Below are 40,946 nucleotides of genomic sequence, written 5' to 3'. Positions count from 1 at the left end.
AGCAGACCCAGCACGACGCGATCGCTTGTGGTCCGCCGGTCCGGAAGCTCTTCCGGGACGTCATCGCCGATGGTCTGCCGGACCGAATGCCGCTCCAAGCGGCGATGCTGTTCGACTCGGAGATCGATCCCGCTTGGGACGACCGGACCTTCCTCGCCGAGTTCTACAACGAGATCCTCCACCAGGACACCTGTCAGCCCTACACCGCCGACGGCCTCGTCCTGCTCGCGGCCCTGGCGGTTGACGAGCGCGTTCCCGCTCGACAGCGGTTCGAAGCCGTCGGCCTGCTGTTCCGCGCCGCCACCGTCGCCGAGCGCCACCTCGCCGAGAGCTGGCCAGCCGCCCCGCAACATGCTGATCCCGACAGCGAGGCCCGGGCCTGCAACGCAGTCCTATTGCACACCCCTGATCTGCTGGCTCGCTGGTCAGGCGAGTGCTTCGCAGTTCGGCTGGCTCTCGCTGGCCTCGCCGTCGTCTTCCCGACGGACCGCACCCTGCCCGCCCTGACAGCGCGCCTGCACACCTTCATCAACCAGCACCGCCATGGCACCGACATCGGTGACTACCTGCGATTCGTCATCGTGCTGGCCGCCCAAGACGACAGCCAGACCCTCGCGGTGACCGAGAAACTCACTGACGCCTACTGGACGGGCACAGTGCGCGGAGCGCCGACACGGGCACGAGCTCTCCACCTCCTCGGCCAGATGCTGACCAGGGTCGGAGCCGGACTCACCCGCCCAGCGCCGACCGGGCAGTGACGCCCCGCGGGCGCTGCTAATTCTCGTGAACATTCGCGGGCGTCAAGATCCGCAACTGCTGCCCAAACCGGCGGACAAACGCTGCCCCTAGAAGTGAACAAAGCCAGACCTGGCCTCCTTCGACCCCCGCGAGGCGGCCGTCTCCCGCTCCCGCCGCCTCGGCCTCGCCGCCGCCCAGTCCTACCGCGACCAGTACGGCCACCTCGACGTCCCCGTCGACCACATCGACCCCTCCGGCTACACACTCGGCACCTTCATCACCACCATGCGCGACGCGGTGAAAGCCGGCCGCCTCGAAGCCGACTGGACCGCCGAACTCGACGCGCTCGGCATGATCTGGGACAAGCACGACGCCGCCTGGCGCTCCCGCCTGGCAGCCGCAGCCGACTACCACCGCATGCACGGCCACCTCGCCGCCCCCACCACCCCCGTCGGCGCCTGGCTCGCCGAACAACGCCACCTCGCCACCAGACACGAACCTGACACCGCCCGCGCCGACGCCCTCACCGCGCTGGCCCCCGACTGGCGCCTGCCCCACGGCGCGGACTGGCACCGCAAATACCACCTGCTGCGCGCCCACCTCGCCACCGGCGCCGACCCGGCCACGCTCACATCGGCATCACCTATGGCCACGGCACCCTGCTCCTCATCGAAGACGCCGTTCCCGAAGAGCGAAGGGCCCAACTGCACGATGCCCAGTAGGAAGTCGCGGTCACAGAGCAGAACCACCAGGTCCAACACGCCCGGCTGACGTTCTACCGAGACCTCGTCGAACAGGGGCCGACCGCGCTGCGGAGAAACGCCACAGCAGAGACGCGTGAGCGCCCTCTCGGCGCCCGCAGGGTGGGCCCAACGGACAGCGGCCGGGACCGCGTTGCAGTTGAGCTGACACTGCGGCCGCCCGGCCGGGCGGACCACACCCGCAGCCCGGCCGCGCACCATCACTAGGACGCCGACCGCTCCTGGAGACCACCCCGCGGGTGCGGGGGTGGTCCACCGTACGAGCCGATCTTTCGCCGGTGCCCTGCTATATCCCTGGAATCTGACAAACCGGTCCATCTGTCTGCGGGTGGCCCGCCGCCTCGCAGCTAGCCAGCCGCCCGGTCCCATCCCCACGCACACGACAAAACCACCATCATGCACGTCAACCCCGACGCGACGAGGGCAAAGGGACCAGGGAACTCGCCGACGCCCGTGCCGACCACCTGCGCGAGGTGACCGAGTGGGCGCCCGGGCAGCGTGCCATCTTCACTCCGCAGTCCGACGGGGTGATGCGCGAGTAGAGCCGCTGACTGCTCGTGAGCCATCGCGCACCGCTTACGTACCGCCTGTGACGCAAACTCACTTTCATCACGAACAGGTGAAGTTTCCCCCTTGGGTGCAACCACACAGTGCCTACACAAGTCGCACACATGTAAGTCACACACAATTTGCCTCGGGGACAACATGAGCCAGCAGTACCCGCACCAGCAGCCCAACCCGCAGCAGCCGTACCCGCCGCAGGGCTACCCGCAGCAGCAGTACCCCCAGCCGGGCTACGGAGCCCCGATGCCCCAGCCGCCGAAGAAGCGCAGCGCCGGCAAGATCGTCGGACTCGGATGCCTCGGCGTCATCGGCCTGTTCGTCATCATCGGCATCGCGGCTAGCGCCGGCGGCGGCGACTCCACGGACACCAGCAAGAAGGACAAGGCCGTCGCCGCCACGTCCGCGTCCCCCAAGGCCGAGGCAGACCAGGACACGCCGGCGAAGGAGGAGGCACCGGCGGAGAAGACCCAGGCGGAGGAGTTCCAGGCCTGCGTCGCCAAGACCGGCACCCCCACTGAGAAGGCGGCCATCAAGCACGTCACGAAGGTCACTGGTGCCGACAAGCGCAACGACATCCTCGACGCCCCCGAGGTGTTCACGGACTACAGCGGCGGCCTCATGGGACCGCACCAGGGCGAGGGCAAGCTGATCGCGAGCGCCTTCACCTCGTGCTACGAGTCCGACAACGGCTTGGTGACCGTGTACGACAAGGACGGCGAGATCCTCGCCAACGCCAACTACTGACCGCCACCACGTCTCGTAGCACACTGACCACCAGGCCCCGCCGCGCAATCCCCCGTCGCGGCGGGGCCCTTCACTACGCCCCTGATCTCGGCGGGTGGTGGCGCCGACGGAGGTCATACGCCCGCAAGGCGGCGGCCACCACCATTGCCTCAGATGACGGCAGTCAGAGCCCACCAGGACGAAACCGCGTGGCAGAGCCTGCACGCCCCGCCTGGTGGAGGTGGTGCGGGAGGTGAGGGCCTGGGCCACTCGCGCGGCGGGTTCACCACCAAGCTTCACCTGAGCGCGGACGGCTGCTGCCTTGCCCGCTCTTTGATCGTCACCCCAGGCCAGCGAGGACTGCACCCAGTTCAAGCCTGTTCTGGAGAAGATCCGCGTCCCGAAGTCCGGCCCAGGCAGGCCACGCAAGACGCCGGACAGTGTCGCGGCCGACAAGGCCTAGAGCAACGGCCCCTGCCGCGAGTACCTGCGGCGCCGGGGTATCCGGCACACCATCCCGGAGAAGACCGACAGCCAGACCGCTCGCCTGCGCAAAGGCTCACGCGGCGGACGACCACCCGGGTTCGACGAGGACCGGTACAAGAAGCGCAACACCGTCGAACGGGAAGGAGCCCCGACGGCTTCGGGTCCCAAATCGATTGCCTCGGTACCCGGCACGGTGTGACATGTGGGCATGAGCAGAATGGCGCAGGTCATCGTGTTGGCGCGGTACGAGGACGAGGTGATGGAGCCGCTGACGAGGCCGGACGAGGCCCGCACCTGGCACGGCTGCTTCGTGCACATTCCCTGGTTTGTAGGGGGTTGGCACATCGAGTTCGAGCGGTGGAACCGGCGCCGCGGGGTACTCAAGGACCTGGAATCCCTGCCGTGGAACGAGCCCGCCTGCGTGCAGGTCATGCTCCACGACGAGGACGACGACCTGTTCGGTCTGTGGATGTTCCGCGACGGGGTCCTCGTCGAGGTGGGCATCCCCGGCACCCAGCGGGTGCACATTGCTGCCCCGCCGCGGGAAGCGGACCCCGGCTTCCTGGTCCGGACCGGCCTGGGCAGGGGCGAGGACCGGCACTCACCAGAGCACGTACAAGACCCGCGGTCATGCTGGTGACCCGGTCCCGACCGGGGTCGGGCAGGTGCTGAAGTGCCATTGCTGACCCTGCGCGGGGCCGGACGGGTTTCATCTGGCTCTGAACATGATCGACCGGGCGTGAACGCCTCGGACAGCCGCTCGGCGATCCGTTGCCTGACCGGCAGCGGATCCCACGGCGACAGCGTGGCGGCATGGTCACAGCAGTGCGGTCAGCTCACGCAGGATCAGCGGTGCAGGTGCCGCACCGTCGATGCGGTGGACCTGGCGGCCACCGCACAGCAGCACCAGGGTGGGCAGGAGCCAGACCTGGTAGTGGACCGCCAGTTCCGGTTCCCTGTCGACGTCGATGCACACGATCTGCACCCGGTGCGTCAGCGTCTGCGCGATCTGCCGCAGGACGTCCCGCTGGTGTTGGCTCTGCGGATCCCAGGCCGCCCGGAAGCAGACGAGTACTGGAGTGGTGGCGGTCAGCACCTGCAGGGCGAAATGCGCACCGGTGGTTGAGGTGGTGACACCCATGGCCCTCCTTCGACGAACCACAGTGGCGGCCCTCTGAGCCCTGCGCGGGAGGCCGAGCTGCACGGGCCCGATGGGGCGGGTGAGACAGATACTCAAACCCGTCACAGCCGCCCGCCTTGACCGACCGCGCACTCTCGGCATGCCGCTGAACGCCCAGCCCAGGACGTGGCAGCCGCAGCAGCCGCCGCTATGCGGGCATATCGGTTGCCGTGCGCGCAGACGCATCACGACGGTGCGCGCATCGTCATCCGGGCCGGGGCTGGCTTCCTACGCTGCGAAGGGCCGGATATTTCCTCCCGCCCCGTCAGGGCATCTCGGCGAAGCCAGGAGGGGTGAGAAGGCCCGGTCCGGCCCTCGGCCGGTGTGCCGTCGCCTGGCACCAGACGGCGCAGACCACCAGCCGATTCGCATTCAACCGCAAAGGATGGACATCATGACCAAGCTGATTCTCGAGCCTGCTGCGCAGGAGATCGCCGATGCGACGTCGGTTCCGCCCTTCCTCTACGAGCTGGGCCCGGAGGGAGCCCGCAAGGTCCTCGACGACATCCAGGCCGCCCCCGTCGACCAGCCGGAGGTGACCGAACAGTGGGTGACGGTGCCGGCCGACGTGGGGGAGGTGCGGGTACGCATCGTCAAGCCGGTCGACGCAGGCCGGGGGCTGCCCGTAGTCCTCTACGTCCACGGAGGCGGCTGGATCCTCGGCAACGCCGGCACCCACGACCGCCTGGTGCGTGAGCTCGCGGTCGGCGCCGATGCGGCGGTCGCCTTCGTCGAATACGACCGTTCACCTGAAGCCCGCTACCCCGTCGCCCTGGAACAGGCCTACGCCACTGCCCAGTGGCTCATCCGCAACGCAGACGAGCACGGCCTGGACATCTCCCGCCTGGCCGTGGCCGGCGATTCCGTCGGTGGCAATATGACTGCTGCACTGGCCATCCTCGCCAAGCGGCGCGGCGACGTCACCTTCATCCACCAGTCGCTGTACTACCCGGTCACCGACGCCGCCCAGGACACCGACAGCTACCGCGAGTTCGCCGATGGGCCGTTCCTGACGGCTAAGGCAATGGCCTGGTTCTGGGACGCCTACACCACTGACCCCGGCGAGCGCGCACAGAGCACGGCCTCGCCGCTGCGGGCCGGCCTGGACGAGCTCGCCGGACTTCCGCCGGCCCTCGTCGTCGTAGACGAGAACGACGTGCTGCGGGACGAGGGCGAGGCCTATGCCCGCCGGCTGACCGAGGCAGGGGTGGACACCACGAGCATCCGTTATAACGGTGTCATCCACGACTTCATGATGCTCAACCCTGTTCGTCCCACGAACGCCGCGAACGCCGCGATCGAGCAGGCCATCCGCACCCTGCGGACGGTCTTCGGACACTGACCCGCCTCACGGGGCACCTGGGCCGGCCGCTTCGGACACAGCGCCGGCCCAGGACACCCCTGCTTCCCGCCCCGGCTGCGGTCAGCGCGGGACGGACCCCTTTGCTGCACGGAGGTGCGGACATGGCACGCCTGGTATCGGTCAATGTGGGACTGCCCAAGGAGGTCGCGTGGCGCGGTGCGAGCGTCCACACCGGCGTGTGGAAGGCACCGGTGTCCGGGCCCCGTACGGTGCGCCGTCTCAACGTCGACGGTGACGGCCAGGGCGACCTCGCCGGCCACGGCGGCGAGATGCGGGCAGTCCTGGTCTACCAGCTCGCCTCGTACCGCTACTGGCAGCAGGTCCTGCAGCGCGACGACCTCGCCCCGGGTCACTTCGGGGAGAACTTCACCGTCGAGGGTCTTGCCGACGACGAGGTCTGCATCGGTGACCGCTACCGCATCGGGACGGCCGTCTTCGAGGTGACCCAGCCCCGGGTGACCTGCTACCGCGTCGGGCTGCGGCTGAACGAGCCGCGCATGCCCGCACTGCTGGTGACCCACGGCCGGCCGGGGTTCTACCTGCGCGTGCTCACCGAGGGCGAGGTGGAAGCCGGGCAGGAGATCGTCAAGCTCTTCGACGGGCCGGGCCGGATGACCGTCGCGGAGATCGACGCCCTGCTCTACCGCCCGCCCCACCCCACCGACCGGCTCGAGCAGGCCCTGCGCATCGAGGCCCTCAGCCCGGGCTGGCAGCAGTCCTTCACCGGCCTCCTCAACCAGGCCCGCAGCGGCGCCCCAGCGCAGGCCGGGGCGAACGCGGGCTTGAACTCAGCCGGCGCCACCCGGCCCGCCTGGGAGGGATTTCGCCCCCTTGAAGTGCGCCGCATCGACGAAGAGACCCCCCACCTGCGCTCGCTGTGGCTGGCCGATGCCCACGACCAGCTGCTTCCCGCCGCCGTACCGGGCCAGTACCTCACGCTGCGCCTGCGCCCCACGGGCGAGCCGCCGCTGGTGCGCTCCTACTCCCTGTCGGGTCCACCCGGCACCAACCAGTACCGCATCACCGTCAAACGCGAAGCACAGGGCGCGGCCAGCACCTTCCTGCACACATCCGTCAAGGTCGGCGACACCCTGGACGTGGCGGCGGCCCGCGGCACCTTCATACTGCGCCCCGACAGCGGGCCGCTCGTCCTGGCCTCCGCCGGCGTGGGCGTCACCCCTGTCCTTGCCATGCTTCACGCCCTGGTCCAGACGGCGTCGCCCAGGCCGATCTGGTGGCTGCACGGCGCCCGCAACCGGCGCGAACACGCCTTCGCTGAGGAAACAAGCCGTCTGCTGGCCCGTCTGGAGCACGCCCGCACAGCCATCTTCTACAGTCGTCCCGCACCCGCCGACGCCCTCTTCGGCCCTGCCCCGGGAACCGTCACCGGACGGCTGACGGCCGACGCCCTTGACGCCCTGGACGTGCCGAAAGACGCGGACGTCTACCTGTGCGGGCCCACGGCGTTCCTTGAAGAGATGACTGCCGCGCTGCTCCAGCGCGGCGCCGCTGCGGCGCGCCTTCACACCGAGACCTTCGGCGCAGGGCCGGCCCTGACCCCCGGTCTTGCGCCCGCCGCGCCGCGTACGCCGCACGCCCCGCCCGGCCCCGCGGGTGCGGGCCCCGCCGTGCGGTTCGCGCGCAGTGGCCTGAGCGCCGCCTGGAGCAGTCGCTACGGCAGTCTGCTGGAGTTGGCCGAGGCCTGCGATGTGCCGGTGCGCTGGTCGTGCCGTACCGGGGTGTGCCGCACATGCGAGACAGGGCTGATCGACGGTGGCGTGCGCTACACGCCCGCGCCCGTCGAACAGCCGCCCTCCAGCAGCGCCCTGATCTGCTGCGCCCAGCCGGCCAGCGATCTCACCCTCGACCTGTGAGCCCGCCGCCTGCGCCGCGCGGTTTTAAAAGGCGTGCGGGCCGAAGCGGCCCCAGGCAACCACGGCAGCCAGGACGAGGAGCACGAGGTTCACGCCGATCAGCGGATACTCCTTGCGGCGCGCGTGGACCGCGGCCGCACCCGCCATGGTCACCGCCAGGCCTGCGGCTGCCCACGCCACCAGAACCGGCGCCACGTCCAGGGCCGCAGGCAGTATCAGGCCGAGCGCGCCCAGTACCTCCACGGCGCCGATCGCCTTTACGGCGCCGGGCGCGAGGTCTGCGGCCCAGCCCATGCCGGAGTCGACGAGCTTCTCCCGGGGCTGGCCCAGCTTCATCAGACCTGCCAGCAGGAACAGAACAGCAAGCAGGCCAGCGAGGGACCACAGGGTGGCGTTCATCAGGTACGTCCAACTTTCATGACTTGAATTTTCAAGTCAACTTAGATTCATTTCACTTGAAGCGTCAAGTCAATCGGATGTGAGTGTGGGTTGAAGCGTCAAGTTAGAATGGCGGTATGGCGCACGAACCCCGCTGGCTTGACGCGCAGGAACGGCAGACCTGGCTGTCCCTGGGCGCGATGCTCATCAACCTGCAGAGCGCCCTCGATGCGCAGATGCAGCGCGACCAAGGCATCAGCCACTTCGAGTACCAGGTGCTCGCAGGGCTGTCCGAGGCAGCCGACCACACCCGGCGGATGAGCGAGCTGGCCGGCCTGGCCAACGGCTCCCTCTCCCGCCTGTCCCACGTCGTCAAGCGGCTGGAGCGGCTGGGCTGGGTGCGCCGCCTGCCCGACCCCGACGACGGCCGCTACACACTGGCCGTGCTGACCGAAGAGGGCTTCGCCAAGGTCGCCGAAGCCGCCCCCGCACACGTCGAGGAAGTACGCCGCCTGGTCTTCGACCCCCTCACCCGCGCCCAGCAAACCACCCTGCGCAGCATCACCGAGCGCATCAATCGCGCCGTCGATCCCGACCGCGACGAACCGGACCGACCCCCCCGACCGCCGCAGTGACCCACCACCGTCTACTGGCCGGCGGACAATCGGGGCGGCAGCGCGCTTCCGCGCCGGTGAAGTTTCAGGAGGCCAACTGCTGCCAGTTGCTCGGCGGGACGCCGTAGGCGTTGCGGAACAGGCGGCTGAAGTGGGCGGGGCTGGCAAAGCCCCAGCGCTGGGCGACCGCAGCGACGGAGAACGCGCCCATGCCGCGGCGCAGCTCGCGCCGGCACTCCTCAAGCCGCCTCTGGCGGATGAAGCTGCTGACCGTGCTCTGCCGCAGCTGGAACAGCTTGTGCAGGTAGCGAACCGATATGTGGTGCGCCTGCGCGATCGCCTCCGGAGACAGGGCCGGATCCGACAGATACGCGTTGATGTACGCCTCGACCCTGTCTACCAGCGCCTGCTGGGCGGGGGTGAGAGTGTCAGGCGGGCCGCCGATCCGCTCGTGCAACAGCGTGAACAGCAGGTCCGCCGCATGGCCCGCCAACCGGGCGCCCGCGCTGGGTGAGCAGACGGAGGCTTCCTCGGCGAGCGCAAGCAGAAAGGGGATGAACATCGCCCCCAGCCCGTAGTCCCCGCGGATGACGGTGGCCGTGAAGCGGCGCAGGTCCGTCTCGCTCAGCCCCAACAGGGTCTGGGGGACGTTCAGCACCCGCTGTTCCTGCAACGAGCCGTCCCCCGTCACCGGGGTGGTGCGGAAGGGCCGGGTCGTGTCGTACAACACCAGGTCACCGGGGGACAGGCAGGCCTCGCGGCCGTCCTGCTCCACCGTGCTGCGGCCTGTGACCTGTAGGACAACCAGCACATATGGCTGTTCGTCGCGGTTCATGTGGCGCTTGGTGCGCAGGCAGTTCATGGGCGTGGTGAGCACCGAGCTCACCCGGGCCGGGCCCAGGCCTACAGCTGAGATCCGCCCGTTGAACGGGCGGGTGTCGGCCGGTTCCAGCAGCACCGGCAGGAAGGACGCCATCAGTTCCTCCCGCCAGTAGGCAAATCGGTCCGGCTCCGGAAGGGCATCGGTGGAAACCGTGAGCATCATGATCGGCTCCGCGGGCTGAGGTGCGTATCGAAGAGCACGCAACGATGCTTTCGCGCCACCGAGTCCGCGTCATACGTCATGTGACTGTCCGGTTCCGTCAGGGGCAAGACGGCGTGCACCAGCAGGTAAAACCCCCTCCTCACCGGCTCTTACGGTCGGGTCATGCCCCGCGGGCGCAACAGCGGCGATCCAAGCCTCAGAGCCGTCTTTCGCCCGCCCCGCACGAACCCCCTTCTGGAGCTGTCATGGTCCCCGTCCACCACCGCACCGCAGACATCGCCGGCCAGCGCGTCTTCTACCGGCAGGCCGGCCCCGCCAGCGCTCCTGCCGTCGTCCTCCTGCACGGCTTCCCGACCAGCTCGCACATGTTCCGCCACCTCATCCCCGCGCTCGCCGACCGCTACCACGTCATCGCCCCCGACTTCGTCGGCTTCGGCCGCTCTTCCGCCCCGCCGCCGCACGACTTCGACTACACCTTCGAGCAGCTCACCGATGTCACCGAAGCTCTGCTCGCGCACCTGGGCGTCGACCGGTACGCGATGTATGTGCAGGACTACGGCGCACCCGTCGGCTGGCGGCTCGCCCTGCGCACCCCCGACAAGATCACCGCCATCATCAGCCAGAACGGCAACGCCTACACCGACGGCTTCGTCGACTCCTTCTGGGACGGACTGTTCGCCTACGCCCGCGACCCCAACCCCCACACCGAGGCGGCCGTGCGCCATGCCCTGAGCAGGGACAGCACCCGCTGGCAGTACCTCAACGGCGTGGGCGATCCGAGCCTGGTGAGCCCCGACACCTGGAGCCACGACCAGGCCCTGCTCGACCGACCCGGCAACGACGTCATCCAACTGGATCTCTTCCGCGACTACATCACCAACGTCGACCTATACCCGCAGGTCCACGACTACTTCCGCACCAGCGAGGTGCCGCTGCTGGCGGTCTGGGGCAAGGGCGACGAAATCTTCGGCCCTGACGGGGCGCACGCCTTCCGCCGCGACCTGCCCGACGCCGAGATCCACCTCATCGACTCCGGCCACTTCGCTCTGGAAAGCCACCTGGACGCGATCACCGGATACATCAGGGGCTTCCTCGCAACCAGGCTGCCCTGATCTGCCGAACTCTTCATAAAGCTGCACCACGGCAACAGCGCCCAGCACCGCTGATGAATCGCGACACCCGGACGTGAGGAGCACGGACGGGCCGGGAGGCCACTGCTCGACAGCCGCACCATGCGGCCGGACTACCCGCGAGCAACCCGACCGGCTACGGCGAAGACCAGCACAGCAGACGCACCCGCCCGGCCCCCAGCCCGATGCCGGCAGCACGCGACTGCACCGGACACCGCCTTGTGCGCTGGCGGCCTGGTGCCGACGCACGGACGGACAAGTCATCTTCACCACCCGTCCTAGCGTGAAAGGACGAGCGGTGAAGACGCCCTCGGGAGGATGCATTCGAGCGGGCACGCCGGGACGGTGAGAGCGTTGGCGAGAGTCGTATGCGTGCTGTTTCCCGATCCGGCCGACGGCTTCCCGCCACGCTACCGCCGCGGGGGACTGCCCGGGCTGCAACAGTCCGCCCGTGACGGTGCCAGGCCCGCCCCCCATGCGGCGGACTTCTTACCCGGAGAACTGCTCGGCAGCGTCGCCGGCGCCCTGGGGCTACGCCGCTTCATCGAGAGCGCGGGCCACACCCTCATCGTCACCACCGACACCGGGCGTCCTGGAGGAGCCCTCGACCGGCACCTGCCCAGCGCCGACGTCCTGATCTGCCAGCCGGCATGGCCGGCCGGCCTGACCCGCCAGCGCCTTCAGCGCGCCCGCTGCCTGCGCCTGGTCATCACCGCAGGCAGCGGAGCGGCGTACCTCGACCTCGAAACGGCGGCGGACCTGGACCTGACCGTCGCCCATGTCGCCGACAGCGACTACATCAGCCAAGCAGAGCACGCGGTACTGCACACCCTCGCTCTCATCCGCGACGAACCCGGACCGCGCCGCGGCGCGCCGCCGAGCCTGGCCGACCACGCGGCCCGTTCCTACGACCTCCAAGGACTGCACGTCGGCCTGGCCGACGCCGGACTCGCGGGCCAGGCCGCCATGCACCGCCTGGCCTCTTTCGCCGTCCACCTGCACTACACCGCTCCCCGGCATCTGCCGGCACCACTCGAGCAGCGGCTGCGCGCGGCCTACGCCCCCGACCTTCCCGCCCTGGCCGAACAGTGCGAGGTCCTGCTGCTCATGGCGCCCACGCCCGGCCAGCTCCCTCACCCGGTCGACCGCAACCTGCTGGATCACCTCCGGCGCGGAAGCTACCTGATCAACTGCGGCACCCCCGCTGAGCGCGTCGACACGCCCGCCGTCCACCGCGCCCTGGCCACGGGCGAACTGGCCGGATACAGCGGAGCCCTAGCCCACCCGCCCGCCTCTGGCCTCCCGCACCTGGCAGATTCGCCCGGCGCAGGGACCGCCACCCTGTCGGCGCAGAGCCGCTACGCCGCCGGGGTCCGGGAGATCCTCGACGCGTTCTTCGACAGGCGCCCCATCCGTTCCGACTACCTGCTGCTGCCGGGCGGCAACGCGAAGCAGACGGACGACAGAGCCTGAGAGCCCTCTGGAGGCGACGACCGCGGCCTGCCACCGTCGCTCGCCTATCCGCCGACGCTCTGCGCTTCGCTCCCGAGTACGCCCGCTTCCGGCCACCGGGACCCCGCGTCGACCCGGCCTGCGCCCTCCGTTGGTTTCGCGCACCCGAGGCCACCGCACGGCCGGAAAGCCGACCCGCTGAGAGGGACAGCCGGCAGGCGCTGGGCCTGCTGCTGGCCGGCGTCGTCCGGTCACCGGGCAAGTGGCACAGGTCATGCCGTGCGCAGGGGGCACACATGGACAAACGGCCGTGCGTCAGCGCGCAAACACCCCATGCGCTGCTGGCTACGGTGGTGGTGCCGGGCGCTCCTCACCCCCTCTCCCGGGGCTGGGAGGACGCCTCTACCGGCACTGATCCCGCCTAGTGCACGGGCACGGCGGCCGGCGCGGTGCACGCTGCGTCCCTAGTCGAGGAGAGATCACATGAGCCAACGCCCCCCGTTCCCGCCCTTCACGCGGGAGACGGCCATCGAGAAGGTCCGCCTTGCCGAGGACGGCTGGAACACCCGAGACCCGCAGAAAGTGTCGCTCGCGTACACCAAGGACTCCCGTTGGCGAAACCGTGCCGAGTTCGCCAACGGCCGCGACGAGATCGTCGCCTTCCTGACCCGCAAGTGGGCCCGCGAACTGGACTACCGGCTCATCAAGGAACTGTGGGCCTTCGACGGCAGCCGCATCGCTGTCCGCTTCGCCTACGAGTGGCACGACGACTCTTTCAACTGGTACCGCTCCTACGGCAACGAGAACTGGGACTTCGATGCCGACGGACTGATGCACACACGCCATGCCTGCATCAACGACCTGCCCATCCGCGAGTCCGACCGTCTCTACCACTGGCCGCTCGGACGCCGTCCCGACGGCCACCCCGGGCTCAGCGACCTCGGCCTGTAGCCGGCTACCGTCCGCGGGGATGTCCTCTCGGCCCCGCGGACGACTTTCGCACACCTCACAGCGCTGTCCCGCCACCGAGCCCCGCTGACCTCAAGGCGTCTCCCAACGCCGCACGCGAGGTCACACCCAGTTTCGGGAAGACGTTGTACAGATGGGTACTGACCGTCCGCGGAGACAGATCCAGCTGTGTGCCGATCTGCTTGTTGGTCAGTCCCCGCGCCGCGAGCTGCGCGATAAGGATCTCCTGGGCCGTCAGACCGCCACCCGGCTCCGGCCGCCGCACGGCGCTCACCGCACGCCCGGCAGCCCGCAGCTCCCCCGCCGAGGTGTCCGCCCACCGCTGAGCGCCCAGCCGATCGAAGATCTCCCACGCCAGCTGCAGACGGACCGCAGCTTCCTCACGCCGACGCGCACGCCGCAGCCGTTGACCGTAGGCCAGCAGCAAACGGGCCTGCTCGAACGGATACCGGTCCGCCGACTCCATCGACAGCGCCGCACGAAAGCGGGCATCGGCCTCTTCCTCGGAAGCACACAGCGCGGCTGAACCTTCCACGAGCAGGGCCAGATAAGGAGAGACGCGGTCAAGTCCGATGTCCCGCGCCCCGGCCAGGTGGACGCGCGCCTCATCGAGACGGCCGCAGCGCACTGCGGCTTCAATCCAGTCCAACAGACTCTGGTGAACGAAACGGTCCCGTACGGGCAGCGGCCGCACCGGACTGGTGCGCGACATCAGCTCGAATGCGTCGTCGGCCCGCCCGTCGCCCAGCACGGCGAGGCCGCGGATCCACGTCGTCACCGTACGGATCAGACCGATTCTGCGCGGAGCCGCCCACCGGTCCGCCTGCACAGCCAGACGGACAGCCTGCTCGCTGTCTCCCCGGTGCGCGGCAATCTTTCCCAGCTGGCAGGTGAACAACCAGTACAGCAATTGAAATCCGTGTCCGTGGGCCAGGTCCCTTCCCTCCCGCGCGAGCTCGTCCGCCTGTGGCCAATTGGCGGTCTGGATCTCCTGGTGGGTCAGCACGAGCAGCAGCGTCAGACGCGTGCTGATGACGCCTTCCTGGCGTTCGGCCTTCAGCAGCCGGAACAGACGGTCACGGATGGGTTCCATGGCTCCCACCACGGAAGCGGGAGCACACAGCGCCACCACCGTGCGCGGCATCTCGTCTTCCGGCAGCCCTGCAAAGATCCGCAACAGGCGCTGCCGTACCTGCTGCGCCGTCTCGGCGGGGCGCAGCACGACATCCACAGACATCTGCGTCACTTCCGACGGCGCCTGGGGGAGTGCGGCGAGGGCGGCGTCGAAGTCCGCCCATGCTGCTGCCCGCGAGGCGTACTGGCAGTTGTACAGCAGCAGGTTTAGTGTCTCGTCGAAGCCGTTGACGTCGGGGCTGATGACGGTCGGGCTTTCCGCCAGGGCCCGATGCAACAGCCGCAGCGAGCCGTCCAGGTCGCCGGAGCACTGCAGGAGTAGGTAGGCCTGCGCCGTGCGTGCGGTACCTGCCGCCTCAGCGGGATCGGCGTGAGCGTGGCGGGCCTCCGCCAAGAGCTGCTCGGCATACTGCACCATACCGGTCTGAACTGCGGTGTAGGCGGCTTCGGTGAGCCGTCGCGCACGGTCGGCCGGCTGCTCGCTGAGCTCAGCGGCCCTTGCCCAGGCCGCCACCGCGATGGCTGACCCGCCCTTCTCCCACGCCCGTCGGCCGGCCGCTTCAAGGTCGGCAGCCACACTCTCATCCGGCTCGACGGTCGCGCCTGCTCGATGCCACGCACTGCGGTCGGCGTCATCTGCCACGAACGCTGCCAGGTGCCTATGCGCCTGCCTGACCCGCGACAAAGGTGTCGCCTCGATCAGCGCGGAGCGCACCAGAGGATGGCGGAACGTCACCGCATCCCGGGCGGACACGAGCAGACCCGCCTCCGCGGCAGGCTTCCACAAGCCAGGCTCGCCGACGGCGTGCCGCATATACAGCGGCTCCAGGGCCGCCAGCAGCAGCCCCCACTGCACGTCCTGAGGAAGCTGCTCGGCCCGCCCGGCGAAGACCGACTGCAACCGGTCGGTCAGCGGCAGGCGGTTCTCCAGCGCCCAGGTCGCGCGCGGCTCGGTGAGCGCGGCAGGCAACTCCAGCAGCGCCAGGACATTACCCGCAGCTTCCGCGCAGACTCGCTCCCGAACGTGCTGCGCAAGGTCGGGGAAACGGGTTCGCAGCAGCTCCATGGACGCCGCCGTGCTCAGCGGCTCCAAAACAAACTCGTCAAGATGTTCCTGGTCGATCGCGCACGCTGCCCCGCTGCGGGCCGCCAGCAGCACACTCACCGGCAAAGTGCGCACCCGCCTGGCAAGAAAGGCCACGACCTCGGTACTGGAGCGGTCCAGCCACTGCACATCATCGATGACGACAAGGACAGGCTGCTGCTGCGCCGCCCGCCGCAGGAGATCCACCGTCGCCGAGCACAGCACAAAGGGGTCCGCCACCCCTCCTGCAGTTGCACCGAGGGCACCGTCCAGCGCGTCCCGATGCCCGTCGGCCAGGTGCCTCCTCAGCGGTTCCAGCGGCAGCAGCAACTGGTGCAGGCCGGAGAAAGCCAGCTGTACTTCGCTTTCCGCCCCCGTGACCCGCAGCAGGCGCACGCCGGCACGCTCCGCATGGGTGACCACCGAATCCAGCACGGCGGTCTTCCCCACGCCGGGCTCACCACGCAGGAGGCAGGCACGACCCGACCCGGCCTGGGGCAGCACCCGCGACAGCTCGGCCACCGTCTGTGAGCGGCCCACCAGGGAAACATCCGGACTGTGCGCGGCAGGAGTCGGCCTGGTCATGGCGGCCTCGCGATCGTGCAGGGAACGCTTGTCCGGATTATCCCACCTCGACCGCTCCCGCCCCCGGGCAGAAGCACCTTTGTGACAACCGGGCACTGCCGTGCCGTCCTGGACAACCCGACGTGCACGGTCAGCAACCCACAACCGCGCACAGCTGCCTACCGTCTCTCACAGCGCGCCATGGTCGCGGGCTGGCAGACCGCCCGCCTCGGCTGCGCGAGACAGGAGCAGGTCCGCACCTGTGCACCACCCCCGGAGACCGTCATGACCTTGTTCAACAAGCCCCCGCACTGCCCGCACGTGCATCAAGACCCCGTACAGGCCGCCGCTCAGGCGTTCCTGGCGGGCACAAACGGCCCACCAGTGCCCTTCACTGTTCAGCTGGCCTACCACTGCACGGACCCCTACGCAGTACAGATCCGCTTCCCGCCCCCCCGGGCCAGCCCATCCCACCGACCTGGACGTTCGCGCGCAGCCTGCTCGAGGAAGGTCTGCGGGTGCCCGCAGGCGAAGACGACGTCGAGCTGCACGGTGCGGAACACATCGCGCTCGTGCTGCTGTCCACCCACAGCCTGCGCCGTTTCCTCGCTGCGGCCTACGAGGTGGTCCCGCCGGGCGCCGAACACCGCCTGCTCGACCTCGACACCGAGCTCGCCGGAATCCTCGATGAAACAGCGTGATCCCGACTCATCCCACCTACCCGGACGACTTCCAATTCCCTCATTGAGCAAGCACCCCAAGCCCATGGACACACCACGCCTGGGCCGGCCCCCCTCAGGAGCGCATCATGGCCGCATCAGTGAATCCGGACCGTTCGCAGTGGGACGTGATCGTGCTCGGCGGGGCCGCAGCTGGCGAGAACGCCGCACAGTACGCCACCCAGTACTCGGGCCTGTCCGCCGTCATTGTGGAAAGCAACCTGCTGGGCGGCGAGTGCTCGTACTGGGCGTGCATGCCCAGTAAGGCCCTGCTGCGCCCGGTGGAGGTCATCGACGCGGCCCGCAGCCTGCCTGGCCTGGCCGCCACCCTTGACCCACAAGCCGTGCTCGGTCATCGCGACACCGTCATCCACCACCTTGACGACACCTCCCAGGTCGACTGGGCTCTGCAGAGCGGCATTGACGTCGTACGCGGATACGGGCGCCTGGCAGGTGAACGCACGATCGACGTCGCCCTTCCCGACGGCACGACCCGAAGGATCACGGCCCGGCACGCCGTCGTCATCGACACCGGTTCCCGCCCCTTCCTGCCGGATATCGATGGCCTGCCCGCTGCGCTGCCCTGGAGCTCCCAGGACGTCACCACCATGCGGGAGGTACCCGGCCGGGTCGTTGTTCTGGGCGGGGGAGTGGTCGCCTGTGAGGCCGCCACCTGGTTGCGCGGCCTGGGCGCCGAAGTGACCATCGTCCACCGCAGCACCCGGCTGCTCACCCGCCACGAACCCTTCGCAGCCGCTGAGGTCACCGACGAGCTCCGACGCAGCGGCGTCCGGCTGCTCACCGGGCGCAGCGCAACACGCGTCCAGCGCCCCCAGGCCCAGGCCACCGGCCGGGGACACATCCGCGGCGGTGAGGTCCACCTGACCCTCGACGACGGCAGCGAACTTGCAGCCGATGAACTTGTCGTTGCCACCGGACGCACCCCCAACACCACCGACATCGGCCTGCCCGCCGTAGGCCTCACAGCTGGCGGATACCTCCACGTCGACGACCACCAATGCGTCCAGGGCACAGGCGGCGGCTGGCTGTACGCCATCGGCGACGTCTGCGGCCGCGCGCTGCTCACTCACATGGGCAAGTACCAGGCCCGCATCGTCGGCGAGGTCATCGCCGCCCGCGCCACCGGCGCCGGCGAACTACCGTCCGCTGCGCAAGGACACCGCGGCATGCCCCAGGTTGTCTTCACCAACCCGCAGATCGGCAGCACCGGCCTGACCGAACAGCAGGCACGCGACGCCGGCCTCGACATCGACACCGTCGAATACGACCTGGCCGCCCTTGCCGGCACCTACGTGATGCGCCCCGACTACCGCGGTCGCGCCAAACTCGTCATCGACCGCACCGACGACACGATCGTAGGAGCCACATTCGCCGGCGCAGGCATCGCCGAACTCGTCTATGCCGCCACCACCGCGGTCGTAACACGCATCCCGCTGTCCGCGCTCTGGCACGTCGTGCCCTGCTACCCCACAGCCAGCGAGGTCTGGCTCCGCCTGCTGGAGACGCTCCGCCAGCAGCGGACCGACCGCGAGCGATAGAGGGGTCCAGACCGGCAGCAAGGCGCCGACTACCAGCGGGCGATTCTTCGCCAGAGCGCGCGCAGTACATGGGAGGAAGGGCGGGACGCCGACGCCGGCGTCCCGCCCATGGCAGATGACCCCTGGTCCCCCCCGTCGGAGGCCGGGAGTCATCAACCCCCGCCGAGGGGTTACGGCCGTTCCCCGGGCCCGGATTCACGCAAAGCGGCCATCACTTGCGGGGCGCCCGGGAGCATCCTGGCCTCGTGGCAGGACCTCAGACTGTCTGCTGTGGACAAAGGCAGGGGAGAGCCATGTGCGTTGACGGGTTGCAGCCGACTGCTGCTCTACTGCGTGTGTCCAGCGTGCGGGCGGGCGAACGCGTGACCATCCCCGTGGCAGGTGAAGTCGATCTCGGGACGCTTCCCCGCCGCTCAGGGAGGCACTGGACAACGTGAACAGCGGTGCCCGATCCACCCTGGGATGAGCGTAGCGGTTCGTACCTGCGTAGCCGCAGGACCATGATTTTTCGCGCCGGCATTTTCTGCACCGGAACTGCTCACGACCGAAGTCGTGCATCCTGGCCAGCGAACGAGGACGGGCCTATCAGTGCGGCCAGGAGGACGGGACAGTCGGCGGCAGTGAGCATGGCTCCCCGACTACTGGCACAAGCCGGTACCGCCTCCCCGCACCCTCTGCCCCTCAAGTCAGGCAGCCCGTGCGGCGCGAGAACTGGGTGATCCACCCCGAGTGGATGCGCGTTCCCGCTGTGCAGCGGTAGGGCCCGTCGGTCGCCACGACGTTCCTGCCGATGCCTGGCAGCGCTTCAAGGCTGGGCGGTCATGCTGTTCACCTCGTTGGAGAGCTCGGTGTGGCGGTGCAGGTCCCGGTAAAGGTCCTCCAGGTCGGGGACCGGGAGGTCGGCGGTGGTCCAGCGCGGTACGGGCCGCGGTGGAGGTCATGGAGGGCAATCTATGCCGGGGCCCGCTGTGGAACCTTTTCCGGGGCGGGGCCGTTGCCGGGGTGAAATCGATCAGACGAGTACCGAGGTGACGGCAATGGCACTGTTCGACCGGCTCAAGGACCAGGCCAAGAGCTTGCAGCAGCAGGCGCAGGGCGGCCGCGGCACGACCGTGGGGCATGGTTCGCGGACGGGCTCGCACGGTGGGTCCCGCGCCCAGCTGGTCGGCCTGCTGAAGAACCAGCTCGGCTCGATCAAGACCGAGCTGAAGAGCGGTGCGTACCGGGACGCGAGCATGGCGATGTGCGCGCTGGTCGCGGCGGCTGACGGCCATGTGGACGCGTCCGAGATGCAGCAGATGGAGTCGATGATCCTTAGCAACGAGGTGCTGCAGAACTTCCCGCCGGAGCAGCTGCGTCAGCGCTTCCACAAGCACGTGGAACAGCTCACCCGCAACTTCCCGCAGGGGAAGGCCGAGGTGATGCAGGACATCGCCAAGGCCGCCAAGAAGCCGACCGAGGCCCGCGCGGTGATCCAGACCGGCATCGTCATCGCCGGCGCTGACGGGCACTTCTCGCAGGCGGAGCAAATGGTCCTCCAGGAGGCCTGCGTGGCACTGGGGCTGAGCCCCGCCGAGTTCCAGCTCTGACAGCTCGACAGCTCTGACAGGGAAGCGGCCGCCGACGCAGGGGGAGTGCGTCGACGGGCCGCTGTCCGAGTCGTTGTCGAAGTAAGGCTGGCACTTGGCCTGGAACGTGCTGCCGTTGTGGGGCAAGGGGTCAGAACACCCGTGCCGGCGCTGCCTGCCAGGTTGACCGTCGGAACGGGGCGGGCCCGGTGTGCTCGTTCTGCTCGCCGGCCTACTTGGTGACGGGCTGGAAGGCGGTCATGATGAGGTACAGCGCGTAGGAGACTGCGCTCTCGAAGGCGTAGTTGACCCACTTCTTGTTCCCCGTGTCGGCGTTCGCACCTTGTACTGCGTTAGGGACCGCCACGCCCGGTTCGAAGTCCCCCACGGGCGTCGTGGTCGGCTTCGCGGCCGGGCCAGCGATGTGATGCCGAGCCGCCGAGTCGGCGGGCTCACCGTCGAGTTCACCGATATCGACTACATCAACTTCGGGCTGTTGTCGTGAGGTCAGGCCAGCCGATCCGGGCCGGGACCGATGAGCCGAAGCACGGTAGTTGTCACATAGGCAGTCTTGTTGTCACCTGCGAGGTGCGGCGCCGGAAGGTCTCATGAGCCGTGACACGCTAGTTGGAACCTGGTCACGAGAGTTGGAACCAGTCCGGCCGGCGCCGACTAGGCTCACCTCCATGTCCGCGCCAACCCCCGACCCTCGCATGCAGTCCTTGATCAACCATCTCCGGCCGGGGGCCGTGAGAACAGTGAAGGTCACCGGGTTCGACGGAGCGGACGTCCTGGTGCAGCTCGTAGATGCCGAAGGAGGGGCGGCTGAGATCGGTCGGGTTCCTCGACAGGAAGTGTCGATGCGTCGGATAGGGCCGCCTGGCATTTCCGGGCCCCCTGGGGGTAAAGGCCTTGACGAGACAGAGGAAATGCGTACCATTCTGTTCTGCGAGGGCTGATCTGCCCTCGGCGACACAGTTACACCTACGAGATGGCGAACCGTGCGACGGCTCGCCATGTTGTCGTTCTGGCGACGATGTACTAAACTAGTAGCAGCAACGGAGGAGAAATTAAGGCGCGCTCGCGCCCTAGTCCTGGCATAGCTCTGCCCGGGCGAGCAGAAGGCTCGTTCCCGGGATTTTTTATACCCAAAATTAGGAGTTAAATTGAATGTTATCGGCATGGCCAAGCAGAAGAGCGTGATGACTGTGGGCAGCAATGACCCTGCTGGCCGTACCATCGAAGTGGCGCCTGACCTGGTCTTTTCTGATGATGCCGAAGGAGGGTTCCGACAGGTCGGAGGTGAGGTTCGCGTCTCTTCCAGGAGCGCCGAGGAGAGGGAAGGCCGTGCGGGGCGGATACAGCAGAGAGTGGCGTGGTTGACCCTCGCGGCAGCAATCATCCCCTTTATTCTTCCGTTTATCGTTCCTTCCCCTGCTGATGAAGGAAAGGTACAGGTCAACGTATCCGTTGTAGTTGTCGAGAATCATTTTGTAGTGAACCCAGGGTATTTCGTATCGGTTCGAACAAAGGGTGTAACGTCGAAGTAACTGGAACAGCCTTTTCTGTCATGCCGCCGAGCGCCGCTCGGCGTTTTTGTTTGTCCTTTTTCACGGGGAGGGGCTCCGGCGGCCGGGCGCCCCTCCCCGCCGTGCGCCTGGTGGCAGCCTGCGTGGCAAGCCTGGTTGTCACCAACGAGGCATCCGACTTGTCACGGGCGCTCATTCAGCAGTCTTTCCGTCACTGAGTCTGAGCGTGGCAGGCATGGTCAGGATCCCGTGGGCCGGCGGAACGTCAGATACCGGCTGAAGGTTTTCGTGGCTGTCGGGGGTGAAGCGCCATTTGAGTAGGGCCGATCGCAGCTCGGGCTCGGTCAGCCAGCTATGCAGGCGACCTCATCGGGAGCGGGGACCACGGCGTCCGGCACTACGGCTTCGTGCACGCCGAGCCAGTGAGGGCTCAAGCCGCTGCTGTTGATGAACGTGAACAGCAGGCGCGGCAGCGCATGAATGCCCAGCTCTTCGGCCAGCTCCCTCGCGGCAGCCTGTTCGTAGGACTCGCCGACATTTGCGGCGCCACCGACCTCGGCCTCGTAGAGCCCGGGGAAGCGGGATACCTGCTCCGACCGTCGGTGGATGAGGGATCCGGTGACGCTCATCACGACACACCGTCACGGCGACTCGGTGCAGTCATCCCTCCCGGATGGCCTGCCGGGGGCTGACCACCACCCCCAGCACACGATCCTGATCGTCGACCATGCTCCACCAGTTCATCCACGACGCACACCCTGGCAGAGCCCACTGGCAATGCCGCCTCTCCGAGTCCGCGGAGGTCGACGACCCAGAAGAACCGGAAATAGGAGGCCGGACACGGACGACCACAGTTGTCGACCTCAGACTCAACCGCCCACAACACCGTCGGTGACAACCAGCCTGCCTAGGTGGCAGCGCAGGTGGGGGGTCAATAGTCGAGGTCGAGGTAGTCGATGTCGTTGAGGGTGACGTCGGAGAGTCCTGCGGCGCGGGCTCCGCTGTCCTGGAAGTACACGTCTTTGAAGCCTTCGGCGATGATGGCGCGCATCTCACGGTCGCTGGCTCCGGCGTCGCGGGCGTCGAACAGGCGTTGTGCGTAGGCGGGGGGCAGGTGGACGGTGAGGCGGCGGAAGCGTCCGTCGTCGGTGGTGCCGACCGGTGCGGTGTAGCCGAACCGGGCCCGCGTCTCCACCGTGACCCCACCCGTGGTGGCGGCCTGCCTCTGCCGGCGTTTGCGCACCAGTGGCTGCCAGCGGGCCTGTACTGCGTCGTCGATCTTCGCGGCCACGTCAGGGCGGGCGTGTTTGCGGGCGCCGCGCCGGTAGCGGTTGACGGAGTCGGCGGTCACCCCGATCTCGCGCGCGACGGCGCGGGCGCTGCCCAGTTGCCTGAGCAGAAAGCCGACCTTGCCCTTGAGGGTCTTGGGCGGCTGGCGGGTGAAGCTCTCGCGGTCGGCCCGCTCGATCGCGTCGTCGATCTCCCCCACAGCGCCTATTCTCCCTCGTCCAGGACGGCATCGCCGCCCTTGATGTGCCGGGCGGGGTTGTAGCCCTGCTCCATCAGGTCGACCGCCCACAGCATCGACTGGACGCCCTCCAGCTTGGCCAGGCCCGGCGTGGGTCCGAGGCGGAAGGCGCCGGGCTGCGGTTTGCCGGATGCGGCATACGGCAGGAAGTCCAGTGGCGAGGCGCCGGGGGAGGGGTAGACGACGCAGTCGGAGAGCACGGCGAGGGGGTGCAGGCCGGTCAGCTTGACCATGTTGGTGAGCTTGCGGTGCATGTTGACGCGGGCTTTGGAGATGACGGCGGCGCGGATGTCGGGGCGCCAGGTGGGGCGCTGGAGGGCCGGCCACCGCTCGCCCTCCTTGTAGCGCTTGCCCTGCGGGCGCTCGCGGAGCTTGCCGATGCCGCCCTTGACGGTCGCCTTGATGGCGGCGAGGACGGCCGCCATCGCGGGGTCGGTGTCCTTGTGCCGCTCCATCGCGGCGAGGAACTGGCGGTCGTCCAGGTCCTTGGTGACGCCGAGGTCGGCGAGAGTGTCGACGTAGGCGGTCTTCAGCCGGTCGTGCCACGGGTCCAGATACGCCCCGGTCTCCCGCCGCAGATACCCCTCGATCGGCGTCACGTTGTAGCCGAGCTCCTGGGCGTAGGCGACGGTGTGCGTCTGATACCAGGCAGGTCCCGTCGGCCGCGTACCGTCCGGCGTGAACGGCGACGGCAGACGCGGGTCCACCTCGACGTGCGACAGATCCACCAGCCAGGAACCGGGAATCTTCGGATTGAACTTCGGGCCCACGAAGTGGTCGGGGGCGGACAGACCGACGACCAGGCGGGCCGCGGCGGCAAGGAACGCGGTGTTCAGATCCAGGCCGACCGCGAAGGGCAGCGTGCACTCCTCATCCGTCAGCAGACTGACGTCACGCACCCACTGGTACGCCTCCTCGTTCAGGAACCCGCCGCTCCAGCCGGATTCCACGACGACGGGATGTTCGGGGGTGGCCTCCGGCGGCGCCGGGTCCATCGGCTCCGTCCCCAGCGAGCCGGGGTTGTGGCCGGGCACCCAGTTACCCGTCTGCGGGTCCTGCACCGCGCGGGTGGGCGGCCGCATCGCCGTCATCAGCTCCAGCCCGGACACGGCCGTCGACCCTCGCGGGGTGATGACCCGCTGGGCGTACACCCCCAGGACGCGGGCGACGTCGGCCGGCTCCATCTCCGCAACGCCGGGCCACGCCCGCTCGTCGAGGGCGTCCCAGGACAGGACCGCCAGCTGCACACACTGACGCTCGCGCCCCTGGACCTTGCGGTAGATCCTCGCCCACGGCCCGAATCCGCGCTGGGTGAGCCGCCACTTCGCCTTCACCACCTGCTTGACCACCGGATGATCCTCCGGCAGCCGCAGAGAACGGCGCTGCTCGTGGCCCTCCAGGCGCTCGGGGAGTCCGAGTTTCACGGCGGCCGCGGCGGTGAGGACGATCAGCGGATCGGAGTCCTTGCCGTTGCGGTGCAGACGCGGCGCGCCGAGGCCGGACTCGTGCAGCGTCCACTCCACCAGCTCCACCACGCTTGTCGCGGGGCAGTCGAGCACGATCCCGTCGACGCCGTACGCGCTGCCGTCACCGTCCAGGACCGCGAGGGGGCCGTGCGGGAAGCGCGGGTCGGCTGCGGGCTGCGCCGCCTTCTTCGCCGCCGGCCGCCGTGATGCCGCGGCCGGCCGGGTGGCGGGGGGGCGCGCCGGCGCCGCGGCCGGAACGGCGGGAGCCTGCCGGGCGTTTGACGGTTCCACCCCGGACGCGGCCGGCTCAGCCGGCGCCGTTGCGGCAATCGAGACCGCCGGAGCTGCCGGGGGGGTGCCGGGGGCGGGATACTTCGCCGCCCATCCGTTGAGCAGTCGCTGGTAGGCATCCAGGCGCGGCGACTTCGGCTCGCTGCGGCCGTTCTCCCAGTTCTTCACCGACTGGGTCGTGGTCTTCAGCGCGGTGGCGAGGCGGGCCTGGGTGATCCCGGCGGCCTCACGCAGCCGGGCACGCTCCGCCGGAGGCGGCAGATGCGGCTCCTCGTTCAGCAGAGCATCGACGGACGCGAACAGCTCTTCCTCAGATGCCATGACCGCACCTTCTTCATCCGACAGGAACGTCGCTTATCTATAAACTTACCCCATGGTTTAGCCCGCAATGCCCATCCCCGGAGCACTGTTCCTCATGCCGCTGGTCGCGAAAGCAGTCGCGAGGGTGTGGCAGCAGGCAGGGACGCCGATGCGCGACGCGGGGTCCGCTACCACCAGCTCGGGCTCTCGGTTTCCCCGGGCTCCCGCCCCCTCCAGTCCCGTCGTCATGAGGGCATGGCTGCCAGCGCTCACACATCGGTGGCGTCGACGACCTCGCGCTGTACCGGGAGAAGTTCCGGCGTAGCCGGCCCCACTCGTGGAATTGTGCGGCCGCCGGCCCGAATACAGGCTGTCAGGCACCCGGGCCGGTGCGCACGAAGAGGCAGAACGGGTGGCCCGCCGGGTCGCACAGGACGCGTACATCATCCTGAGGCTGGAAGTCCGTCATCGTCGCCCCCAGGGCAAGAGCATGCTCGACAGCTGATGACAGATCGTTCACTTCGATGTCCAGATGCATCATCATCTGCTGCTCGAACCGTGTGGACGGCCACCGCGGGCGGGTGAAGAGCGGCTCTGTCTGGAACGAGAGGCCGGCCCTGCGGTCGGGCGGAGCGATCTCAACCCAGCCGGGTTCCTCCTTCCGTATCGGCCACCCGAGCAGGTCCTGGTAGAACTGCGCCAACTCGCGGGCGTCTGGTGCATCGAGAGTGGTCGCTGCCAGCGTGAAAAGCGGTTGAGTCTGCATACAGTGCTGCTGCCCCAACGGCCCCGGATCTCCTCCACCGAACCCGAGTCACGGACATCGGGCATCGGCCGCCGACCACCGACCGCGGCGCGGCACAAGACGCGATCTGCCCATCAGCGGCGGCCCACGGCCGGGCGTCGTGCCGCGGTTGTCGTGGTCAGCTGAACGTGTTGCAGCTGGCGACGCGGCCGGAGCGGTAGCCGGTGGAGAACCATTGCTGGCGCTGGCTCGCGGAGCCGTGAGTCCAGGCGTCGGGTGTGACCTTGCCCTGGTAGCGCTGCTGAATACGGTCGTCTCCGACGGCGGCGGCCGCGTCCAGCCCGCGATCGATGTCGTCCCTGGTCAAGTCGGTGATCAGTGGCTTACCGCTCTTGGGGTCGGGGGTGGTGGTGGCGTGGTGGGCCCACACCCCGGCGTAGCAGTCCGCCTGCAACTCGAGTTTCACCGAGCCGCTGTTCTGGCCCTTACCGCTGCCGCGGGAGATCGTTCCGCTGAGGTCCTGGAAGTGGTGGCCGTATTCGTGCGCGATCACGTAGGCCTCGGCGAACGGGCCGCCCTTGGCGCCGAACTCGCTGCTCAGGTCGTTGAAGAAGCCGAGGTCGAGATAGACCTTGTCATCGGCTGAGCAGTAGAAGGGGCCGACGTCGGAAGTCGCGTTCCCGCAGCCGGTGTTCACACTGCCGGTGAACAGGAACGTCGGGGCCTGCTGGTAGGGATTGCCGGCGGCTGTCTCCGTCTGTTTCCAGAATGCCTGCACGCTGTTGACCACGGCGACGATCCGGCACTCCTCCTTGTGGTTGGCGTCGGCACCGGTCCGGCAGTCCGCCGCGAGGTCCGCGGCTGATGTGCGGGACGAGGACGTGTCGCTGCTGCCCGAGCCGAACATGCCGGGGTCGACACCGAAGAACACGGACGCGACCAGCACCACGAGCCCGACCAGTCCTCCGCCGATGGTCTTCCCGCCGCCCGGGATCCCGCCCAGCGCACCTCCCCGCCCGTCCGTGACCTCGGACGTGTCCAGAGCAGCATCGTCGTCGAATTGCATACGTTGGCCCTCCCTCAAGCAGCGCGCCGGATCGCCCCGTGTCGTCCCGCTCGCCTACCCCGTACGAGGACATCCCCTCCCGCCTGTTCTTCGTGCACACCCGCCAGGTTCCTGAGGGCGCGATTCGCGAGGAGGATGACGGACAGCTGGCCGACGGACAAGATGCGCGCATCCTCGCCCTCAAGGGCGCCTTCGTCCCATTGCGGGAAGCCGCATGGGCTTCCGGCCGCGGCGTCCAGGACGTTCCACCGTCTGCTCCGCATGCGAGCCGCTATCCCCTGCCGCTGGCCGCCCTGCACGCCACCCCGACGCCCGGGCACCATCGTCAGGCGCGATGTGGGCGCGACCCCGAAGGGTCCGAGCTCACCGACGTGCAGCTACCCGACGGCATGTACGTCGCGGGACTCACGGACCGCCACGTGGCCAACGCACACCCGTGGAGGACCCGCCACACGACGGGCCCTCCACGCGGTCACTGACCTGGACCTGCCGACAGCACGAAACCCCGGATGATCACGACCCGGGGCTTCACAGTGCACTTCTCTTGACCGCCAGGCTCAACGACCGGCCGCGGCCAGCGTCACGCCCACTCCAGTCCGAGGCCAGCCAGCGCCGCGAGCTTGTCGGCGGTCAGCTTGGTCCGGCGGCTCTTGCTGTTGCTGAGGAACACCCCGAGCTTGACCTCCGTCCCGTCCGGCAACGCCTCTACGTGGGCCCTGGGGACCTTCACAGAGCCCGTGCGTGCCTTGTACTGGGCCAGGGCCGCGATGCCCCGCTCGAAGGCTCCAGAGGCTGCCCTTGGGGCCTTGGTGGGTGCTTCCCGCTCTGGCGGCAGGGGTACGACACCGGTGGCTTCCAGGCGCTTGCGCTGCCCGTTGTGAAGGGCCTGCCAGACCTGGGGCTCACGCTGCCGGGCCAACCATTTCCCGATGTCCATGCCGTGGACGGTGACACCCGGCGCCACGTCAGCCCGCCCCTCTTCGTCGCGCACCAGCTCTCGCAGCGCGGCGTAGTGGCGCTGCCAGTCCGCCGGCCACGCCGGATTCCAGTCCTCGTCGATCTTCCTGAGCGCCGTCTCCCACTCCGGGTGACCTTCCAGCGCACCGGCGCGGCGCAGGTTGCTCAGCCACTGACCCAATGGCCTGTCCAGGGCCACGGCGGACCTCGGAGCACAGAGGGTCCAGTGGTCCGCGTAGTACGCCCTCGCGGCTTCGAGGTTCTCCTGGAATCGCTCATCGGCCAGGGACCAGACCATGCCCAACTGCTCGAGTCGCCTCGCGCGTGTCGGCGCCCAGTTTTTTTGAGTGGTTGCTGTGGCTGTGAGCTGGGGGTTTGCAGTTCTTCTGGGTGTTGTTCGCGATGCCTGGGGGTGTTCGGAGTGTGGGGCTGGGCGGGGTGGTGTCTGCCTGATCTGCGTGTATGTCGTCTGTGCAGGCTGGCCGGGTGTTGTGCAGTTCGAGTGGGCTGCTACTTGGCGGGCGGTGTCAGGTGGTGTCGGGGTTGGTGAGTTCGGCGTGGGTGAGGGTGACGCGGGTGGCTTTGCCGGCTTTGCTGGCGGTGGTGGTGGGCGGCGCGACGCGGACGTGGATGAAGTAGACGCGGACGCCGGCAAGTTCGGTGTAGGGGGGCCAGGCGCCGGGGGTGCCGTCGGTGGGCAGTTCGAGGAGCCTGTCGCTGATGTTGTAGATGACGAGGTAGGCGGTGTGCTGGCCGTAGTCGTGGGCGTATTTGACGACCTGGTGCAGCCCTTTGGCGAGGTAGCCCTTGCCGCGGCTGCTTCCGTCGAAGATCTTGCCGTCGCAGACGAGGGGCTCGCGGCCGTCGAGGTCGCCGATGAGGTCGGCTTCGCCGGAGGCTGAGCGGGGCTTGGCTTGGGTGATGTGGTCGCCCTCGAGGAAGAGGAAACGCTGTAGGTCGAGGTTGTAGACCTCTTCGCCGTTGGTGGTGTTGGCGGTGAAGCGCGCGTACAGCTCCTCGCGGTCGAACCACTCGATGCGGGTCCGGTAGCGCTCGAGGGTGTGCAGGATGCTGCTCTCGGCACCGACGCGTTCGCTGAGGAAGTCGAACAGGGGCTGCAGGATGTCCTCGGCGAACTCTCGCCAGCTGTCCTGATGGCGTTTTTGCAAGCTGTAACCGATTGCGGTCCGCAGCCCGACATCGGGATTGCTCGCTTCCTTGGAAGCGATGTCCTGCATCAGTTCCCAGACGAGGGTGGCTCGTCCTTGCTCGGTTCGGCTGGGCCAGATGAACCGGCCGCTGCGGGTCAGCCCGGTGCGGAACCGCTCCCGGTCGACGCCTGGCTCTGCCCGGGACGCCTCTTCGAGGAGGCATTTGAGGGCGGGTTGGCTGTTGATCCAGGTGACGGCGAGGTGGATTTCGTGCCCGGCGCTGGAGTAGGGCGCGGTCATGAGTTTGCGCAGGCGTTCGCGTACGGCGACCTGTAGGCGCTGCTGGTACTTCACCCGAAGAGCCCTTTCAGAGCTTGTGCGATCTGCTGCTGGACGATGTCGCCTGCGTTCTGCGCGCTGCCGGTCTCGTCGACGAGCCAGACGTGGGTGTAGCAGCAGGGGCAGGTCACGGCGGTCTGGGCTACGACCTCTGAGTACCGGACCCACATCAGGTAGCCGCAGGCGGGGCAGGCCGTCTCGAGGTCCGCGCTCAGGAACTGTGTCGCGAGGGATTCGCCCATGGCGGGATTGTTCCGTATGGGTCTGACAGTGGTGGTGTTGTCGGTTCTATACGGGGTGGATGCCCACCGCGGAGAGAAGCTTCTGCTGGGTGGGGTGGAGGGTGTTCCAGTGGGTGCGTTGCCGCTCGGTCCATCGCTGGAGCGCGGAGGAGTAGGGCTGGCCGGTGTGGTGGTGCAACTTCGCTTGCTGGTAGGTGCGTTGCCAGATACTGGGCCAGGGCGGGTTCCACCAGGGGTCGAGGTTCTCAAGGACTCGGGTGGTGGTGGGGGAGAGGTGGCCTTGTTGGGCTTTGCGGCGTGTCTGTACGAGCCAGCGGCCGAGGGGGAAGCCGTCGTGGTGGGTGTCCGCGCTGGGGGAGAGGTGGCCGTGGGCCTGGGCGTATGCGCGTGCGTGGGTGAGTCCGGGACTGGGCGGGTAGACCCGGCGGGTTCTGCGTCGCTGATCGGTGGCGTCCGCGGTCCCGGGCGCGATTCCCATGTCGGTCAGGAGTTGTTGCTGTTGGGGGCGTAGCCGGGTCCAGGTGACGTGTTGTGCTCTGATCCAGGTTTGTACGTCGGCCGGGACACCGACGGGGCGGGTTTGTGTGATGCGGGCGCGTGTGTAGGCGCGTTGCCAGGCCAGCTCCCAGGGCGGGTTCCACCATGGGTCGATCGTGGTGAGGGCGTGGTGGCGGGCGCTGGGGGTGGTCTCGCGTCGGGCTTGTTGGCGTTGGTCGTTGAGCCAGCGGCCGAGGGGGAAGCCGTCGTGGACGGTGGAGTAGGCCACGGCCAGGGTGTGGTGGGCCGCGGCATAGGCGCGGGCGCGCGCGAGCGCGGTTTCGGCGTAGGGGTTGAGGGGTCGGGTGCGGGCGGCTTCGGGGGTGAGGCCGATGCTGGCGAGGAGGCGCTGCTGGTCGGGGTGCAGCTGTTCGTAGTGGTTGCGTTGTGCGCGTAGCCAGGTGCGCTGGGCGGGGGCGAAGCTGCGGAAGTGGTGGTCGGTGTCGAGCTGGTGGCCAGCTTTGATCTGATCGTGGATGTGCTGCCAGGAGCGCTGCCAGGCCAGGCTCCAGGGCGGGCACCACCCAGGATCGACTGCGGTCAGGGCTTTGGTCTGGGCGGATGGTGGCGTGCCGCGGTGGGCGTGGTCGCGGGCGTGCTGGCGTTGCCGGCGCAGCCATCGTCCGAGCTGGAAGCCGTCGTGGACGGTGCCGGTCGCGGCGGCGAGGGTGCCGTGGGTCGCATGGTAGGAGCGTGCGTAGCCCAGGGCGGTGGCGAAGTCTGCCTCGTTTTCGGCGGGCCGGGCGGTGGTGCCGCGGGCCCGGTCCGCGGTAATTCCGATGCGGGCGAGGAGGTCCTGCTGGTCGGGTTGGAGGGTGTCGTACTGGGCGCACTGGGTGGTCAGCCAGGCGGCGAGCGTGCTGCTGGTATCAGGGAATCCGGCTGCGGCCTCCAGAACGTGGCCTGCTTGGACGTGGCGGTGTGCCTGGTGCCAGGAGCGTTGCCATTCCAGGGTCCAGGGCGGATTCCACCAGGGGTCGATCGCGGACAGGGCCTGCGCCCGGGGCGAGGGAACTGAGTGGCGCTGTTGGTAGGCGCGGTCCTTGTGGCGCTGGCCAGACAGCCACTGCCCCAGCTTCAGCCCGTCCTGGACGGTATCGGTGGTCGCAGCCACCAGATTGCCGTGAACGTCTGCGAAAGCGCGGGCGCAGACGAGGGCACGCTGGAAGTGGGTGGCCAGGTTCTTGCGGCGGGGCCGGGCCGCCTGTACGGCTTCACGGGTGAGGCCGATGCCGGCCAGGAGGCGCTGTTGGCCGGGATGCAGGTCGTCGTAACCGGTGCACTGGTTGTACAGCCATTCGCCCAGGCCGAAGCCGGTGGTGGGGAAACCGCGTTCGGGCCGCAGACCTCCCCGGGCACGGCCGTGGTCGCGGGCTTCGTAGTAGAAGCGCTGCCACATCACCGTCCACGGCGGCCGCCACCACGGATCCAGCGCCTCGAGTTCCGCGACGTGTTCGGGAGGCATCGCAGCGAATCTCCGTTGATTCTTCAGCCACATGCCCAGCGCAAAACCGTTGAACCGGCTGTGGATAGGGGCGGCGAGGTGGCCGTGGACGGCGGCGTAGGCCCGGGCGTGGGCCAGGCCGTTGGTGAAGGCCTGGTCGGAGGTGTTGCGAAGTCCTAGGCGCCGCGGTGTGCCTTGCGCCGCCTCCTGGCTCTTGTCGGCGGCGTTGCGGTAGGCGGTGAGCTCGCGGGCGATGGGCCGGGGCCGGTGTGCCATGTGCAGCGTCCACAGACGGTTAGCGGCGGCCGCGTCAGTGTGGGCCCGCACGCAGTGCTGCGCCCACAGCAGCAGCGGGCCGGCCGAGGTGGAGGCGATTCGTTCGCCCAGCCACGGCCGCTTCGTGGCCCGTGCCAACTGGGCGACCAGAGCAGGAGTATGAGCGAGTGTGTGCGGCAGATGGCGGCCGGTGTCGGCGAGCAGCTGCCGTCGGGTGGGTTCGCGGGTGAGGACCGAGGCGAGGGCGACCGTCTCGGGGTAGATGACCGCGTCCCGCACCAGCAGCCGCCACCAGCCCGGATCAGCCCCCGGCAGAGCGGTCTGGCGTTCCCGGCGGGGCCACTGCTCCTCCTCGGGCCACTGCTGCGCCCACCAGGAGACGACCACTGCATGGGCGACCTCGAACGCGCGGGCAGCGTCCGGAGTGCGGCGCAGCAGTTCCAGGTGCCGACGGTGCGCCGCGAGCAACTCCGGCAGCTCCGCCAGATCGATCTGCTCGGTGCCGGCCGGCGCGCCGTCGACCCAGTGGGTTCCGAGCATCCAGCGCCGGTGGCGCGGGCAGATACGGGTGTGCGGTTTCAGGTACACCCGGGCGGGCTTGGCCCGTCCGGTGCGCGCGGCCGTGCACAGCCGGCAGCCTTCCCCCGCGGCCGGCACCACCACCCCGAAGCGGAACCGCCCGGCCACACCCGCCCCCTGCGACGAGACGGATTCGTGGGCGGCCCAGGCGGGCAGAGCCTGCTGCAGGCTTTCCTCGGGCACCCGGCAGAACGCGGAGATACGGGCCCGCCCTGCGGCGTTGAGATACACCTCGCCGTCCGTGCGGTAGCCCTTGAACAGGCCTCCGCCGAGCTGGAGGAGTGCCGGGACGAGGTCTCTGACGCCGAGCCGGTAGCGGTCGGCCAGCCGGTCCAGGTACGACAGGTTCGTCTCGCCTCGCAGCGGCGCGAGCCGGATCGGCCCCGGCCGCGCTGCTCCTGTGCGCGGCGGCCGCGGCTGAGATTGCGGCTGTGTCGCGGGGGAGTGGTGCATGTGAGGAGAGACCGATCTCGGTCGAGCCCGGACGATCAGCCGGGCTGTGACGTGGGCGGGTTCCGCTGCCGGGGCGGGGGCCGCAGGTCAGCCGTGGCGCGGGGCAGGTGCCCGGTGGCGGTGTGGTGCCCGGGCCCGCTGTTCGGCGGCGGTGTCGAGTTCGATCTGCTCGAGCAGTTTCTTGGTGATCTTCTCGGTGCCGTCCAGCAGTGACACCAGGGCGGCTTCGCGGATGAGGTGGGAGAGGCTGCCCATGCGGCCGCCGGTGCGGGCGTGGAGGTAGGCGGCGTGTGTGAGCAGGGTGCCGGGCCGGTGGTGGCGCAGTCGCAGGGCGCTGTCCATGCCGTGCAGGAGGTCGTGCCAGATCTGTTTGTCGGCGCCGCTGCCGTAGCGCAGCGGCTGGTTGCGCACGATTTTGAAGCGGCCGGCGAGCTGGGAGCCGCGTACCCCGGTCAGCAGCGGCGAGGATTCGACGTCGATGCCGGAGTAGACGAAGGTCGCGGGAATCCGCTCGCCGAGGTACTTCAGCTGGTCGGAGGTCTCGGCACCGGCGCGGCTGCGGGTGTCCATCAGGTGCACGTCGTCGACCAGGACCAGCTGGGTGCCCATCTCGCACAGCAGCCCGCACACGGCGTTGGTGATCTGGATCTGATTCATCCGCTCCAGCGTCGGCAGGCCGAGGAAGCGGGCGAACTCACTGATGAGCATCTTCGGGGTGGAGGACGGCGGCACCGTGATGAACAGGACCGGCAGACGCCCGTCCTGCCCTGGATGGCGGCGCCGGTCGGCGAGTTCGACGGTGCGCCCGAGCTGCTGCATCGCGGTCGTCTTCCCGGTGGTCGCCGGCCCGGAGATGATCAGGCCGCGCCGGGCTCCGCCCTGCTGGCCGCGGTTGAGCAGCAGCAGACGGCGCACTGCCGTGGAGATGGCGTCCATCGCCGGGGTCTTCAGCACCACGAACCGCGCGTGGTAGTCCTCCCGCTGCTCCAGCGTCCACTCCCGGTCGTGGGCGTCCAGCGCCGGGGCGGGTGCTGTGTCGACGAACTGCTGCCATCCGTCCCACGTGGTCAGCGGACTGAAAACGCTGTGCTGCGCGGTGGCGGGCTGCGCCGTCGTCACCATGCCTGGGCCTCCTGGTACGGGTCGTAGATGCGCATGCCGCCCGCCCCGGCGGCATCCAGCGTCTGCTCAGCGGCCTGGGCCCGGGCCGATTCGGCCGTCGGCCCGGATGATGCTTCGGCCTCATCCACGTGGCCTGCCACGGCGTCCTGGCCGTCGGCGAGGCCGGCAAGAGGGTAGTCCTCTCCGTCCGGGTCGTCCTCGAGGTCGTCCAGGCCGTCGTCGGCGTCCCAGCCTCCGGGATCCTGAAGCGGGACGGTGAAGGAACCGGGCAGCCCGAACGAAGCCCCCGGCGCCAGAGGCGCAGGCCACTGCTGCGGGATGGCGGCGGGGGAGGGATCGGTCATCTGCGCAGCAGCCCGGGCACGGGCGGCTACCGTCCGCTCTCGTCTGCTGCCCAGCCCCTGGCTCGCACGGCGCAGCAGGGCATCCAGCGCCCGGGCGATCGCCGCCTCGTGCTCTTCACGGCCATGCCGGCGCTGGACGGTGCGCCGGACATGGTCGAAGGTGAACGCGGTGAACGGGCGCCTGATCGCCGCCGCGTGGACCCACGGCACTTCCAGCCATCCCTCGGGCAGGCGTACCCACACCCGGTTCGGGTCATAGGGGTTGTGGTGGACCTCCCACCGTCCGTTCTTGTCCGCCCGCGCCGAACGGCGCCGCCGGTGCGGGTTCAGGCCGGGATGGTCGTAGGTGCGGTAGCCGAAACGGATGCCGTAGTCGTTGACCGCCTGCCACCGAAGAGGCAGCAACTCGACGTAGTCGTCCGCGGACAACGGCACCGGCACATACCCCGTCACCGCCACCAAAGCTGCCCACATCTCATTCGGCGACAGAGCCACCTGCGGCATCATCGGGTGCCGCAACGCCTCGTGCCGGCGCTCCTGCCACCCGCAGATAACCCACTCGTCCAGCAGCTCCTGAAGCTGCGCCAGACTCCAGCACGCATCCTGCTCCGCAGCCGCGCCCCGCTGAGAGACGTCCGAACCGGTGTGGCCCGGCAGGTACTGGCTGAACCCGTCCGCGATCGCACGGAAGGTCCGTTCCACGTTTCCCTTCGCCGGGCCGTTCGCCGGCGGCACCGGCTGCACCGAGATCCCCAGGCTCTCGCACGCCGAGACGAACGACGCCGACACATACACCCGGCCCTGGTCCACCACCACCGTCTCCGGCATGATCACCGGCCGGGCGGCAGCCTGCTCGAGCCGCGCGTCCAACGCCACCAGCCGCTCATACGGGATGACCGACCGCCGCATCGACAGCGCCGCGTCCCAGCCCGGCCGCATCGCCGCCGGCACCACCATCTGCGCCAGCAGTATCGCCGCGTCCACCGACCGCGTGCCCACCGGACGCAGCACCGCCGCGCAGATACTGCGCGTCGCCACGTCCAGCGCGATGCTCAGCTCAACACGGCCGCTCACACCGTCATCCAGCACCGCCATCACATCCAGCGGCGTGCTGTCCAGCATCACCACCTCCCCAGGCCGCAGCGCCACCGTCGGCGTGAACGGAGGCGCCGGCCGCGACGCATGCCACCGCCGCTGCGCCGCAGTCCCCAAGAGCCCCTGCCCGTCGGCCACCGCGTGCACCAGCCGGTTGAACGTCGACACCGGCGGTAGTGCCACCACCCCCACCCCGTACTCCTCCTCCAACAGCCACCCCACCTGACGGCGCAGCCGCACCAGCGTGCCCGTCGACCGCTCCCGCTGCCCCTCCAGCACCCGCCTGATCGCCGCGACCACCCGCTCATCGGCCCGCCCCACCGCCGACCGCTCCCTCACCACCCGCCCGTCCACCAACCCCCACAAGCCCTCGCGGCGGTAGCGCGCCCGCATCCGGCGCACCGTCGCCGCACCCGCCGCCCAGCCCGCCGCCGTCAACTCCTCGGCCTTCGCCCCCTCCCGCTGCGCCAGACTCCGCGTCGCCGGATCGAACTGCTCACGCGGACAACCCCGCCCGACCGCATCCGGGAAGCCCGTCTCCACCTCCCGCACATGCCGCTGCCACGCCAGCGCCCGCTCCCGCACCTCCGCCGGCAACGACTCCCACAGCCCGAACGGCGCCACCTTTCCCGGCGCGCGCCCGCCTTCCACTGCGAACGACGGGTCGGCGCACAGGTAGGGCAGCAACACGACCGCCGAGGCCCCCTCACCACTCACCAGCGTGACCCGGGCTCCTTCCAGCACGACCACCGTCCACATCCGCCCGTCGAAGCGAACCCGCGCCCCGACCTCGACAACCGCCTGCGTCACGCCGCCTCGTCCTCCTGCCGGGCGACCCAGACGACGGCGCGCTCATGCAGCGGCTCGTCCAGCCGCACCCGCAGCACACCCCTCCACAACGCGTGAAAAAGCGCAGGCCACACGGCGATCGGGTCACCCAACTCCCGCACCACGTCCACCGCCGCCCGCGGACTGCCGAACGCCGCCACCAGAGCGGGCATCCACGGCCCCACGGCGCACCGGGGATGCCGGTAACCGGCCAGCCACCGCACATTGGCCACCAGCACCGGATCCGGCGGCTCCGCGAGCCGGTAGGACCAGCCCGCTGCCTCGGCGGCAGCCGCCACAACCCGTGCCCGCGCCGCCAGCCGGACAGAGGGCCCGCTGCGTCCGGCACAGTCGAGCAACAGGCCCCCGCCGTCCTGAAGCCTGGCCATCAGCTGCGGTGCATGACCGACGACCCTGCCTCCTTCTTCAGGCCACACCAGTTCCACCGGCCGGCAGGCCAGCGCCACCACCGCCGGATCCCGGTCCAGCAGCATGAGCGCGGTCCGCATGACACCGGACCCGTACGCCACCAGCCGCCCGGTCGTCGACGACCACCACCAGCCCGGAGCCACACGCCGCCCGGGCCGGACCGGGAAAGGGCGTACCGCAGGACTCTCCTCGAAGACGACGTCCTGCGCAGCCTCAAGCCACGGGACCTGACGCGAGCACCCCCAAGGGTCTCGAAAACGCACATCGATCAGACCGGCATCTACAGCCGCACCATCTTCGCGTCGCACAGCACCACCCGTACTGTGCCGCTCGACGATGCGGCACCCGCCCCCGAGCACCACGGACGATGCGGCCTCCTGGCCGCTGTCGATGATCACGCACTCCACACAACGCCATGCCTGACCTGCCGCGCAGGAGAACCGGCCGGTAACCGCAACATCGGTGCAACCACCCAGACGTTGGGCCGCGCGCGGCCCCAGGATGCCGCGACCGGGCACCGGCGTCAGTGCAGAGTCCCGCACTTTCACGTTCCCCTTGCAGGCCGTGGTGTCAGTCCTCGCCCTTACCCAGGGCAAACACCGCGGCCAAGACGGGAGCACTGGGCCACCTCCTCAAGCGCCACCCCGGAGCCGACGCCTGCGGCGGCGGGGTGCAGCACGGCCCGGTCGATCAGCTCGGCACTCTGACTGAGGTGCTCCGCAGAATGCGGGCCACCTTGTCGGGGCCGCTGTGTACACCGCGCAGCGCAGCTCCACCAACTGTTTGCGCGTAGTGTCGCCGCCGCCTGCTGCTCTGGCCATCGTGGCAGGTGCTGTTCCCGCTTCAGCCGCCACGGATATCAGGTGCGGCGGACAGCTCTTCCTCCGATGCCATAACCCCGCACCTTTAACCAGAAACTTCCCCCACTCAGCAACCTTGGCGCGTCCAGTCCAATCCCAGCGCGGCGAGCGCGGCGAGTTTGTCGCCGGTGAGCTTGGCACGCCTGCTCTTGGTATTGCTGAGAAACACACCAAGCCGGACCTCGGTGCCGTCCTCCAGCCGTTCTACGTGCCCCCTAGGCACCGTCAGGTGCCCTTCCCGGGCCTTGTACTGCGCCAGGCCCGCAACGCCGCGCTCGAAGGCGCTCACGGGCGCCGTGGACGGCTTCGCGGAGGGTGTCTCCGGCTGCGGGGCGGGCGGTGTGATGCCGAGCTGTTCCAGGCGTTCGCACTGCCCGTCCGACAAAGCCTCCCAGACCTCCGGCTTCCGTTGCCGGGCCAGCCACTTCCCGATGTCCATTCCGTGCACGGTGAGGCCGGGGAAGACGTCGGCCTGCCCCTCTTCGTCGCGCACGAGCTCACGCAGCGCGGCGTAGTGCCGCTGCCACTCCGCCGGCCATGCCGGGTTCCAGTCCTCGTCCACGGCTTCCAACGCTGTCTTCCACTCGGGATGTCCGTCGAGGGCACCCGGCCGCCGCAGATTCGAAAGCCATTGCCCCACCGGCCGGTCCAGCATCGTCGCAGGCCGGGGCGCACACAGCGTCCAGTGCTGCTCGTAGTAAGCCCTGGCAGCTTCGAGGTTCTCCTGGAACCGCTCATCCGCGAGGCTCCACACCATGCCGAGCTTCTCCAGCCGCTGGGCACGCAGACCGGTCATCTGCCCCGCCCCGTAAGCCCTTCGTTGCTCTGCGACCCATGCCCCAAGGGGATAGGGGCCGGGCGGCTCCTTGTGACCGTAGGGCACTCGGGCGTTCCCGACCCGCTCGACGTACGCCTTCAGTTTCGCCCAGCCGCGGGCCCAGTCCTGGCGTTCGGTGTCGATCACGTTGAAGCTAACCCAGTCCGCGACCATCACGGGATCCCTGGGGGCAGCAAAACGGAGCAGCAGCCGTGATTCCTCCTCACCCTCCTCCGGGGCCACACCAATATCCACGGAAGGCTGCGCAACATCTTTCTGCGGCTCCTGAGGAATGGCCAGCAACTCGACGGCCTCTTCGTCATGAGCCCGTAGCCCAGCCAAAACCTTTACAAGCGGCCGATACGACCCCGAAGTGAACATGTCTTCCGGTGTTTCTCCGGGCTGAAGAAACACCGGCACGATCAAAGAGGCGAGTTTGCCTTCCCCAGGCTTTTGGCGGAGTGCCCGGCCGATTGCCTGGACGATGTCGTGCGGGGCGCCCTTCGGGTCCAGCAGGGCAACGCTGTCCACGCTTCTGATGTCGACCCCCTCGCCCAGGACACGACAGTTGGACAGCACGGCCCGCTGCGCGGTGGACCCGAAGGAACCAAGAACATCCCGCCGACGCTCAGGAACGTGCTCGCCACACAGCCAGTCCGCCCAGACCCTCGGCGGGTACGTTCCCGGCTGGTCCGCATGCAGCTTGGCCGCAACGCCTTCGAGGCCCTCCGCGTACGCCTGCGCCTCTATCGTCCGGTGGTGGAAGGTGATGCATGTCGACAGATCATGCTGCGCCATCGCGTGCAGCAGCGCCGCCTGAAGCGCCCCGAGCCGCTGCCCCCGCACCTCCTCGCTGCGCCGCTCCTCACCCATCAGCCGCTCCGGCGTGACGAGGGGGTCCTGGAGCTCGAGAACGATGATCTGATACCGGGCCAGCAGGCCCCGGGAGACGGCAGATGCCAAGCTGAGCTTGTACAGGACGGGCCCGAACACGGCCTCGTCGTCCATGGAAGCCGCCATCTCCCGCGGCAGCGGGTCACGTACTCCCTCGGCGACCTCACGGTTGAGCCGCTCTTCCCAGATCCGCGGTGTAGCGGTCAGGTACAGCCGACGGTAGGCAGGGATCACAGTCTGGTTGTGTACGTCGGCCCATGCCTTACCCATCGAGCCGGAAGTCCTGTGAGCCTCATCAACCACCGCGAGGTCTACGGGATCAAGCTTCTGGCCGTAGACGCCCTCGAAAGCCTCCGCCAGGACACCCAAGCTGGCGTACGTCGCGTACATGGTGACCGGCCCCTGGCCGTGCCACAGCGCCAACTGCACCGGGTTCGTCGTGGAGCGCACCTTCAGATTCCACAGCTCCGGATCGTCCTGGAGCGAACACACCGCAACCGCCGGCCCCCGATGCCCGGCGTCATGCCACGCCTGCACCGTCTGCGAGAGAAGGTCCAGCGTCGGCACCAGCACCAGCACCCGCCCGCGCGGCACGATCCGCCGCACCGCGGCGGCAGCCATGAGGGTCTTCCCGGTCCCGCACGCGGCATGAACCTGCCCCCGCACACCATCCGCGGGAATCCCACCCCGGGGAGCATCCAAGCCCCGCACGATGGCATCCACAGCCTCGACCTGATGGGCACGCAGTTTCACGACCGCCCCCCTTCCCCCTCAGCCTCCAGCCCCGCGCCGGACGACAGGAACCGCTCCAGCAGGCGCCGCGCCGGCTCATGGTCGTAGCGGTGCGCGACCTGCAAAGGAGTCTCGCCGGCTGCTGTGCGCAGCCGCGGATCAGCGCCGTAGGCCAACAGGATTGCTGTAGCAGTCGTGTTCAGCGGATGACCCGACTGAAGGTGGCTGTCTCCTTCAAGCTCTATGGCATGAGTGAGAAGCGTAAAACCGAAACACATCTCGTTCGGGTCAGCCCCAGCATCCAGCAGCGCGGTGAGCGTCTCCCACTCGCTCATCTCCACAGCCTGATGCACAGGCGTCCATCTCTCGACTTCATTGATCGCCATCATCATGAAATCTCGATCCACGATCTTCTCCCGCCCTACGATCGGCTGCCTCCTCTTGCGAGGAGTTCACTGCGTGATGGATAGCTGAGAATCAGCTAGGGAGCCATGGCGCAGCGTCTCCAAACTCTACACAGTGGGATACTGTGATGCAGCATCCCACAAACTATCCTTCGAACGGAACCGATGACCCGTCGTCAGTTCACCTCCCCACCGTTGGCCGAGGATCTGGAGCTGGGTGACTTCATAGACTGCAAAGACGACGGATCTTTCGGGGCGGAGCGCAGCAGAGCCCGGCTAACGCGGTAGAAATTGACGTTACGTCAGATCTATGGCCAGCTCCGGGGCAGTGAGTCAGGATGCCAGACCTTACACAGCTCACAACCTGATGCACCCTCATCCCTTGCTGCCCGGCGAAGCCGGTAGGGCGGGAGCGCAGCGGACGCCCACAGTTCCCGCTTGCGGGAACTGTATTCTTTTCCGCGTGGAGCGAAGCGGAACGCAGCAATTCCCGCTTGCGGGAATTAGTTAAAAGCGCGCAGCGCTTTTACGGAAATCCGCTTGCGGATTTCATGAATTCGCGAAGCGAATTCCAATATGCCCCGGCTTGCCGGGGCATATCCCGCTCCGCGGG

33 protein-coding genes are annotated in these 40,946 nt (G+C 68.8%); 14 read left to right on the top strand and 19 right to left on the bottom strand.

Annotated features, from left to right (window positions below; translation table 11 throughout):
- From AOQ37_RS37835 to AOQ37_RS37820, 4 genes are all read left to right on the top strand, one after another.
- On the top strand, positions 1–758 hold a 758-nt coding region (locus tag AOQ37_RS37835), incomplete at its 5' end, for a hypothetical protein (protein ID WP_159401445.1).
- Positions 759–867: 109 nt separating this feature from the next.
- Entirely contained in the window at positions 868–1,509 is a 642-nt protein-coding gene (locus AOQ37_RS39455; protein ID WP_234437153.1) for a helicase associated domain-containing protein, read from the top strand.
- A 695-nt stretch (positions 1,510–2,204) separates the two neighbouring features.
- Positions 2,205–2,807: a hypothetical protein gene (locus AOQ37_RS37825; protein ID WP_062651711.1), complete on the top strand. Its 603-nt coding sequence runs from the start codon at positions 2,205–2,207 to the stop codon at positions 2,805–2,807.
- 673 nt (positions 2,808–3,480) lie between these two features.
- A complete protein-coding gene (locus AOQ37_RS37820; RefSeq protein ID WP_062651719.1) occupies positions 3,481–3,912 on the top strand; it encodes a hypothetical protein in 432 nt (143 codons plus the stop codon).
- Positions 3,913–4,089: 177 nt separating this feature from the next.
- Here AOQ37_RS37820 and AOQ37_RS40700 read toward each other — a convergent pair whose 3' ends face one another.
- A complete protein-coding gene (locus AOQ37_RS40700) occupies positions 4,090–4,413 on the bottom strand; it encodes a thioredoxin family protein (protein WP_062651709.1) in 324 nt (107 codons plus the stop codon).
- A 433-nt stretch (positions 4,414–4,846) separates the two neighbouring features.
- Here AOQ37_RS40700 and AOQ37_RS37810 point away from each other — a divergent pair, with 433 nt between their 5' ends.
- Both AOQ37_RS37810 and AOQ37_RS37805 read left to right on the top strand, forming a co-directional pair.
- A complete protein-coding gene (locus AOQ37_RS37810) occupies positions 4,847–5,794 on the top strand; it encodes an alpha/beta hydrolase (protein ID WP_062651707.1) in 948 nt (315 codons plus the stop codon).
- Positions 5,795–5,916: 122 nt separating this feature from the next.
- Positions 5,917–7,689, top strand: a complete 1,773-nt coding sequence (locus AOQ37_RS37805) for an MOSC and FAD-binding oxidoreductase domain-containing protein (RefSeq protein WP_062651705.1) — start codon at positions 5,917–5,919, stop codon at positions 7,687–7,689.
- A 24-nt stretch (positions 7,690–7,713) separates the two neighbouring features.
- Here the strand turns inward: AOQ37_RS37805 and AOQ37_RS37800 are convergent, their stop codons facing one another.
- Entirely contained in the window at positions 7,714–8,088 is a 375-nt protein-coding gene (locus AOQ37_RS37800) for a DoxX family protein (RefSeq protein WP_062651703.1), read from the bottom strand.
- Between the two features lie 116 nt (positions 8,089–8,204).
- Between AOQ37_RS37800 and AOQ37_RS37795 the strand changes: the two genes are divergently transcribed.
- Entirely contained in the window at positions 8,205–8,702 is a 498-nt protein-coding gene (locus AOQ37_RS37795; protein WP_062651701.1) for a MarR family winged helix-turn-helix transcriptional regulator, read from the top strand.
- A gap of 64 nt (positions 8,703–8,766) precedes the next feature.
- Here the strand turns inward: AOQ37_RS37795 and AOQ37_RS41960 are convergent, their stop codons facing one another.
- A complete protein-coding gene (locus tag AOQ37_RS41960; RefSeq protein WP_062651699.1) occupies positions 8,767–9,726 on the bottom strand; it encodes an AraC-like ligand-binding domain-containing protein in 960 nt (319 codons plus the stop codon).
- Between the two features lie 245 nt (positions 9,727–9,971).
- On the opposite strand from AOQ37_RS41960, the gene AOQ37_RS37785 reads away from it, so the two are divergent.
- The 3 genes from AOQ37_RS37785 to AOQ37_RS37775 all read left to right on the top strand — a co-directional run bounded on the left by AOQ37_RS37785 (position 9,972) and on the right by AOQ37_RS37775 (position 13,259).
- Positions 9,972–10,838 carry an alpha/beta fold hydrolase gene (locus AOQ37_RS37785; protein WP_062651697.1) on the top strand — a complete coding sequence of 289 codons (867 nt, stop codon included), beginning with the start codon at positions 9,972–9,974 and terminating at the stop codon, positions 10,836–10,838.
- A gap of 390 nt (positions 10,839–11,228) precedes the next feature.
- On the top strand, positions 11,229–12,329 hold the full coding sequence (locus AOQ37_RS37780) for an NAD(P)-dependent oxidoreductase (protein ID WP_062651695.1): 1,101 nt from the start codon (positions 11,229–11,231) through the stop codon (positions 12,327–12,329).
- A gap of 462 nt (positions 12,330–12,791) precedes the next feature.
- A complete protein-coding gene (locus AOQ37_RS37775) occupies positions 12,792–13,259 on the top strand; it encodes a nuclear transport factor 2 family protein (protein WP_062651693.1) in 468 nt (155 codons plus the stop codon).
- A gap of 55 nt (positions 13,260–13,314) precedes the next feature.
- On the opposite strand, the gene AOQ37_RS37770 is transcribed toward AOQ37_RS37775, so the two are convergent.
- On the bottom strand, positions 13,315–16,080 hold the full coding sequence (locus AOQ37_RS37770; RefSeq protein WP_063781243.1) for a helix-turn-helix transcriptional regulator: 2,766 nt from the start codon (positions 16,078–16,080) through the stop codon (positions 13,315–13,317).
- Between AOQ37_RS37770 and AOQ37_RS42255 the strand changes: the two genes are divergently transcribed.
- From AOQ37_RS42255 to AOQ37_RS37755, 3 genes are all read left to right on the top strand, one after another.
- On the top strand, positions 16,023–16,760 hold the full coding sequence (locus tag AOQ37_RS42255) for an SsgA family sporulation/cell division regulator (protein WP_374701579.1): 738 nt from the start codon (positions 16,023–16,025) through the stop codon (positions 16,758–16,760). The genes AOQ37_RS37770 and AOQ37_RS42255 overlap by 58 nt on opposite strands.
- A gap of 107 nt (positions 16,761–16,867) precedes the next feature.
- Positions 16,868–18,337: a dihydrolipoyl dehydrogenase family protein gene (locus tag AOQ37_RS37760; RefSeq protein WP_062651688.1), complete on the top strand. Its 1,470-nt coding sequence runs from the start codon at positions 16,868–16,870 to the stop codon at positions 18,335–18,337.
- A 1,037-nt stretch (positions 18,338–19,374) separates the two neighbouring features.
- Complete coding sequence (locus AOQ37_RS37755) at positions 19,375–19,926, top strand: tellurite resistance TerB family protein (protein ID WP_062651686.1); 552 nt, start codon at positions 19,375–19,377, stop codon at positions 19,924–19,926.
- A gap of 211 nt (positions 19,927–20,137) precedes the next feature.
- On the opposite strand, the gene AOQ37_RS40695 is transcribed toward AOQ37_RS37755, so the two are convergent.
- Positions 20,138–20,293: a hypothetical protein gene (locus tag AOQ37_RS40695; RefSeq protein ID WP_159401444.1), complete on the bottom strand. Its 156-nt coding sequence runs from the start codon at positions 20,291–20,293 to the stop codon at positions 20,138–20,140.
- A gap of 793 nt (positions 20,294–21,086) precedes the next feature.
- Here AOQ37_RS40695 and AOQ37_RS40690 point away from each other — a divergent pair.
- A complete protein-coding gene (locus AOQ37_RS40690; protein ID WP_159401443.1) occupies positions 21,087–21,455 on the top strand; it encodes a hypothetical protein in 369 nt (122 codons plus the stop codon).
- Positions 21,456–21,778: 323 nt separating this feature from the next.
- On the opposite strand, the gene AOQ37_RS41705 is transcribed toward AOQ37_RS40690, so the two are convergent.
- The 14 genes from AOQ37_RS41705 to AOQ37_RS37680 all read right to left on the bottom strand — a co-directional run bounded on the left by AOQ37_RS41705 (position 21,779) and on the right by AOQ37_RS37680 (position 40,336).
- Positions 21,779–22,063, bottom strand: a complete 285-nt coding sequence (locus AOQ37_RS41705) for an NUDIX domain-containing protein (RefSeq protein ID WP_234437151.1) — start codon at positions 22,061–22,063, stop codon at positions 21,779–21,781.
- A 302-nt stretch (positions 22,064–22,365) separates the two neighbouring features.
- Complete coding sequence (gene tpg / locus AOQ37_RS37745; protein WP_062651684.1) at positions 22,366–22,923, bottom strand: telomere-protecting terminal protein Tpg; 558 nt, start codon at positions 22,921–22,923, stop codon at positions 22,366–22,368.
- 5 nt (positions 22,924–22,928) lie between these two features.
- Positions 22,929–25,040 carry a telomere-associated protein Tap gene (tap, locus tag AOQ37_RS37740; RefSeq protein WP_062651682.1) on the bottom strand — a complete coding sequence of 704 codons (2,112 nt, stop codon included), beginning with the start codon at positions 25,038–25,040 and terminating at the stop codon, positions 22,929–22,931.
- 352 nt (positions 25,041–25,392) lie between these two features.
- Positions 25,393–25,803 (bottom strand): VOC family protein, encoded by a 411-nt coding sequence (locus AOQ37_RS37735; protein WP_234437150.1) that lies wholly within the window; start codon positions 25,801–25,803, stop codon positions 25,393–25,395.
- 139 nt (positions 25,804–25,942) lie between these two features.
- Positions 25,943–26,830 carry a KPN_02809 family neutral zinc metallopeptidase gene (gene ypfJ / locus AOQ37_RS37730; RefSeq protein WP_062651680.1) on the bottom strand — a complete coding sequence of 296 codons (888 nt, stop codon included), beginning with the start codon at positions 26,828–26,830 and terminating at the stop codon, positions 25,943–25,945.
- Positions 26,831–27,410: 580 nt separating this feature from the next.
- Positions 27,411–28,085, bottom strand: coding sequence for a helicase associated domain-containing protein (locus tag AOQ37_RS41700; RefSeq protein ID WP_107085404.1), 675 nt, complete (start codon positions 28,083–28,085; stop codon positions 27,411–27,413).
- A gap of 229 nt (positions 28,086–28,314) precedes the next feature.
- A complete protein-coding gene (locus AOQ37_RS41695) occupies positions 28,315–29,292 on the bottom strand; it encodes a hypothetical protein (RefSeq protein WP_062651676.1) in 978 nt (325 codons plus the stop codon).
- Positions 29,289–29,519 carry a hypothetical protein gene (locus AOQ37_RS37710; protein ID WP_062651675.1) on the bottom strand — a complete coding sequence of 77 codons (231 nt, stop codon included), beginning with the start codon at positions 29,517–29,519 and terminating at the stop codon, positions 29,289–29,291. Before AOQ37_RS37710 ends, AOQ37_RS41695 begins: the two co-directional genes overlap by 4 nt.
- A gap of 46 nt (positions 29,520–29,565) precedes the next feature.
- The gene (locus AOQ37_RS41930) at positions 29,566–32,808 is read right to left on the bottom strand and encodes a helicase associated domain-containing protein (protein WP_078890582.1); all 3,243 of its coding nucleotides are present in this window, start codon (positions 32,806–32,808) and stop codon (positions 29,566–29,568) included.
- A gap of 87 nt (positions 32,809–32,895) precedes the next feature.
- Positions 32,896–33,930, bottom strand: coding sequence for a TniB family NTP-binding protein (locus tag AOQ37_RS37700; RefSeq protein ID WP_062651673.1), 1,035 nt, complete (start codon positions 33,928–33,930; stop codon positions 32,896–32,898).
- Entirely contained in the window at positions 33,924–36,179 is a 2,256-nt protein-coding gene (locus AOQ37_RS37695; protein ID WP_062651671.1) for a TnsB C-terminal domain-containing protein, read from the bottom strand. The genes AOQ37_RS37700 and AOQ37_RS37695 overlap by 7 nt, the downstream gene beginning before the upstream one ends.
- Positions 36,176–37,024 (bottom strand): TnsA-like heteromeric transposase endonuclease subunit, encoded by an 849-nt coding sequence (locus AOQ37_RS37690; RefSeq protein ID WP_234437149.1) that lies wholly within the window; start codon positions 37,022–37,024, stop codon positions 36,176–36,178. The genes AOQ37_RS37695 and AOQ37_RS37690 overlap by 4 nt, the downstream gene beginning before the upstream one ends.
- 529 nt (positions 37,025–37,553) lie before the next feature.
- Positions 37,554–39,950 carry a DEAD/DEAH box helicase gene (locus tag AOQ37_RS37685; RefSeq protein ID WP_062651667.1) on the bottom strand — a complete coding sequence of 799 codons (2,397 nt, stop codon included), beginning with the start codon at positions 39,948–39,950 and terminating at the stop codon, positions 37,554–37,556.
- Positions 39,947–40,336: an ankyrin repeat domain-containing protein gene (locus AOQ37_RS37680; protein WP_234437148.1), complete on the bottom strand. Its 390-nt coding sequence runs from the start codon at positions 40,334–40,336 to the stop codon at positions 39,947–39,949. Before AOQ37_RS37680 ends, AOQ37_RS37685 begins: the two co-directional genes overlap by 4 nt.
- Positions 40,337–40,946: the final 610 nt, after the last annotated feature.

This window comes from Streptomyces maremycinicus (assembly GCF_001184025.1).
Classification (GTDB): Bacteria; Actinomycetota; Actinomycetes; order Streptomycetales; family Streptomycetaceae; genus Streptomyces; species Streptomyces maremycinicus.
This window is presented reverse-complemented; position numbering and strand designations above follow the sequence as displayed.

Excerpts from the sequence above, each read along its gene's own strand:
- tap (WP_062651682.1), bottom strand. The coding sequence starts at position 25,040 with ATGGCATCTGAGGAAGAGCTGTTCGCGTCCGTCGATGCTCTGCTGAAC.
- AOQ37_RS37710 (WP_062651675.1), bottom strand. The coding sequence starts at position 29,519 with ATGGGCGAATCCCTCGCGACACAGTTCCTGAGCGCGGACCTCGAGACG.
- AOQ37_RS37805 (WP_062651705.1), top strand. The coding sequence starts at position 5,917 with ATGGCACGCCTGGTATCGGTCAATGTGGGACTGCCCAAGGAGGTCGCG.
- AOQ37_RS37825 (WP_062651711.1), top strand. The coding sequence starts at position 2,205 with ATGAGCCAGCAGTACCCGCACCAGCAGCCCAACCCGCAGCAGCCGTAC.
- AOQ37_RS41705 (WP_234437151.1), bottom strand. The coding sequence starts at position 22,063 with ATGAGCGTCACCGGATCCCTCATCCACCGACGGTCGGAGCAGGTATCC.
- AOQ37_RS37755 (WP_062651686.1), top strand. The coding sequence starts at position 19,375 with ATGGCACTGTTCGACCGGCTCAAGGACCAGGCCAAGAGCTTGCAGCAG.
- AOQ37_RS37700 (WP_062651673.1), bottom strand. The coding sequence starts at position 33,930 with ATGGTGACGACGGCGCAGCCCGCCACCGCGCAGCACAGCGTTTTCAGT.
- AOQ37_RS37785 (WP_062651697.1), top strand. The coding sequence starts at position 9,972 with ATGGTCCCCGTCCACCACCGCACCGCAGACATCGCCGGCCAGCGCGTC.
- AOQ37_RS37810 (WP_062651707.1), top strand. The coding sequence starts at position 4,847 with ATGACCAAGCTGATTCTCGAGCCTGCTGCGCAGGAGATCGCCGATGCG.
- AOQ37_RS40700 (WP_062651709.1), bottom strand. The coding sequence starts at position 4,413 with ATGGGTGTCACCACCTCAACCACCGGTGCGCATTTCGCCCTGCAGGTG.
- AOQ37_RS40690 (WP_159401443.1), top strand. The coding sequence starts at position 21,087 with ATGGCCAAGCAGAAGAGCGTGATGACTGTGGGCAGCAATGACCCTGCT.
- AOQ37_RS37820 (WP_062651719.1), top strand. The coding sequence starts at position 3,481 with ATGAGCAGAATGGCGCAGGTCATCGTGTTGGCGCGGTACGAGGACGAG.
- AOQ37_RS41930 (WP_078890582.1), bottom strand. The coding sequence starts at position 32,808 with ATGCACCACTCCCCCGCGACACAGCCGCAATCTCAGCCGCGGCCGCCG.
- AOQ37_RS37800 (WP_062651703.1), bottom strand. The coding sequence starts at position 8,088 with ATGAACGCCACCCTGTGGTCCCTCGCTGGCCTGCTTGCTGTTCTGTTC.
- AOQ37_RS37795 (WP_062651701.1), top strand. The coding sequence starts at position 8,205 with ATGGCGCACGAACCCCGCTGGCTTGACGCGCAGGAACGGCAGACCTGG.
- AOQ37_RS41960 (WP_062651699.1), bottom strand. The coding sequence starts at position 9,726 with ATGATGCTCACGGTTTCCACCGATGCCCTTCCGGAGCCGGACCGATTT.
- AOQ37_RS37760 (WP_062651688.1), top strand. The coding sequence starts at position 16,868 with ATGGCCGCATCAGTGAATCCGGACCGTTCGCAGTGGGACGTGATCGTG.
- ypfJ (WP_062651680.1), bottom strand. The coding sequence starts at position 26,830 with ATGCAATTCGACGACGATGCTGCTCTGGACACGTCCGAGGTCACGGAC.
- AOQ37_RS41700 (WP_107085404.1), bottom strand. The coding sequence starts at position 28,085 with ATGGTCTGGTCCCTGGCCGATGAGCGATTCCAGGAGAACCTCGAAGCC.
- AOQ37_RS37775 (WP_062651693.1), top strand. The coding sequence starts at position 12,792 with ATGAGCCAACGCCCCCCGTTCCCGCCCTTCACGCGGGAGACGGCCATC.
- AOQ37_RS37770 (WP_063781243.1), bottom strand. The coding sequence starts at position 16,080 with ATGACCAGGCCGACTCCTGCCGCGCACAGTCCGGATGTTTCCCTGGTG.